Here is a 42,746-nt window from a genome sequence, read left to right as displayed (position 1 = left end):
GGCTGCAATTCAGTAAGTCGCCTGATAATTGACCCATCTTATCTCTTCTCCTCTGTTCTTATTGTTACTCGTCGCTGTTTTCTGGTTCCACAAATAGCCTGATGTTCCGCTTGGTACTCTTTCTTCGCTGAACCGCTGTCGCTTTTTCCGGTGGCTCTGGCGTCGTCATATCCCGTGCATCCCATGATCGCCTATACGTCATGATCTCTTGCTTGGGATCTCTGCTTCCTGAGTTAGCCGCCCCTTCTGTTTAAGCCGCAACCCCATCGTCCCTGCTTTCTATGACTGTGTTAATCGGCCCTGACTTTATTCCGAAGAGGGGTTATTGGCGGTACCAACATGCAGGAGTTGTGGTCGCTGCGTGTTGTCGTTGTGGTTTGGGGAATAAGAAAGTGGGCTGGGATGTGCGCAGTAACTCAGATCTTCTGAGGTTGATTGGTGATTTTCTGGTGATTATTGAGCCCGCAGGCGGGAAGATTAGGAGGATGTTGAAGAAGACTAATGTGTTGAGAGCTATGAGGAATGACAAATCGCAGGCAAACAAAAAGCCCACGCAACATGATTGCATGGGCTCGGTATGAATGGCGGAGGAGGTGGGATTTGAACCCACGGATGGTCGCCCATCGCCGGTTTTCAAGACCGGTGCATTCAGCCGCTCTGCCACCCCTCCGCAGCAGTGCGGCGAATATTACCATGCTGATCCGGCTTGTAAATCCCTGCCCGGTTTGATTGCTGGTTAATTGTGCGAAATGACATGAAAAAGTGGCAATCAGGGCCCATCAAGCTCTTTTTTGGCCAGATAACTTGACTTGAAAACAGACTCAACCACTATAGTGGCCTCTATCATATCCTCTGCAAGATAACGTTATGACTATTAAAAATGCCCTGTTTTGCGCGCTGGCTGGTGTGACCCTGCTGGCGACGCCGGTACATGCAAGCGAGCTGACCAAAAGCGATGTCGAGCAAATCGTTCGCGACTATCTGGTCAAGAATCCCGAGATCCTGGTCGAGATGTCCAATGCCCTGCGTGCCAAGCAGGAGAGCCAGCAGGCCGAGAGTGACAAGGCGCTGATCAAGGCTCACTCCAAGCAGCTTTATGCCAATCAGGATCCCGAGATGGGGAATCCGAAGGCATCTCTGACCATTGTGGAGTTTTTCGATTACAACTGCGGTTACTGCAAGCGGGCCCATCCGCTGGTCAAGCAGCTGATGGCGGAAGATAAAGATATCCGTTACATCTACAAGCAGTTCCCCATTCTGAGCGAGTCCTCCTACTTCGCCGCCCGCGCTGCGCTGGCGGTGCAACTGGGTCAGCCTGACAAGTACCAGGCGTTCCACGAGAAGCTCTATAGCCATCAGGGCCCGCTCGCTGATGAAGCACAGGTCAAGCAGTTGGCTGTGGCGGCCGGTGTGGACTGGAGCAAGGTGGAAGCCAAGATCAAGGATGGCAGCATCGACCAGAACCTCGGTACCAACCGTGCGCTGGCTGAAGCGCTCGGTATCTCCGGTACACCGGCCTTCATCATCGGTGATCAGATCCTGCGCGGTGCTCCCCGTGATCTAGCCAGCCTGAAGGGGTTTATCAAGGACGTGCGTGCCGGCAAGAGCATTCAATAAGCGGTTGTCATGGTCGAGGGCCCAGCGCCCCGGCCAGATACAGAAAGAGGGTCGGTATCACTACCGGCCCTCTTTTTTATTATGTCCTTTGGCACAAGTGGTCGTCGCGAAAGGACCATAACAACGTGCTCAGGACCCGGCCTGTTGGCCTCAGTAACAAGTATTAGCAGAGCCGTTCGGAGTCTATTGATAAATATTTCGCCTCGCAGAGGCGTGTCGTGAGCATTGCTTAATTCCGGTCAAGATTTTTTCTGCTGCTTGCCTTAGAATCGCCGCCCGTTGCAGGAGAAACCTCTATGTTAGTTGATATTTTACGGCTGGTTTTTATAGCCGGAGGCCTCGTATTCATCTTTATGCTGGTGCAAGCCTGCTGGCGGAAGAAGCAGAGTGGATCCTTTGAGGCGACCCCCTTCTGGCCGGTGGCGTTGATCGGTGGGGTTGCCAACTTCCTCGATACCCTGGGGGTGGGCAGCTTTGCGGTAAAGACCGCCTGCTACAAGCAGTTCAAGCTGATCGATGATCGGGTGCTGCCGGGTACCCTCAATGGGCAGTGCGTGCTGCCGACCGTGACTCAGTCGCTGATCTTCGTCGGCGCAGTAGCGGTGGAGCCGCTGACGCTGATCAGCATGATGATGGCCGCCGCAGCGGGCGCAGCCTGGGGCGCTCGCCATGTGGCCTCGTTTGATCGGCAGACCATCCGGTTGGTGATGGCTATCTCCTTACTGGTCGTTGCAGGGCTTATCTTTGCCGGTCTGCTGGGGCTTTTCCCTGTAGGCGGCGATGCGATGGGGCTCAGCGGCTACAAGCTGGCGATCGCCCTGCTGGGCAACTTCATCTTTGGTGTGCTGATGAATGTCGGTATCGGCTTGTTTGCCCCCTGCATGACGCTGGTTTATCTGCTGGGGATGAATCCGCTGGCGGCGTTTCCCATCATGATGGGCTCCACCGCCGTGCTTAGCGTTTTCTCCGCAGGCACTTTTATCCGCAAAGGGGCGTTCGATGCCAAGGCAGTGCTGGCAGTGGCCATCTTCGGCCCCATCGGTGTGGTGCTGGCCGCCATGCTGGTCAAATCCATGGATATGGAGATGCTGAAGTGGCTGGTTGCCTTTATCGTCATCTATACCTCCTGGACCATGTACGCCTCCTGGCGGGCGGCGCGTCGCTCCCCTGTGCAACTGGCGGTGGAGAGCGCAGGCTAGCCTGTACCAGTGCCGCTTCGGCCTTGGCCCCCAGAAAAACATAGAGGCCAAGCGCCAGCAGCAAACCCACCGCACACCCCATCACTCCGACCGCTGGCCAGAGCAGCTCGCTCTGGCCGAGCGAGCCTTTGAACAGCAGCAACAGCCCCTCGATGGAGACCGCGATCAGAATGGCGGCGATAAAGCGGGTGATGGTGCGGCGAATGGCGCTGTGGCGGAAGATATCCTTATGCAGCAGTACCTCCTCTTCCAGAATGGTCTTGCCCAGATCGAACACCGCCAGTGCCAGCGTCAGGAAGATGATGGCGCTAAAGGCGCCGAGCTGGTTCTGCCGCTCGCCGCACAATAGCTGGTAGAGCTGCTCCAGCCCGTGCCAGATCAGGGTGGCGACGATCAGAAACAGCGCCATGCTGAGCACCACATAGACCGCCTTGAACCAGGGCATGGCGCGGCGGCGCTCCCTGTCTCCCATCAACCAGCCAATCAGCTGATTCAGACAGACGGTGATCTCCCGTCCTTGCCCCTGCACAATAAGGTGCAGCTGATTATGGGCGGCCGGTGCTGCAGGCTGGATGCACATCGGCCCCTGATAGTGGTCAATGCTGACCACAAAGGGATACCCCTTGAGCGAGGCAAGGGGAGCGCTGAGCAGCCCCTGCAGTAGCGGGGTCAGCTCCTCCTGATACTCCTGATAGCGCCGCAGCACATCGATGGGGCTCATCTCTGCCATATGGACCTCGGTGACGTGGGCTCTTGTGGTGAATGTGCAAATAGTGGGCCTGCTTTATGACAGGGATGGCGGGGCAAGTTGCACCAGAGAATGACAAATCGGTGGATGACGAGGGGGTAATGCACCAGAAATGGGCGTATTGCCGCCCTGTGTGGTGATGGAGTCTCTGTAATAGAAAAGGGCCCATGACGGGCCCTTTGCGACAACCAGCGGCGATTTAGCCAGCCAGCTTGGCGAAGCTGCGTTCGGCGGCGGCCAGAGTGTGTTCAATCTCCTTGTCGCCGTGAGCCAGCGACAGGAAGCCTGCCTCGTAGGCGCTCGGCGCCAGATAGACGCCCTCTTCGAGCATCAGGTGATAGAAGCGCTTGAAGCGTTCCATATCGCAGCGAGTGACCTGCTCGTAGCGGGTGATTTCGGGCTCGTCGGTGAAGAAGAAGCCGAACATGCCGCCCACATAGTTGATGGCGAGCGGGATACCGTGTTTGGTGGCGGCCGCTTTCAGTCCCTCGGCAACACGAGCTGTCTTGGCGCTCAGCTGCTCATAGAGACCCGGCTCCAGCAGCAGATCCAGCATGGTCAGACCGGCCGCCATGGCCACCGGGTTGCCGGAGAGAGTACCCGCCTGATAGACAGGGCCGGTCGGGGCAATGTGCTGCATCACCTTCTTCTTGCCGCCGAAGGCGCCCACAGGCATGCCGGCACCGATGATCTTGCCGAGGGTGGTGAGATCCGGGTCGATGTTGTAGTGACCCTGGGCACCGCGCAGGGAGACGCGGAAGCCGGTCATCACCTCGTCCAGGATCAGCAGGGCACCGAACTCGTCACAGATGGCGCGCAGCCCTTCCAGGAAGCCGGGGACCGGCGGGATGCAGTTCATGTTGCCTGCGACCGGCTCGACGATGATACAGGCGATTTCGCTGCCGTACTGGGTGAAGGCTTCACGCACCGAATCCAGATCGTTGAAGACGCAGGTCAGGGTGTGCTTGGCGAAATCGGCCGGAACGCCCGGGCTGTTCGGTTGACCCAGGGTCAGGGCGCCGGAACCGGCCTTGACCAGCAGGGAGTCGGCGTGGCCGTGGTAGCAGCCCTCGAATTTGACGATCTTGTCGCGGCCGGTGTAGCCACGGGCCAGACGAATGGCGCTCATGGTGGCTTCGGTGCCGGAGTTGACCATCCGAACCTGCTCCATGGAGGGGACGATCTGGCGGACTTTCTCGGCCATCAGCACTTCGATCTCGGTCGGCGCGCCGTAGCTCAACCCTTTCTCTACGGCCTTGATGACGGCGGCCTTGATGGCCGGGTGGTTGTGACCCAGCAGCATGGGGCCCCAGGAGCCGATGTAATCCACGTAGGCCTGACCATCCACATCATAGAGGTAGGCGCCATCGGCATGATCGATGAAGCGGGGCGTGCCGCCGACCCCATTGAAGGCGCGGACCGGTGAGTTGACGCCACCCGGAATGGTCTGGCGGGCCTGTTCAAACAGCTGATCTGATTTTGACATGGATCATCCTTAATGGGATTTTGGTCGTCACACAAGGGATTGCAGCCGATTGAGACTCGGCAGGCCGGAGCATCAGGAGTATGCTTTGCGCTCTCGCCACCCGGACTCTCGGTCTGCTCCCGTGACAAAAATTTAACGGGCCGACTATAGCAGAAAGCCCCAGCCCTGGGCAGCCGAGCAACGCGCCGGGTGATCCTGATCTCAGCTAGCTGACGATATGGTTTTTCCAAGTTGGTGTAACAAGATGGCGCAACAAGCTCTCTCCTCTGAAGCCGATACCTCTGCGCGGGGGCCGCTTTCCCGCATTATCCGGCAAGACAAGATGCCCTTGCTGGTGCTGCTGCTGGCGGCGCTGGTCGGCACCCTGGCCGGACTGGTGTGCGGTCTGTTCGAATCGGGTGTCCACTGGCTGGCAGAACAACGCATCGCCTTGCTGGCAGACCGTCCCTGGTGGCAGCTCGGTCTGCTTGGCTTTGGCTTCAGCGCCTTGCTGGGATTTGTCGGTTACTTCCTCACTCATACCTTTGCCCCGGAAGCGGGCGGCTCCGGCATTCCCGAGATCGAGGGGGCGATGGACGATCTGCGCCCGGTTCGGTGGTGGCGGGTGTTGCCGGTCAAGTTCTTCGGCGGCATCTGCACCCTGAGTTCCGGCATGGTGCTGGGGCGGGAGGGGCCTTCGGTACAGATCGGCGGCAACCTCGGCAAGATGGTGGCGGATATCTTCCGGTTGCCCAAGGAGCATGGCCATGCCCTGTTGGCCGCCGGTGCGGCGGGAGGTCTGGCTGCGGCCTTCAATGCGCCGTTGGCGGGCATCCTGTTCGTGATGGAGGAGATGCGACCGCAGTTTCGCTACTCCTTTCTGGCCATCAAGGCGGTGGGGATCTCCGCCATCATGGCGACCCTGATGCTGCAGAACATGAAAGGTCAGGGGGCGGTGATCACCTTGCCTCACTACGATGCGCCAGCCCTCAAGGCGCTCTGGCTGTTCCTCTTTATGGGGGCCACCTTCGGGGTGCTGGGTTTTGTCTTCAACAAGCTGGTGCTTGCCTGTCAGGATGGTTATCTGGCGCTGCATCAGAACAAGCGCCACCGTTTCGTGGCCATCGGCATGCTGGTCGCCGGAACGTTTGGTGTGCTGTCGCTGTTTGCCCCCTCGGTGACGGGCGGCGGCACCGAGCTTATTCCTCATCTGATGGGGGATGAGTATGCGATGGCGACCCTGTTCCTTATCTTCTCGGTGCGGCTGGTTGCGACCCTCATCTGCTTCTGCTCCGGTGCCCCAGGCGGGGTGTTTGCGCCGACCCTGGCGTTGGGCACCCTGTTTGGCGTGGTGTTCGGCCATCTGTTTCATGCGGCGTTTCCGGAGCTTGGCATCGAGCCCGGCGCCTTTGCCATCGCCGGAATGGGGGCGCTGTTTGCTGCCACCGTGCGTGCCCCCATCACCGGTATCGTGCTGGTCACCGAGATGACCGACAACTATCAGCTGATCCTGCCGATGATGATCACCACGGTCGGAGCGACTCTGGTTGCCCAGTGGCTGGGTGGCCGACCCATCTATTCCCAGATCCTTGAGCGAACTTTACGGCTCGCCGCGCGTCAAAAGCGGGGTGATGGCAGCGCCACGGCCAGTTAATTTTTCCCTTTATCGCCTTTGGCCCCGGTCAGGGCGGTATAGTGAAGGGATAGGCGCTGCCGTAAATGGCGTGATAACGGGATGAGGGGCTATGTCCAATCTATTGAAGTTATTGGTCGTGTTAGCCGTTGGCGGGCTCATTGGTTACTTTGTCGGTAACCGTCAGGAGCTGGCCCAGAGCAGTCTGTTGGTGGTACAGCAGGAGACGCTGGATCGTCAGGGCAAGGCTATCGGCCAGCTCAAGACCGAATTGGGGGTGAAAGATACCCAGCTGGCGACCCAGAAAGCGGCCTTCGAGCAGTTGCAGACCACCCTGAAGAGTCAGGAGGCGCAGGTGCAGGAGCTCAAGCGCCAGCTGGCCTTTTTCGAGCGGATCATGCGCCCCACCGGCGAACAGGTGGGTGTGGTGATCGACAACCTGACTCTGCAGGAGACCAGCATTCCCGGTCGCTACCACTATCGTCTCGCCCTGACCCAGCCCGCCAAGAAGCGGGAGCTGTTCCGTGGTCAGGTGCAGATCCGGGTCGAGGGGAGTCTGGCTGACAAGCCGAAGACGCTAACCGGCCGCGATCTCGGGATGAAGGTGAGCGAGTGGCGCTATGCCCTGCGTTATTTCCAGCTGCTGGAAGGGAATTGGCAGTTGCCGGAAGGCTTTGTGCCGGATCGAATCCGTGTCACCATCAACAAGGATGGCAGGCAGCCGGCGCAAGAGCTGCTGGTTGAGTGGGGCGAGGTGATCAAGCCGCTGGTCGCCGCGCCGCCAGCTCCGGTTCCCGCTGCCGGTTAAGCGTGGTGAATACTTGAACTGAATGGTCGGGTATTGGATAATTTCGCGGTTTCCATGTTTGTGGATCTAATGGTTGTGAGGTCAGTAATGAGTGCAGTAGCAGAAGCCCCGCTGCCCATCCAGATGACGGATGCGGCGGCCAACAAGGTGAAGAACCTGATCACCGAGGAAGAGAATCCCGAGCTGAAGCTGCGGGTATACATCACGGGTGGGGGCTGCTCCGGTTTCCAGTATGGCTTTACCTTTGATGAGAAGATCAACGACGGAGACACCGTAGTCGAGAAGAATGGCGTCACCATGGTGATCGATCCCATGAGCCTGCAATATCTGGTAGGCGGCAGTGTGGATTACACCGAGGGCCTGGAAGGTTCACGCTTCACCGTGACCAACCCCAATGCCACCACGACCTGTGGCTGTGGCTCCAGCTTCTCCATCTGATCGGCGTTATCGGTCTGATGAAACGGCTCTCGGTAACGAGGGCTGTTTTTGTTTGTGGTGATCAGTTAGCTCCATCAAACAGCATTTCTCTGAAACAACAAAGGCGCCTCGATGGCGCCTTTGTTGTTTGCAGAATGGCTTAGCGGGAGCTTGCCGCCGCGACCAGCGGGATCCGGTTCACCGCCTTGCCCATGTAGGCGAGGGTGATGGTCACAATGATGCAGGTGAAGCTCAGCCACATGTAAGGCAGGTAGTCGAGGGTTGCCACCCCCAGTACCCCGGCCATGAAGATGCCGTTGTCGCTCCAGGGCACCATGCCGCAGGTGAGGGTGCCGCCAAACTCGGCGTTGCGAGAGAGGTTCTTGCGCGCCAGTCCCAGTCGGTCGTAGTTCTTGGCCATGATCTTGGGGGTCAGGATCAGCGACACATACATGGCTGAGCCAAACACGTTGGCCAGAAACGCGGTGCCGATGGTGTGGCTGGTCAGGCTGCCGACGCTATTGATGCGCTTCTCGAAGGCGCTGGCGATCACTTCCAGAATGCCGACCTTCTCCAGCAGGCCGCCAAACCCGAGACCGAAGATGATGACCGCGACCGAGCCCAGCATGGACTCCATGCCGCCGCGACCGAGAATGTTGTCGATAAAATCGATGCCGGAGGTGATGGCAAACGGACTATAAGCCGAGTGCATCGCCTTGACCGGATCCATGCCCTGGAAGGCAATAGCCCAGATCAGGCCCAGCAGGGCTCCGAAGCTGATCACCGGGAAGGCGGGCTTGCGATTGGCCAACAGGCCCAGTACCAGCACCACCGGCACTATGGCCAGCGGGGTGATGTTGAACTGGTTGTCGAGGGCCTCCATCACCAGATTGACCTGCTCCAGGCTGACGTTGCCCGAATACTGCATGCCCACCACGGTGAACAGTACGGCGGTGATGACATAGGAGAGCAGGCTGATGGGCAGCATCCCCTTGATATGCTCCACCACGTCGACGTTGGACATGGTCGAAGCCAGCACTACTGAGTCGGAGAGCGGAGAGAGCTTGTCACCGAAGTAGACGCCGGAGAGCACGGCACCGGCTACCAGCGGCGCAGGCACGCCGAGGCTGTGGCCGATCCCCATCATGGCGATGCCAGCCGTGGCAGCAGAGCCCCAGGAGGTGCCGGTAGCCAGCGAGGTCAGGGAGCAGATGATCAGGGTTGCCAGCAGGAAGATGGACGGATGGATCACCTTGAGGCCGAAGTAGATGATGCTGGGGACAATGCCGCCAGCAATCCAGGTGCCGACCAGGGCACCGACGGAGACCAGGATCAGGATGGCCCCCATCCCCTTGGCGACGCCGTCAACGGCCGCCTGCTCCAGGGATTTGTAATCGTGGCCGAGCTTGATGCCGAGCCCCATGATGACGAACCAGGCGATGAACAGTGCCAGCTGGATTGGCAGATCGAGCACGCTGGTGAACGAGAATGCCAAGGCCAGGAAAATGGCCAGACAGGCAAATACCTGTGCCATGCCCGGTAGTCGGATGTGGTTTTGTTGGTTTTGCATAGATACTTCCTAAACTCTTGCTCGCCAAGGTCACTCCCTCTCGTCCTGTGGATACATCGATCCCGAGGAGGCAACCCAAAAAGAGGCCGCAATCTACCACAAACCTGACGGGTTAAAGCCCCATCAAATTGGCAAAAATGCACATTTGATTGAAAAAATCACAAATTAGTTGATCTCATAACCCGTTTTTGAGCTGCCTGTTGACACAAAGGGTCACATACGAAGCCTGCCCGTAACGCCACTTGCATCCCCATTAGATGAAGATGATAATTATTATCAATTATTGATGAGGGAGAAAACAATGCGCTGGATATTGCGGGGTATGATGTTGCTGGTGGCGGTGGCCGTACTCGCATGGGGTCAGGATAAAGAGTACGGCACCTGGAGTGCCGGTTTTCTGCTGGCTGCCTGGGTGATGCTGGAGCCCGGATTGCGGCCCGCCTTGATCTTGCTGCCAGTGGCCGGGCTGACCGGTATCGTCACCCTGCTCTGGCAGCAGCCATGGTTATGAGCTTTTGACGGGAGCCTGCTTGATCTTCTGCTGTGCTACCTTGAGCGATTCGACCACCAGTTTCTCCATTTCGGTACGCTTGGCGTCGGTCAGGAAGTAGATCATGTCGACATTGTGGCGAATATAGTGGGCCGGAAGCTGGTTGAGGGTAAGGCAGCAGAGGTCGGCCATCTGATCGCTGTTGAGCTTTTGCTGCAGCCCCTGTTTCTCAATCTCCTTGAGCACCAGATGTTCGTAAAAGTTGTGAATGTCGGTATCCAGTATCATATGCGTTCCTTGGCATGACGATGAGCGGGGAGTCGTCAAAAGCATAGCCATAACAAGGAGTAAAAACAAAAGGCCCATCACTTTCGTGATGGGCCTTTTGCGTAATGAATGGTGCGAAGAGAGGGACTCGAACCCTCACATCCGTGGGACACTAACACCTGAAGCTAGCGCGTCTACCAATTCCGCCACCTTCGCACACTGATTTTCTCCAGCTGGTTTTTAAATGCGGTTGGAGCGCATTGCTCTGTGTTTACATGTCAGAATCATGGTGCGAAGAGAGGGACTCGAACCCTCACACCCGGGGGGCACTAACACCTGAAGCTAGCGCGTCTACCAATTCCGCCACCTTCGCACATTCGGGTTTCCAGTCTGGATTTACATGCTGTCTGGATAAAGCATGGTGCGAAGAGAGGGACTCGAACCCTCACATCCGTGGGACACTAACACCTGAAGCTAGCGCGTCTACCAATTCCGCCACCTTCGCACATTCGGGTTTCCAGTCTGGATTTACATGCTGTCTGGAGAAGCATGGTGCGAAGAGAGGGACTCGAACCCTCACACCCGGGGGGCACTAACACCTGAAGCTAGCGCGTCTACCAATTCCGCCACCTTCGCACATTCGGGTTTTCTAGTTGGATTTACATGCTGCTGAATCAGCATGGCAGTATTGGTGCGAAGAGAGGGACTCGAACCCTCACATCCGTGGGACACTAACACCTGAAGCTAGCGCGTCTACCAATTCCGCCACCTTCGCATCACTGCGGAGGGGGATTCTATAGAGTTTTGGGGGAGCGTCAACAGCCAAAGGGGACTTTTTTCGCTGTTGACGCCCAAAGTGGCGCCAAGGGTACAAAACTTCAGCAATCAGCTGACGTTTGGCGTTTAGTAACGGCCTAATGCGCTCTGATACATCCGTTCATACTGGGTGACTGAGTCAGGCCAGTTGAAGCGGGTGCTCATGGCATTGCGCTGCACCTTGGCAAAACGCTCCTTGTCCTGCAGGAAATAGAGCAGGCTGCGGCGCATGGTATCGAGCAGGATGGCGGCAGTCGGATCGTTGAAGCAGAAGCCGGTGGCATGCTCGGGATCCGCATCCCAATCCACCACGGTATCTTTCAGACCCCCCACGGCGCGCACCAGTGGCAGGGTGCCATAGGCGAGACTGTACATCTGGTTGAGGCCGCAAGGCTCGAACAGCGAGGGCATCAGGAAGAAGTCGGCACCGGCTTCGACCAGATGAGCCAGCCGATCGTCATAGGTGTTGATGAAGGCGAGCTTGCCCGGATAATCCCGGGCCATGGTTTGCAGTTGCGTGGCGAGCGCAGGATCGCCAGAGCCGACGATCACCACTTGTACTTGATGGTGGAGGAATTTCTCCAGCGCAGGGAGCAGCAGGGGAACGCCCTTCTGCTCGGTCAGGCGGCAAACCATGCCGTAGATGGGCAAGTCCGCCACGGCCAGCCCCGCCTCCTGCTGCAGGCTCTCTTTGCAGATCTGTTTGCCAGCCATGTTGTCGATGCTGTAGGTCGCAGGCAGGAATTCGTCGAACTCCGGATCCCAGTCTTTGTAGTCGCAGCCGTTGAGGATGCCGCAGAGATCGGCCGCCCGTTGCTGGAAGATATGCGCCATGCCGTGGGCGCCGAGGTGAGTCAGCAGCTCCTGGGCATAGTTGGGGCTGACCGCATTGATCTTGTCGGCGTAGAGCACCCCGCATTTGAGCAGATTGACGTGGCCGTAGTCGTAGTTGATGCGGCGTTCGTAGTCGGCGATCTCGGGCATGGCCCAGAACTGCTCGCGGCCAAACACCCCCTGAAACGCCGCGTTGTGAATGCTGATCACGCTGCGGGTTTGCTGGAAGAAGGGGTTGTGGGCGTGACGGGTTTTCAGCAGCAGTGGCAGCAGGCCGGTGTGCCAGTCATTGCAGTGGGCGATATCCGGAGCAAAGCCGAGCTGCTCGCAGGCATGGAGGGCCGCGGCCGAGAAGAAGGCAAAGCGCTCGCCATTATCCGGATAGGCCTGATTGTTCTCGGCGTAGAGCTGGGGACGATCGAAATATTGTGGGCAGTCGAGCAGATAGACGCAGACGCCATCCAGCTCCATCTGGTAGATGCGATAACCGATATCCGGCAGCCCGGGGTGGGTTGGCAACCAGCGTGACGCCACCAGTCTGGCCTCATCCCGTCGCTTTATCGTCTTGTAGAAGGGCAACATGATCCTGACATCATGTCCCTTCTGGGCCAGGTACATCGGCAGGGCTCTGGCGACATCGGCCAGGCCACCTGTCTTGACCAGCCCCTCAACTTCCGAGGCAACAAACAGGATTTTCAGTGGGTTAATAGCCAACTCTTGCTCCCTTAGGTACCACCACGATACCGCCTTCGGATACGGTAAATCGCTCTCTATCGTGGTCCAGATTTTCACCGATAACGGTGCCGGGCGCAATTTCAACGTTTTTATCAATGATGGCGCGCCGGATGGAGCAGCCTTCACCAATCTTCACATCCCCCAGCAGAACGGATTCACTGATATGGCTGCACGCGCCGATATTGCAGCGGAAACCAAGGATGGATCGCTGGATCTGGCTGCCCTGAATGAAGCAACCGGCGGAGATCAGCGAGTTGGCGATCTTCACCTTGCACTCATCGCTGTCGATGAAGGTAGCAGGCGGCAGCGCCGGATAGTGGGTGTGCAGGGGCCACTTGCGGTTATAGAGGGAGAAGGGGGGATTGTCGGCCACCAAGTCCATGTGCGCTTGCCAATAAGAGTCGAGGGTGCCCACATCCCGCCAGTAGACGTGCGGTTTCTCGCCGGGGATGACGTTGGTGCTGTAGTCATAGACATAGACGGGGGCACGTGGGTAGAGGCTCGGGATCACATCCTTGCCAAAGTCGTGGCTGGAGTTCTCCTCGGCGGCATCCCGCTTCAACTCGCGGCAGAGGGCATCGGTCTCGAAGATGTAGTTGCCCATGGAGACCAGCGCCTGGGTCGGATCGCCGGGAATGTGCTTGGGCTGCTTCGGCTTTTCCTGAAAGCCGATCATCCTCCCTTCGGTATCCACCTCGATCACCCCGAAGGCGCTCGCCTCTTCGATGGGCATGCGCAGGGCTGCAACCGTCATGGCTGCGTTCTTCTGCTTATGGAAGGTGACCATCTGGCTCACATCCATCTTGTAGATGTGGTCGGAGCCGAAGATGCAGACGTGATCCGGTTCGGCCCGCTCGATAAAGCCGAGGTTCTGGTAGATGGCATCGGCGGTGCCGTCATACCAGCGTTTGCCCATCCGCATCTGGGCCGGGATGGGATCGATAAAACGGTCGGTGATGCCGACAATATTCCACCCCTTCTTCATGTGCAGGTAGAGGGACTGTGATTTGAATTGGGTCAGTACATAGATGCGCAGAAAGTCGGCGTTGACGAAGTTGTTGAGGACAAAGTCGATCAGCCGGTAGCTGCCACCAAAGGGGACGGAAGGCTTGCTGCGGGTAGTGGTCAGAGGCTGCAGGCGAGTACCTTCGCCACCAGCCAGGATCATGGTCAATATGCCTGCCATCGTATTTCTCTCCCTGAATTAACAACATGAAAAGGTTTTCAATGTTCGGTATAAAAACACCCCTAAAGGGGTGGTTTTTATCGTGTGCTTAATACCTTATCAGATGCCGGATGGCGCTCTCTAGCTGTTTTATTGTGCTGCTTACACTTATTTACATTTTGCTCAGATAGACCTTGAATTTGGCATCACTGCTGATCACTTCAGTCCGTTTGAAGTGTGTCTCCAGTATAGGCTGGTAGCGCAAGAAGGCGTTGGCAACAATGGTCAGCGAACCATTTGGCAGCAAAAATTCCGGCGCCTTGGCCAGGAACTGCTCGGTTGCCGCATAGAAGGTTTTGAGACCCGCATGGAATGGCGGGTTGGAGACGATGTGCTGGAAACGGGTGGAGACATCCGAGTAGACATCGGAAGCGGTGACCTTGCCCTGCAGACCGTTGATCGCCAGGGTGCGGCGGCTCGATTCGAGTGCCAGTGCGCTGATATCCACCATGTTGACCTGCAGATCCGGATTGCGCTTGGCAAGCACGGACCCAATCACCCCGGCGCCACAACCGAAATCGAGCAGCTCGCCCTTCATCGGTGGCACGGCGGCCAGCAGAATCTGGGTGCCGAGATCCAGCTCGGTGGCGCTGAAGACGCCGGGCAGCGCCAGCACGGTCAGCTCGGTATCACCGGCCTTGCACTGGTAGCGACCAAACCAGCTATCCAGATTGAAAGGTTCAACCGGCTTGCTCAGCTCACCATGATAGAGAGAGCAGCGGCGCGCCGAATCGCGCTTGATCGGCTTTTCGCCATAGGGGGCCAGCAGCTTGTCGGCGCCATTGATGCCGCCGCGGTTTTCACCGGCCAGGAACAGGTCGGCACCCGCTTCCAGCAAGGGGGTCATCATGGCCAGCAGATATTGTGCCTCGGCCTTGGCCTTGGGCATCAGCAGCAACAGGGCATCGAAGCGCGGGGCGCCACCGAGCTGGTGGTCGAACAGGATCGCCTCGTCGAGGGCGGCCTGCTGGCTGCGGTAGTAGCAGTAATCGGTGGTAAAGACGGTCAGTGTCCGGGCCAGGCTTGCCAGCTGGCGGGGGTAGTCATCCTCCAGCGCGCCACAGACAAGTAGCCGCTTGCCGACAAAGAGGGCTTGGTTTCGTTCCAGCATCTGGCTGACGGCACTGATTGGGCTGCTCATCGGGTCTCTCCACGCAATTTTGGGCGGCCATTATACATAGCCCCTTTCGCCTTGACATTTATGCCGTGTTCCCGAAATATGCCCAGACACCATTTTTTGACCAGAGATGACGAAATGCGGTTCAACGGGTTGAAACGAAAGCACAAAAAAAGCCTGAAATTCGGGCCTGCCGACGTTCGCGCGTAACCTCTCATCCCTGAGAAGCTTCAAACCCCGGTTGCGCACATCGTACCGGGGTTTTTTATTGCCATATGCGCGTCATTTAGGAGAAGGAGATCCCATGTTTCAAGGTTCAATCGTTGCGTTGATCACCCCGTTTCGACAGGGAAAGCTGGATGAAGAGGCGCTACTGCGTCTGGTTGAGTGGCATATTGAACAGGGTACTCACGGCATTGTGCCGGTAGGCACCACGGGTGAGAGCCCGACCCTGACCCACGATGAGCACTGCCGGGTGGTGGAGCTGGTGGTCAAACAGGTCGCTGGCCGTATTCCGGTTATTGCCGGAGCGGGCTCCAACAATCCGGTCGAAGCCATCGAGTACACCCTCCATGCCGAGCGGGTGGGCGCCGATGCCACCCTGCATGTGGCCGGTTACTACAACCGCCCCAATCAGGAGGGGCTCTACCACCACTTCAAGGCGGTACACGATGCGACCGCCAAGCCGATCATCGTCTACAACATCCCGCCGCGTGCAATCGTTGACGTGCAACCGGCGACCCTGGCCCGTCTGGCCGAGCTGCCGCGCATTGCCGGGGTGAAAGACGCGACTGGCGATCTGGCCCGCCCCTGGACCGAGCGCCAGCTGATCAAAAAGCCCTTCGCCTGGCTCTCCGGTGAGGATGCCACTGCGGTTGCTTACAACATCGGCGGCGGTCAGGGCTGTATCTCTGTGACCGCCAACGTGGCCCCCAAGCTGGTGGCCGAGGTTCAAAATTTGGCGCTGGCTGGCAAGTGGCAAGAAGCGCGTGAGCTGCAAGACAAGCTGATTCCGCTCCATCAGGCGATGTTTGCCGAGCCGAGCCCGGCTGGTGCCAAATTTGCCGCTTCCCTGCTCGGTTTCTGCAGCGAGGAGTGCCGTCTGCCGGTGATGCCACTGTCGGAGGCGACTCGCGAGCGCATTCGCAGCGCCATGCAGCAGCTCAACCTGCTGTAATGCAAAACGGGTGAGCCAAGGCTCACCCGTTTTGTTTTCAGCTTTTGTTTCTGGCCTTTATTTACGACATCGCACCACTCTGGCTGCGTGATGCAGCCAGGCGGCGATGGCCAGCTGCAACTCGACATATGCCGGATAGAGGAAGAGATCGGCCAGCTCGGCAGGCCACTCGTTTTGCTCGTCCGATTGGGCTTGCAGATGGGCGTGCAGGCTGGTCAGTGCTGGCAGCCAAGGTGCGGGTTGTGGCAGCGTGGCCGCAGTGCGGGCGAGCAGATCGATCCCTTGGCACAGGGCTGCGAGTGCCTGCTGTTGAACGCCTTTATCCTGAGGATGCTCCAGCCAGACCTGCTCGTGATGCTGCCAGTGGCGCAGCCCCTCGCTTACCCCCGTTGTGCCATCCATACCTTCATGTTCGACCAGCGCCTGCAGGGCCAGCGGTTTGCCAAGACCAGCCAGTCGATAGCCGCGCAGGGCCTTGGATTGGGCGCCAAGGCGCAGCCCGCCGCTCCCGGCGAGGCGTTGGGCCAGTGCAAACAGCGCCGCGGTAGCGCCTGATTTGAGCTCCAGTTCCAGCTCGTTGATGGTGGTGCTGCCTTGACTGCCGACTATCTCTCCCTGATCCCAGGCCAGCTCAATCTCGGCCCCCTCGAAGGCGATCAGCCAGTGGCGGCGCAGGAAGTCGGTGCGAAACTGGGCGACCAGCTGCTGCTGAATGTGGTCGCGCTCGCTCAGGGTTGGCCAAATCTCATCGGGAAAGGCCGAGAGGGTCGGCAGATCGCCGCTGACTGGGGCGTTGTACTCAGGTCTGGCATGCAGGCCGCCCACCACCTGGCCACGGCATTTGATGGTCTGCTCGGCGAAGGCATCGCAGCGGCGGATCCGCAGTCCCATCTCCAGCTGGCGCAGAGCCAGGGTCGGCGTATCGAAATAGACGTTGCCGAGCTGCTGTTGTGACGATTCTTTAATCTCAAGAGAATTCAGCAGGTTGGATAACTCGGGTTGAATGTCGCTGGCGACAAAAAACTTTATCTCGATCTCAGTTTGCATAGTCATTCCGGGCTGGCAGACAACTTTGGGGGGCAGGATTCGGGTCGCGGGGATATAATGCCCGCGAGACGACTAGATTAATTCGCGGTTTAATTGAGGGCGCAGTTCGGTTACCATGCGCGCCTCATAAAATCGTATCGAGTGTTTTTTCACCGACACAGGTTTGGCCATGCCAGTAAATACTATTTTGGGGCTTTTTGCCAAGTCCCCCATCAAGCCGCTGCAGAAGCATATCGTCAAGGTTCACCAGTGCTCACAGCAGTTGGTTCCCTTCTTTGACGCCGTTGCCGAAGACCGTTGGGAAGATGCCGAGAAGATCCGGCAGCAGATCGCCCAACTGGAAAAAGAGGCAGATACCCTCAAGCGTGAAATCCGTCTGAAACTGCCTCGCGGCCTGTTCCTGCCGGTTGCACGTACCGACCTGCTGGAGCTGTTGACCCAGCAAGACAAGATTGCCAACCGTGCCAAGGATATCTCCGGCCGCATGCTTGGTCGTCGCATGGAGTTCCCCGCCGAAATGCGGACGGATTTCATGGCTTACCTCAAACGTTGTATTGATGCGACCGCTCAGGCCGAGAAAGCGATCGGGGAGCTCGACGAGCTGCTTGAGACCGGCTTCAAAGGACGGGAAGTGGAAATGGTTGCCGAGATGATCCACCAGCTGGATCTGATCGAGGACGATACAGACACCATGCAGATCGGACTGCGCCAACAGCTGCAAGCTGTTGAGCACAATTACAATCCGATCGATGTGATGTTCCTTTACAAGATCCTCGAATGGGTAGGTGACCTGGCAGATCAGGCTGAGCGCGTAGGCGCCCGTCTGGAACTGATGCTGGCTCGTTCGTAATCGACTGACTGGGTAAACACTACTAATGGACATTATCGCGAATTACGGCACCACTCTGGTGCTCGTGGCGGCCTTGTTCGGCTTTTTGATGGCTTGGGGCATTGGCGCGAATGACGTGGCCAACGCCATGGGAACATCGGTCGGCACCAAATCACTGACCATCCGTCAGGCGATCATCATTGCCATGATCTTCGAATTTGCCGGTGCCTATCTGGCCGGTGGCGAAGTGACGGCCACCATCCGTAACGGCATCATCGACAGCAATGCGTTTGTCGATAGCCCGGATCTGTTGGTGCTCGGCATGATCGCCTCCCTGCTGGCGGCAGGCGCCTGGTTGATCCTCGCCTCCTACTTCGGCTGGCCTGTTTCCACCACTCACTCCATCATCGGCGCCATCGTCGGTTTCGCTGTGGTCAGCATTGGCCCGGAGGCGGTGCAGTGGAGCAAGTTTGGCGGCATCGTCGGCTCCTGGGTCATCACCCCGGCCATCTCCGGTGTCATCGCCTACTTCATGTTCATCAGCGTGCAGAAGCTTATCTTCAACACCGATGATCCCCTGAACAACGCCAAGCGCTATGTGCCGTTCTACATGTTCCTGACTGCGCTGGTGATCTGTCTGGTGACCATCAAGAAGGGGCTGACCCACGTCGGTCTGCACCTGAGCGATGGCGAGGGCATTCTGCTCTCCATCGCCATCTCCATCGCAGTGGCGTTTGCCGGCTGGATCTACATTCGCGGCCAGAAGTACAACCCGCAGGATGACAGCAAGATGCACTTCGCCAACGTGGAGAAGGTGTTCGGCATCCTGATGGTGATCACTGCCTGTGCCATGGCCTTTGCCCACGGTTCCAACGACGTTGCCAACGCCATTGGCCCGCTCTCTGCGGTGGCCTCTATCGTGGCTTCCGGTGGCGAGATTTCCGGTCAGGCTGCCATTGCTTGGTGGATCCTGCCGCTGGGCGGTATCGGTATTGTGATCGGTCTGGCGACCATGGGCGAGAAGGTGATGGCGACGGTCGGTACCGGCATCACTCACCTGACCCCGAGCCGTGGCTTCGCCGCCCAGCTGGCGACCGCCGCGACAGTGGTGATTGCCTCCGGTACCGGTCTGCCCATCTCCACCACCCAGACCCTAGTCGGTGCTGTGATGGGTGTCGGTCTGGCGCGCGGCATTGCGGCGCTGAACCTGGGGGTACTGCGCAACATCGTGGTCTCCTGGATCATCACTCTGCCTGCCGGTGCCATCCTGGCTATCGCGATCTTCTACGTGCTGCAGGCCTGCTTCTCCTAATCGAAGCTGCATTCAGCAAAAAGCCCGAGTCATCGACTCGGGCTTTTTATTGTCGCGGGAGCTGAGGTGCAGCTCCCTTTGCATATCAGCCTTAGAGGCTGGCGCAGATCTGCCACAGATCGTACTGGATAGCGGCGGCGGTCACTTCCCGACCCGCCCCCGGCCCCTGGATCACCAACGGGTTGGTGCGGTAGCTGTCGCTCTCGATGGCGAAGATGTTGTCGCACGGCAAGAGGTTGGCAAACGGGTGGTGGGGCTCCAGCGCCTCCAGTCCGACCCGCGCCTTGCCGTCATGCTCAAAGCGAGCCACGTAGCGCAGTACCTTGCCGAGGCGCTTGGCCCCTTCGAAGGCGGTCTGGATCGGGCCATCCAGCTCTTTCAGTCTGTCCATGAACTGATCGGCGGTCACCTTGCGCAGCGTGACGGGCACCAGATTCTCCAGCTCGATATCGGCGGAGTCGAGCTCGAAGCCCGCCTCCCGCGCCAGAATGAGCAGCTTGCGCCGCACATCCTGACCGGAGAGATCCTCGCGGGGATCCGGTTCGGTCAGGCCGTGCTGCCACGCCTCGTCCACCAGCTCGGAGAAGGGGCGAGTGCCGTCATACTGCTGGAACAGCCAGGAGAGGGTGCCGGAGAAGATGCCGGAGACCCCCTGAATGCGGTCGCCGCTCTGGCGCAGCATCTGGATGCTGGACTGGATTGGCAGCCCGGCGCCCACGGTGGCGTTGTAGCGCCACTGCACCTGATGGTCACGGCTGGTCTGCTTGATGCGCTGGTAGAACTCGCTGTCGGCGGCACCGGCAAACTTGTTGGCGGCGATGATGTGAATGCCGAGCTGGGCAAAATCCGGATAGTAGCGGCTCACCGTTTCGCTGGCGGTCATGTCCAGCGCAATCAGCGCGTCGAAGCCGTGCTGCTCAAGCTGGGAGAGCAACTCCGGCCAGATCAGCGGCTTGGGATTGAAGTTGTCCTGTACCTTGAGGGGGTTGAGTCCCTCTTCATCCAGCAGGCCCCCTTCCGAGCTGAACACCCCGTAGAGGGTGAGCGCCAGATTGAGTTCATGTTCGAGCCGTGCCTTTTCACGGGCGTAGAGGCTCAGCCAGTGGCCGCCGATATTGCCCTTGCCGAACACGACCAGTCCGACCCGGGTCGGGCGGCTGAAGAGGGCGCTGTGCAGGGCGATGAGCAGCGGCTCCAGCACTACCTGACGCAGCACGGCCACCAGACTCAGGCCATCTCGGGCCACTTGGACGAACTCCAGTGGTTGATCTGCCAGCAGCTGATAGAAGCGATGACACTGTTCTGCGTTGTCGGTGACACCGGCGCCGACCAGCGCCACCAGACTGTACCCCTCTTTCTGGATGAGGCCAGTGAAGCTCCCTTGCAGCTGGAAGTCGCGCAGCAGCTCGAAGGCGCCCTGTGCTACCTCAAGGGTGTAGGCGAGGCGCAGGATCCGGCGATCCGGCTGGCGCTGCAGGGTGAGCGGGTTGAGACGGTGACGGGCCAGATGGGCCTCGATGGTGGCCACCGTCTGCTCGTAGTTGGTTTGCGGCAGCACTTTCAGCTCAATGAGGGCGATCTGATCCACCGAGGAGACGATGCGGGCGCCACCGGAGCGGGGGGCGCGGCGCAGGATATGGGTGCAGCCCTCGTCCGGGTTGTAGCTGCAGCGTAAAGTGAGGCGCTGGCGGCTGTCGGCCACCGGTTGCAGGGTGCGCGAGTGCAGCACCGAGGAGCCAAGACGGGCCAGCTCGTTGGCTTCCGCGAGGCTCAGCCGCTCCAGCAGGCGCGCTTCTTTCACCCGACGCGGGTCGGCGCTGTAGACCCCGGCTACGTCGCTCCAGATGGTGGTGGATTCGCCGTCCGCCAGCAGGGCCAACAGGCTGGCGCTGTAGTCGGATCCATTGCGACCGAGCAGCAGGGAGCGCCCCTCCATGTCGGCGGCGATAAAGCCGGTTACCACGATGCGACCGGCATGCTCCGCCAGCCGCGCCTTGAGCAGTTCGCTGGAGAGGGCGGTATCCACCTTGACCAGAGCGCCATCCTCGGCGCGCAGGAAACTGCGGGCATCGAGCCAGATAGCCTTGTCGCCGCGGCTGGTGAGCAGGGCCGCCAGCAGGCGCGCCGACCACACTTCGCCAAAGGCGAGCAGTCCGTTGCGGGCGAAGCGGTCAAACTGTCCCTCCAGGGTTTTGGCGATCAGCTGCATGTCGTCGGCCAGCTGCTTGCTCAGATCAAGCTGTAGCTCGCCCTCCAGCAGGCCGTCGATCAGGCTCTGCTGATAGGCCTGCAGGGCCGAGATGGCTTCACCTGCGGCTTCGTCCCCCGCTTCGGCCAGCTCCACCAGCTGGATCAGCCGGTTGGTGGTCTTGCCGGCGGCGGAGACCACGATCAGTTCATCCCCGCCCACCTGTTGTTCAACGATACTGGCGACCCGGCGATAACAGACCGGATCCGCCAGACTGCTGCCACCAAATTTGTGGACGTGACGTCGCTTCAATCCTGCTTCTGTGGCCACCGCGATCTCTCCTTGTTGCTGCTGTTCCATTACTTCGCTACCTGTTCTGCCTGCTGCGCCTGTTCAAAAGCCTGAGCCAGATCGGCCACCAGGTCTTCACCGTGTTCAATACCGACCGACAACCGCAGCAGCTGGGCGCTGATGCCTGCTGCCTGCTGCGCCACCGGGGTCATGGCCCTGTGAGTCATGCTGGCCGGATGGGCCACCAGACTCTCCACCCCGCCGAGGGACTCGGCCACCGAGAAGAGGGTGAGGGCCGCGAGGAAGGCGCGAATGCCTGCCTCGCTGCAATCGAGTTCAAAACTTAGCATGGCGCCGAAGCCGGACTGTTGACGGCGCGCAATATCGTGGCCCGGATGGCTCGGCAGGCTGGGGTGATAGATGCGTTTCACCAGTGGCTGCTGTTGCAGGAAGGCGAGGATGCAATCGGTGTTCTCCTGATGGGTGCGCAATCTGGGGGCCAGAGTGCGCAGGCCGCGCAGGGTGAGGTAGGAGTCGAACGCCCCGGAGGTGAGCCCCAGACAGTTGGCCCACCACACCAGCGACTCGGCCAGTGTGGCCTCTTTGGCAATCGCCACTCCGCCCACCACGTCTGAGTGACCGTTGATGTACTTGGTGGTGGAGTGCACCACTACGTCGGCACCAAGTGCGAGCGGCTGTTGCAGCAGGGGGGAGAGGAAGGTGTTGTCCACCACCACCTGCGCACCCACCTCGTGGGCGGCGCTGGCAATGGCGCTGATATCCACCACCCGCAGCAGCGGGTTGGAGGGGGTCTCGACCCATACCAGCGCAGGCTTCAGGGCCAGCGCGGCGGCCAGTGCGGCCTCATCCCCCTGATCGACAAACTGCACCCGGTAGTGGCCCTTGGCCGCCAGATACTCAAACAGACGCCAGGTGCCGCCGTAGCAGTCGTGGGGGGCGAGCAGCAGATCCCCCGCCTTGAGCAGGGCTGTGGTGACCAGATGGACGGCGCCCATGCCGGTACCGGTAACCACGGCGCCTGCGCCCCCTTCCAGCGCCGCCAGCGCGTCCGCCAGATTGGTGCGGGTCGGATTGCCGGAGCGGGCATAATCGTATTGACGGGGCTCGCCAAAGTCGGCAAAGGTGTAGTTGCTGGAGAGGTAGATGGGGGGCACCACGGCACCGTGTTGCTGGTCTGTCTCAATCCCGGTGCGAACCGCCAGGGTAGCCTTGTGGGTCATATCACTCTCCTTGATGTCTCTTTACACGCCGGCATCTTGCTGCCACGCGCCATCCCGCCATTGCGGGCTCATGGACAACCACACTACGCCAGCTTAAAAAAGCCGTCAACACTTCTAGACGTCTAAATGGCTTTGCTGTTGGATTGCCATTAATTTCCTTAAGGGTTAAAATCCGCGCTCACGGCTAAATGAGAACAGGTGAGTCATGGGAACAGAGTGGAACGGCGACTACGTCAGCCCCTACGCGGAACACGGTAAGAAGAGCGAACAGGTCAAGAAGATTACCGTCTCGATCCCGCTCAAGGTGTTGAAAGTGTTGACCGATGAGCGCACCCGCCGTCAGGTGAACAACCTGCGTCATGCGACCAACAGCGAGCTGCTCTGTGAAGCCTTCCTGCACGCTTTCACCGGCCAGCCGCTCCCTTGCGACGAAGACTTGCGCAAGGATCAACCGGACAGTGTCCCGGCCGAAGCGCGCGCCATCATGGAAGCGCTGGGCAAAGAGATCGAAGATTTCGACAAGGAATAACCCCCAATGACGCGGCCCTGGCCGCGTCATTGCTATCTGCCATGTCCCGCTTCAGCCTGCGCCACTATCACCACCATGTCTGCAGTCATAGCCACGACTTTGCCCAGCTGGTGATCCCCCTCGACGGCCCCCTCGAGATCGAGGTGCAGGGCCGGGGGCGCAGGCTTGCCCCCGGTTCTGTCTGCGTCATCGCTCCCGGCGAGCGGCACGATTATGCCGCCGATCCGGCGCTTTCGTTTCTGGTGCAGGAGAGCGACTGGCTGCCCGGCGATCTGGCGGCCTGCCCCTTTATCGAGCTGGATGAGCCCCAGCGCCACTACCTCGCTTTTCTGCACCGCATGGTGGCCGAGGGGCGGCAGGTGGCGGGCATGGAGCAGGTGTGGCTCTCCCTGCTGGCTGAAGGGCAGGGGATGCAGAGCACTGCCACTCCGCGTCTTGCCGCCCGCATCCTCAAGGTGCAGCGCCATATCGAGGCCAACCTTGCCGCCCCGCTGACCAATCAGCAACTCGCCGCCATCGCCTGCCTTGGCCAGAGCCAGTTCAAGCTCGCTTTTCGCCAGCAGTTGGGCGTGAGCGTCTCCCACTACATTCGCAGTCGACGCATGGCGCTGGCGCGTACCCTGCTTGCCGGTACGCAACTGCCCGTCGGCGAGATTGCCAGCCTCTGTGGTTACCAGAATCAGGGGGCCTTCAGCGAGCGCTTCCTGGCCGAGACCGGGCTTACTCCGTCCCTCTGGCGCCAGCAAAACGGCCACCTGCCGTAACGAAACGGCTGATCGCCGAAGACGGGATGCTCTCTTTGGGCCATGCTGCGGGTCATGCAAGGTACACGATAAACAGGAGCCGAAATGGAGACGATTAGCTGGCAGGATTTCGAGATGGTGGAGCTCCGGGTGGGCACCCTGGTGCGGGTCGAGCCGTTCCCCGAGGCGCGCAAACCGGCCTACAAGGTGTGGGCGGATTTTGGTCCCGAACTGGGGATTCGCAAGAGCAGCGCCCAGATCACCGCTCTCTACCAGCCAGAGCAGCTGGTGGGCCGCCAGATCATCGCCGTAGTCAACTTCCCGACCAAACAGATAGGGCCGTTTCAGTCGGAGTTTCTACTGACCGGTTTCTATCGGCCGGATGGCGCAGTGGTGATGGCTATCCCCGAGCAGGCGGTGGAGAACGGCGCCAAGCTGGGCTGAATTCACACCCGAACAGAGAGAAGAGAGGCGACCCAAGGTCGCCTCTCTTTTTTGTTTTCTGCTGCGAGTCGTTACTTCAACAGGCTGAAGAGCAGCGCCGATACTGCCAGCGAACCGGTCAGCAGGATAAAACCGTTGGTCCAGCCGTGACGGAAGCGGGCCAGCGCCTCTACCTTGTAGATGGCAATCACCGGCATGATGAACAGGATCATGGCGATGACCGGGCCGGAGAGGGTCTCCATCAGCCCCAGAATGCCCGGGTTGATCACTGCGGCGCCCCAGATGGCGAAGAACATCAGGGCGATGCCGACCTTGTCCGCCTTGGCCAGCGGCAGGCCGGTGGGCTTGGCGATCAGGCTTTTCAGGCTCTCGCGGGCACCGAGGAAGTGGCCGAGGAAGGAGGAGCTGATGGCGATAAAGGCGATGAGCGGCCCCAGAGTCACGATCACCGGGTTGTCGGTGATGTTGGCGAGATAGGAGAGCACAGAGACGTTCTGGGCCTTGGCTTCGGCCAGCTGGGCTGGCGAGAGGCTCAGCACGCAGGAGAAGACGAAGAACAGCACGAAGCCCACCAGCATCACTGTGGTGTTGCGCAGGATCAGGCCGCTCTTGGCTTCTGCCTGTTCGCCATATTCACGACGCTGCACGTTGGCAAAACCGGAGATGGCGGCGGCGTGGCTGAAGGCGAACACGGTGACCGGCAGCGCCAGCCAGACAGTATTGAGGAAGCTGACCCCTTCAAACGCCGTCACTTCCGGCCACTGCCACTGAGGGATCAGGTAGCAGGAGAGGGCCGCCAGAATGGCCGCGAGCGGATAGACCATAAAGGCGAAGGCGCGCAGCATCGCCTTCTCACCCGCCAGCATCACGGCGATCATGGCAAACACCAGCACGCCGGAGAGCATCACCCGATCCGGGGTCGCCATGCCGAGCTGGTTGACCATAAAGCTCTCCACCGTGTTGGTCAGGCCGACCCCGTAAATGAGCAGGATCGGGAAGATGGAGAGGAAGTAGAGCGCCGAGATGAGGCGGCCGGCCATCTTGCCGAAATGCTCCTCCGCCACTTCGGTGAAGTCGGCGTGGGGGCGTGACGAGGAGAGCACGAAGCGCGCCAGCCCGCGGTGGGCGAGGAAGGTCATGGGGCCTGCCAGTACTGTGACGATAACGAGGGGCCAGATGCCGCCCAGACCCAGATTGATGGGCAGGAACAGGATACCGGCGCCAACGGCGGTGCCAAACAGGCTGATGACCCAGTGGGTGTCGTGACGGCGCCAGCGGGTGGTGCTGGCAGTGGTGGAGCAGGAACCGGATAGCTCCTTGGTAGCCTCTACAGATAAACTCATTACTAATTCACTTTTTGTTAGTGTTTTAATCTGAGTTAATTGTGGTTTATCGGGATTTAATTCTCAAAAGGCGAGACTGAAACATATCACTGCCATTGCGGGGTTTAGCCAGCGAGATTGGGAATGGAATCTGGATCACAGAATGCAACAAAACTGACAATGGTGATTTTTGTGAAATATCAAACCAAAATTTGATCTACTGCCATTTTTTTATTTTGGCTAATCAGGTGTTTTCAGAATTACGTGAAAAATCGCACCATTTCTCGCCGACCGATTGTGATGTTTCACTATCATTTTGCCGCTTTGCCAGCGTATCACGCTGTTCAAGAGCGCCTTGACCAGCGGATCACACCGGTCATCACCCGGGGCAACTTCCCTGAAAAAGCAGGCGGCCATCGGGCCGCCTGCTTGTCTGGTGTGATGCTAGCTCTATCCGCCTAGTGGGCCAGAATGTTGCCCCAGGCGAGATCCGGATCCCCCATCACGATAAAGTCCGGGTTCTCCAGCGACTCGGTTTCGTTGTAACTGAGCGGCTGCAACGCCAGGCTGAGGATACGGCCACCGGCTGCCTCGACGATGCACTGGGCGGCGGCGGTGTCCCACTCGCCGGTGGGGCCGAGCCGCACGTAGCAATCGGCCGCCCCTTCCGCTACCAGACAGGATTTGAGGGAGCTGGAGCCGAGCGGGATCAGCTCGTAGTTGATGGCCGGGTTGAGGCGGCGGGTGAGGTTCTCCAGCTTCTGGCGGCGGCTGATAGCCACCACCAGCGAGTCGGGCTGGTCATGCTCGTGATGCATGGCGCTGATGGGCAGTACCTCGCCATTCACCTCCTTGAAGGCGCCGTAGCCGCGCACCGCCCAGTAGAGCACGTTGGACTCGGGCGCGTAGATGACCCCGAGCACCGGCACATTGTCCCGCACCAGGGCGATCAGGGTGGCGAAGTCGCCGCTGCCCGCGATAAATTCGCCGGTGCCGTCGAGGGGATCTACCAGCCAGTACTGCCGCCAGTTGGATCGCTGGCTGAAGGGGATGTCGGCTGCCTCTTCGGTCAGCACCGGCACATGGGGGGTGAGCGCCGAGAGCGCCTGTTTGAGGTAGGCATCGGCAGCAAGATCGGCACTGGTGACCGGGGTCGCATCCTCCTTCAGCTGACGCTCGAACTGACCGCCGTGATAGATGTCGTGAAGGATCCTTCCGGCTTCGCGGGCAATCTCCTTGACCCCCGGCACCCAGGCCAACAACTCCTGCATCTCGTTATCCTCTGTCTGTTAACTGCCCGTCTGCGGGCTACTCTGCCTGCTCCGCCAGCCACTTTTGGGCCAAGAGCAGGGCACTGATGCTGCGCGACTCGGTGAAGTCGGGTCGCGCCAGCAATTCGTCGATCCGGTTCAGCGGCCAGGGGATCACTTCCAGCGGTTCGGGCTCGTCGCCGATCCGCTGCTCGGGGAAGAGATCCCGCGCCAGTAAAATGTCCATCCGGCTGGAGAAGTAACCGGGCGCCAGCGACACCTCCTTGAGCAGGGTGAGGCTGTTGGCGCCAAAGCCTGCCTCCTCCATCAGCTCCCGGTTGCCCGCCTCGAAGGCATCTTCACCGGGGTCGATCAGCCCCTTGGGAAAGCCCAGCTCGTAGGAGTGGGTGCCCGCGGCATATTCGCGCACCAGCAGCAGGGTGTGGGCATCGAACAGTGGCACCACCATGACGGCGCCACGATTGCCGCCGCGCATCCGCTCGTAGACCCGCTCTTCGCCGTTGGAGAATTTGAGGTGGAGGGACTCCACTCTGAACAGCCGACTCTCGGCCACGATCTCGGCCTTGAGGATCTCCGGTTTGCTCTTGGGGTTATCCAGTTGGTCGGCTGAGATGTGCTCGGGTTTGCTCTTGTGGGGGTCGCTCATCGGACGCTGGCTGCTCGTTAAAAAATCGTGCTTCAAGAGTAAACGACTCTCACACCGAACACCACGGGCCAGGGATGGCAAAGGGGGAGGAAAAATCCGTTATACTGCCGCCCCGTTTTCCGAGATCCGCGATCAAGAGACCCGATGCCACACTCCCGCGCTACCACCTTGCCCTGGCACCAGATAGACACCGTCTTGCTCGATATGGATGGCACCCTGATCGATCTGCATTTTGACAACCACCTCTGGCAGCAGCTGGTGCCGGAGCGTTACGCCGAGCGGCTCGGTCTGCCGCTGGATGAAGCCAAAGCGCAGATCGATGTCCACTATCACGCCGTCAACGGCACCCTCAACTGGTACTGCGTGGATTACTGGAGCGAGACCCTGGGGCTCGACATTCGCGCCCTCAAGCAGGAGCTGCTGGCAAAGATCCAGTGGCGCCCCCATGCCATCCCCTTTCTGGCCGCGCTACGCGCCGCGGGCAAGCAGCTGGTGCTTTTCACCAACGCCCACCCCGCCAGTCTGTCGGTGAAGGATGCGCAGCTGGGGCTGAGCGACCATCTGGATCTGATGGTGAGTACCCACGAGCTGGGCTGGTCGAAGGAGAGCCAGCTCTGCTGGCAGGCGCTGGCACAGCGGCTGGCGTTCGAGCCGGCCCGCACCCTGTTTGTGGATGATAGCGAGCGGATCCTGCGGGCTGCCGCCGACTATGGTATCGGCTATCAGCTGGCGATCCAGAATCCGGATAGCTGCAAGCCGGAGCAGAGCATTACCGCTTTTCCGGCGATCCGCGACTATGCCGAGTTGCTGCCGTTGGCAATCTGAATCAGTTCAAACAAGAGAGGGCTGCATCATGCAGCCCTCTCTGTATCTGAAACCTGGCGGTGAAACATCACAGCTCCCGGAACGGTCGCCGTTTCTCTTCCTCGATGACAATCGCCTCCAGATTGGCGATCCGCTCCTGCAACTCTCTGATGATCATATCCTGCCTGCCGAGGCGGTCGGTGATGCGGGCATCCCCCATCTGATAGCGGGCCCGTTTGCCGAGATATCCGAACAATACGCTGATAAATACGATCAGGACTATGCCTGTCCACATGGTCATGTCACGACTCCTTGTCGTCTATAGACGGCGAAAACGCTGATGAGATCTGCTCTGTTTTCTCACAGCCGCCGGGCGGCCGCAATGGGGCCCATTGTCCCTTTGTGACGCAGACAGCTATTGCTGCCAGAGTGGCCGCCCGACCCAGAGTGCCCACAGGGTGAGGTGCAGCAGCACGATAAACCAGAAGACCAGCCGGTAGCTGCGCTTCTGGGTCTTGTGACGCAGCCACTGGCGGGCCACCAGTGCCCCCGGCCAGCCGCCGCACAGCTCCAGCAGATGGAGCCTCGATTCGGGAATGCGCCACTCGCCCCGCACCGCCTGCCGCTTGTCCCAGGCGTAGGCGGCCACCGTGAGCAGGCTCATGGTCAGCAGTGCGGCCAGCGGCCACCACTGCTGCTCGCCGAGGCCGAGCCAGAGGGCGGCGCCCAGTGGCAGCAGCGCCAGTACCATCACTGGGCCAACTCCCAGCAGCGCTCCTCATCCTGCTTGAGGGTGCGGATCACCTTGGCCGGATTGCCCACCGCCACCGAGTCGGCCGGGATGTCGCGGGTCACCACGGCGCCTGCGCCAATAATGGATCGTGGCCCTATGGTGACGCCGGGGCAGATGATGGCGCCGCCGCCAATCCAGCAGTCGTCACCGATCCGCACCGGTTTGTTGTAAGCGGTCCAGTTGCGTCGCTCCAGATAGTTCATTGTGTGGGTGGCGGTATAGATCTGCACGTTGGGGGCCAGCAGCACATGGCTGCCGATGTGCACTTCGCCCACGTCGAGAATGGTGACGTTGAAGTTGAAGAAGGTCTTCTCGCCGATATGGATGTTGCGGCCAAATTCGCAGGTAAACGGCGTGCTGATCCAGCAGGAGTCGGGGCAGTGGCCAAACAGTTCGCGGCAGATCTGCTGGCGCAGAGGGGCATCGCCCGCCGATGAACCATTGAGCCGGGCCAGCAGCGCCTGACCGCGGATCCGGTCGTTGGCTATCTCCTCGCTCTGGCTATCCAGTGCCCCGCCAGCCAGTACCTTGTCCCAGTCGCTCGCCATTGCTACCTCCTCATGCTGCAAGAGGGAGCAGTATACGTGACAAGCGGGAGGGGCGTCAGTCTGTCACTTCTGGCAGGTGATCCCCGTCATCCTGCCGGCCAGATGAGGGGCAGGATCAGCAGGGCCGAGACGAAGTAGGGGAGCAGCACCCGCAGCCCCAGGCTGCGACCGCCGATACCGAGGGCCAGCAGCCCCTTCACCAGCGAGTTGACCAGCCCGGCTAGCAGGATGCCGCGGGCCGCCACCTCCAGCGCCAGCTCCTTGTGGGAGAGCTGGGAGAGCGACAAGGTGATGGCGTCCACGTCGGTGATGCCTGACACCAACGCCAGCAGATAGACCCCGGAGTTGCCTACCTTGTCTTGCAGCAGAGTTGCCATAAAGCCGATCAGCGCCAGCAGCAGGCCGAACTTGATGGCGGTGGCCAGATCGAGCGGGTTGCTGGTTTCCGGCTGTACCGGGCCGTCAGTCAGCTCCTCGCGCTGGCGCCAGAACCAGAAGGCAAAACCGTAGACCGTGGTCGCCAGCAACACGAGCGGGGCGGCGAGGCGCATCGCCAGTTCGCTGTGAATCAGCAGCACCAGTACCAGCAGCCGCAGCCACATGGTGGCCCCCGCCAGCAGGATGCCGGTGGCCAGCAGTCGCTCCAGCCCCCCCTGCTCCTTGTTGAGGCGGGCAAACTGCAGGGTGAGGGCGGTGGAGGAGGCCAATCCCGCCAGTATGCTGGTGAGCACCAGCCCAGCGCGGGTGCCGAGCAGACGCACCGCGAAGTGGCCACAAAACGAGATGCCGGCGATCACCACCACCATCAGCCAGATCTTGAAGGGGTTGAAGGCATCGAGGGGCCCCATCTCCTCGTTGGGCAGCACCGGCAGCAGCACCAGCGAGATAAGCAGAAAGCGCAGGGTGGCGTGAAACTCGGTCTCGCTGAGAAACAGCATCCCCTGCTGGATCTTGCCCTTTAGCCCCATCAACAGGGCGGCCAGCACGGCGCAGGCCACCGCCTCGCTCGGGCTCAGCAGCACCGACATCAGCCCCAGCAAATAGGTGAGCAGCATGGCCACCGAGCTGGTGAGGCCGAACTCCCCTTGCCAGCGCTGGGCCAGCCAGACCGAGAGGCCGCAGCCGATCACCACCGCCAGCAGGCCGAGCAGCGGCAGCCAGGGGCCCAGAGTCGGCAGCAGCAAACCGCAGACCCCGCCGAGCAGGCCGATGAGGCCGTAGGTGCGCATCCCGGCGATGCGCTGGTTGTCCCCCAGCTGGCGCACCTGCCAGCCGCGTTCCAGCCCGATGATCAGGCCGATGACCAGCGACACCAGGGCGCCATTGACGGGTTCTGCATTGATCCACATAACGACTTCCTTTTCGTCATCTGTCTGCCTTGTTCCCATGATGGCACAGCGAGCAATGGGCCAGAGGGGCATAGCTCACAGAGTCTGCGTCCGGCTCCTGGTGCGAGTGGCCGATATGAGCAATAGAGATGGATCGCGAGCACTGCGCAAGAGTCGTGCAGGCTATCGGGGAGGAGTTATGGGCTGCGAGCCCGCCATCGACGTCCAGATTTGAACGGGGATAGAAGACAAGAAGGGGAGCCAATGGCTCCCCGTTTTATTGGTGGCGTCATGACCCGCTGCGGATCACTTCAGCTCAATCCAGGCTTCTTGCCAGTGGGAGCCGATGCCCGGCTCGTACTGGGTGGCGGTGGTGGTCCACTGCTGGCAGTAGCCGCTGTAGGGGAAGGGCTTGCACTGATAGACCTTGCCATTTTTCGGTTGCTGCACCTTGGTGCCGGCGGCATAGGATTTGAGCGAGTTCGGGAAGACGAAGTCGTATTCGCCGCTGCTCTGCTCCTTGAACATCAGATCCATGGTCTGCTGGATGGTCTCGCCGCCCGCTTTCGGAGTGGCCTTGATCACCAGCTGGTGGTGACCAGCCTTGAGACCTTCCAGCGCCATGGTGAAGGTGTGGCTGCTGTCCCTGATGTCGGCACTGCTTTCACCCTTGGCGACGCCGCCGTGGTCATAGAGGGTGTTGGTGACGGCCAGATCGCCCTGTGCGGTGACGGTGAAATCGAGGGTTGCCTTGCCGTTGTCCAGCACATAGTCGCTGGCCAGACCGCTGACGCTGATGCTGTCCACTACCGGCGGCTGCAGCTGTTGCAGATCAATCTCGACTCGATCCAGTTTGCTGTCTCGATGCAGATAGACGGAGTTCATACCGTAGACCGGATTGAACTGGCCATCGGTCCCTTGCTGACCGGCGCGGATCAGGTTCTGCTCGGCGTTGATCTTGCTGGCGAGGGCGTGGGCCCAGCTGTTCTTCTGGCCCTGCTCGGCGGTGGTGATGGTCAGTACGGTCTGCAGATCGGGGCGCTCGCCGTTGGCATCGAATACCCGGGTCATCGCCTTGTCACCCACTGCGAGGTCGATGGAGGGGTAGATGGTGCCTGCCTGGCTCCACTCCAGCGGCGGCTGGCTGCCATCTTTGAACTTGGCATCGATGATGTTGTAGAAGCTGTTGCTGGTGTCGCCCACTTCCCACACGCCGAGGATCACCTGATAACCGGTGCGATCCGGCAGGACACAGTTGTGGGTCACCTGCTTGGGCGGCTGCACCATGTTGCCGTCGATGACGCAGAAGGGGGTCAGGTCGAACGAGGCGCGGGTGAGCGGCTGGTTGGGGTTCCACTCCTGCTTGGTGAGGTAGTAGCGCCAGTTGCGGGTGACGTGGTTGGCAGTGAAGGTCCAGCTGATGGCGAAGGGACCGGGCTGTACTTCACGCTTGGTCCAGCGGTCGCTGGTCTGGATGTTCAGCTCGCTCCAGCGCGGGCTGCCCGCCGAGGCGATTTGTCCATCTTGCGGGCCGGTTTGCGGGAAGCCGGAAGGGCCCTCCACGCTCTGGGGCTCCCACTGCACGCCGCCACACTGGCTGTTGCCACCGGTTTTGCACAGGTAGTTGCGGCTCTCGGGCTGGCTGATGTAGCCATGCGCCAGGGCGCTGCCGCTGGCAAGCAGGGCCAGCACCGCTGCGATGTGATTGAGTTGGATTTTTGCTGCCATACATTCCTCTGTTCGATAGATGTGGGCAGTCAGTTGGCCGGGGAGGTCCCCGATGCACACTTGCGTGTGGCAACCCCGCTATCCTGGACAAAACGTCTGTAGACCGGAGGCTTTGCGTCCCGACCTTTCGGTCAGTTTGCCAAATGACTAGATAGTTACTGATGGGCCAAATGTTCGGCCATCGGCATTGTGCACTGCATTGATTAATTATTTGAAGTTAAATGTTTAAATTCGCCATTCAATGGCGCAAAAATCAATCTAACTAACTGTTTTCAAATCACTCTCTTAATCCTGAATTGTGCTGAATGTCGTTGAATATGCCGATAAGGTGCATGCTGATTGCGTGTTGTTGGCGTAAAAAAACCTGCCAGCAGAGCTGGCAGGTCGAGTGACAAGGCGACACGGATTGACGCCATCAATGGCGGGCGCGCTGCTCTCCGGAGGGGGGAGATACGGGAGCCATCATCGGTGCAGTGGAGGACTCCTTGCCCAGTTTGAACACTGCAAGCCGCTCATCCAGACTGCGGGAAAGACCAGCCAGCAGCTCGCTCTCCTGCGCCAGTTGCGAGGCGGACTGGGACATCTCCAGCGCCGAGTCGTTGATGCCGCTGACGTTGCGGTTCATATCCTCGGCCACCATGCTCTGCTGCTCGGCGGCGGTAGCGATCTGGGTCGCCATGTCGCTTACATGCTGGATGTGGTTGACGATCAGGGTGAGATCCTGCCCCGCCTGCTGGGACTGGTTGACGCTGCTCTCTGCCAGTTTGCGGCTGGTATCCATGGCGTTGGCGGCGGTGACGGCCCGTTGCTGCAGCTGGGCAATGGTACTCTGGATCTCTTCGGTGGATTGGCGAGTGCGGCTGGCCAGCTGGCGCACCTCGTCGGCCACCACGGCAAAGCCGCGGCCCTGCTCACCGGCACGGGCTGCCTCGATGGCGGCGTTGAGGGCCAGCAGGTTGGTCTGCTCCGAAATGGCGCTGATGACAGCAGTCACTTCGCTGATCTGCATCACCCCCTCCTTGAGCTGGTTGACCTGCTGGGTGGCCTGCTCCACCTCGGTGGCCAGCGCCTTGATGCCGTGCACGCTGGCGTGAACGTCGCGGTTGCCGAGCCCGGCTTCACCGGTCGCTTCCTGGGTATCCCGCGCGGTATTTTCGGCGTGTCCGGCCACATCGGAGATGGTGGCGCTCATCTCGTTCATGGCGGTAGCGAGTTGGGCCAGCTGATCCCGCTGGCTGGTCACCGCCTGATTGGTCTGCTCGGCAGAGGCGGCTATGCGCAGGGCGGCATCTGCCACGTTGCGAGCCCCCTGGCTGGCTTCCAGCAGGGCGTGACGGATGGCATCGAGACTCTGGTTGGTGCAGCGGGCGACCACTCCCAACTCATCCTTGCCCTGTACCGGGATGCTTACCACCAGATCCCCCTTGGCGACTCGTTGCATAGCGTGGTTGATCTGGCTGAGGGGGGAGACGATGGAGTGGGTGATGCGCCAGCCCAGCAGCCCCATCAGCAGGATCACGATGGCGGTGGCGGTCCCCATCTTCATGTACTGGGCCCAGATGGTCTGCTGAATATCTTGCAGCAGCATGCCGGAACCGAGGATCCAGCCCCAGGGCTGATAGCCGGAGACCATGGAGAGCTTGTCGGCGGTTTCGCCCGATGGGCCTGTCCAGACATATTGCAGGGTGCCCTGTTTGCCCCCTTTGGCGATATCCACCATCTGATACCAGAACTGCCCGGTGGTGGCGGCACCCCCTTCACCCATCTTCTGGCCGACCAGTTCGGGGCGGATGGGGTGAACCACCATGGTGCGGTTCTCGTCGATGACGAACAAATAGTTGTTGCCATCAAAGCGGGTGTTGGTCAGCAGCTTGCGCGCCTCCTGCTGGGCCTGCTCTGCTGGCAGGGTGCTGGCCAGAAACTGGATCTGGCTCATGGCCTGCCCCAGTACCGCATTGAGCCGCGCCTCTCGCTCGCTCATCAGATTGCGCTGGAGCGCGTTGGCCGAGATAAGCAGCAGCGAGACAAAACCGACAAACGCCAGTGCGAGCAGCAAAATCAATTTGCGGCTCACGGTAATATCACCGAGCTTGAACATGACTAAACCCTCATTTCCCTGTTGATTTTATGTGGCTCTGTACTGCGGCAGCCAGTTCGTAAGAGTTAACAACTCATTTACTTTCAGTCTCTTGCCGAGCTTTCTCAAATGAGCGTTTTAACATCAGTATAGTCAGCAGACAGCAACCCCCACTTTTTGGTAGCGTGTTCAGGCGCATCCCTGCGCAATTTTTGCCAAAGAGTGTGAATCATTTGGCATTTCACTAAAAAAAGGAGTGGGCCCCGCTGCGGGTGACCCCATAAAAAGAGGGAATTTATGAGTTCCATTGCCAGGAATTACTTCAACCAGCTCAACGCCGACTACCTGCAGGTGCACAGGCGCAAGGAGGATCTCTTCTGGTCCACCTATATGGGCACCAGCGATGATCAGGCCGGTTTCACCGCGGCCGAGCAGGCCTACAAGGCCTTTTGTGCCAATCCGGCCCGTCTGCCCGAATTGCGGGAGATGCTGGTGCAGGCCGACGAGGATGATCTCAAGCGCGGTCTGCAAGGCTGGAGCGCCTTCTTCGATTGCAATGTGATTGAAGATCCCGCTGCGGCCGCCCTGATGGATGAGCTGGTGGCTGCCGAGGCTGAGCTGTTCGCCCGCCGCAAGGGGCTGAAACTGACCCTGCTGGATGAGCAGGGTCAGCAGGTCGCAGGCAGCCTGCCCGCCGCCAGCACCTCCCTTGCCGCCAGCCCTAACGAGGCGGTGCGCCAGAGCGCGCTCGCCATGTTCCACACCCTGGAGCAGTGGGTGGTCGGCAACGGTTTTCTCGAGGTGGTGGCGATCCGCAACCGCTTTGCCCGCGCCATGGGTTATCGCGACTACTTCGACTACAAGGTGCGCAAGAACGAGCAGATGAGCCCGGAGCAGCTGTTCGCCATCCTTGATGACTTTATTGCCCGCACCGATGCCCGCTTGCACCAGAGTCTGGTCGAGCTGAAGGCCGCCAAGGGCGAGGCGGCCCTGCTGCCTCACAACCTGCGTTACAGCGTGAGCGGCGACGTCACCCGCCAGCTCGACCCCTATGTGCCCTTCTCGCGGGCGCTGCGGGACTGGGTCGAGAGCTTCCGCCGGCTCGGCATCCAGTATCGCGGTGCGACCCTTACCCTGGACTTGCTGACTAGGGAGGGGAAATACGAGAACGGCTTCTGCCACGGCCCGGTACCGAGCTTCTTCCAGCAGGGTGAGTGGATACCTGCGGTGGTCAACTTCACCAGCCTGGCCGATCCGGCGCAGGTGGGCAGCGGCTGGAGTGGCCTCAACACACTGTTCCACGAGGGGGGCCACGCCGCGCACTTTGCCAATGTCACCGGCAACGCGCCCTGCTTCTCACAGGAGTTTCCGCCTACCTCCATGGCTTATGCCGAGACCCAGTCAATGTTCTGCGACAGCCTGCTGGACGATGCCGACTGGCTCAAACGCTACGCCAGAAATGCGGCGGGAGAGGCTGTTCCCGACGCCCTCATCAAGGAGATGATTGAAGCGCGTCAGCCGTTTCGCGCTTTTAACGAGCGCCAGATCGCGTTGGTGGCCTACTTCGAGCGGGATCTCTATGCCATGGATGAGAGCGAGCGCACTCCCGAGGCTGTGCTGGCACTGGCCCGCAAGTGGGAGCGCAAGATCCTCGGGGTCGAGAGCCCGCGCCCGCTGCTGGCCATTCCGCACCTCCTTAATCAGGAGTCGGCCTGCGCCTATCACGGCTACCTGCTGGCGCTGATGGCGGTGGAGCAGACCCGCGCCTTTTTCCTCAAGCGTGATGGCTACCTCACCGACAACCCGCGCATCGGGCCGGATCTGGCTGCCCACTACTGGGGGCCGGGTAACGGCATGACTCACGATGAGACCCTGCGCAGCCTGACCGGCGAGGGGTTTAGCGCAGTGCCGCTGGCCGAGGCATGCAACCTGAGCGCCGCCGAGGCGTGGCAACAGGCTCAGGCCTGCATGGCTGCCGCGCAGCAGCGCCCCGCAGCGGGTGAGGGAGGCCCGCTCGATGCCCATATCCGGGTGGTCCACGGCGCCGAGCTTATCGCCGACAACAGCGAGTCTGAGGCGCGCATGCTGGCCGATTTCGAGGCGTGGATTACCCGGTGCTACTTTGCTGGAGATGTCAGAGAGGAGCTGAGCTGCGTGCAGTAAGTGACGTGATGAAGGCAGGCTTGATATGAATAGGCTATTGGCAGGAGGGGCGACCTTCCTGCCATTCTTTTTTTTCATTATTCACGATTCATCAATAACTTTATTTCCGCAATTTTCACAGATGGCGTGGCGTTCAAAGCGATCCATGTTGGCCAGAAAGGGGCCGGCGGCCCAGCCGGTAATGAAGTCTTTGATAAATGCTGTGCGCTTTTGTTCCGGTGTCGGCTGTTTGCCAAAGGATTTGTCGACCAGCACTACGACATGGTTGGTCTCGCGCTGACAACTGGGGCAGACGCGTTGTTCGGTGGATGAAAGCAAGGGGGATCTCCTTGTCCGGAAGAGTGGGCAGCAGGTTTTCCGCCGCAGATATATAACGTCCTCATTTGATTCCTTTTTCTGGCAGGTCGTCAATCACAGCGGAGGCGAATTGTGCGCCATCTCCTGTGAAAAGGGGCGAGCCAACAAGGGTGATCATGAGGGGCCAGTCGGCCCCTCTTTTGTTTCCGTTTGTCACACATTGCCACACAAGCTTCCCCCTCTGGCAAAGTCTTGTGACCAGACAGGTGTGCAATGGTGCCATCAGCAGGGAGATGAGGCCCTGCCGCGATGGAACCAGGGAGCATGTTATGACGAACAAATGGATGTGGTGGCTGTTGCCACTGTTGGCGGTCGGAGTCTGGTGGCTGGGTTATGCGGGGGACGCCAACGGGGTGTGGACCTGGCGCCATGAGATGTTGTTACTGACCGGCCTGCTGGGGATGACCTATATGGCTATTTCGTTGTTGCTGGCATTGCGCCTGCCGCAGTTGGAGGTGTGGTGTGGCGGTCTGGACCGGATGTTGCGATTGCACCGCCAGACGGCCGTTGGCGGCGCATTGGTGCTGACTGCCCACTGGCTGCTGGTGGAGGCGCCCAAGTGGGCGGTCTCTGCAGGCAGGCTGAGTCGTCCCGCCCGGCGTGGGGCCAGCGCTGCCGAAGTGGGTGCTGGTGCAGGCAATGGCATCTCGCTCCATGCCCTTGGCAATACCCTGGGTGAGTGGAGTTTCTATCTGCTGATCGCGCTGGTGGTGCTGAGTTTGCTGGCACTGGTGAGTTATGGCCGTTTTCGACTGATCCACCGGCTGGCCCCGCTCATCTATCTGGCGGGCTGGTGTCACGGGCTCTGCCTGCTGCCTCAGATTGGGACCATGACCCCGGTGGGGGTATCGATCTGGTTTGTCGGTGGGCTGGGAGCTATCGGGGCCCTCTACTCCCTGCTGGGACAAGTGGGAGCGCGGGAGCGCCATCCCGGCTGGGTCGTTGCGGTGCGGGCGCTGGCGGATCACACCTGCGAGCTGACCATGCAGCTGGAGCGGCCGCTCGCCCATTACCGCCCGGGTCAGTTTGCCTTCTTCGAATTTGATGCCAAGGAGGGGTCACACCCCTTTACCCTGGTGCGGGTGTCGGCGGATCGGCGCCAGCTGGTGATCGCGGTGCGGGCGCTCGGGGATCATACCCGTCAGCTGGTGGCAGAGGCGCGCGTCGGGGATGGGGTGGTGGTGACCGGGCCCTATGGCGCCTTTGTCGCCCCGCAGGGAGGAGGGCGAGCCCTCTGGCTGGGTGCCGGGATCGGCATCACCCCGTTTGTCGCCTGGCTGGAGGGGCTGGCTGCCCGTGGGGAGCACGGCGAGGGGATCACCCTGATCCAGTGCGCGCCGGATCTGGCGGGGGCTGTCTACCACCAGCGGTTGGCCGAGCTCTGTCATCGCACCGGTGTGCGCTATCAGCTGCATCTGGACAAGGCGGCCGGGCGACTGGATATGGCCCGCATCGCGCAAGATGCGCCCGAGCAGGTGTGGTTTTGCGGGCCGGAGGGGATGGCAGATGCCCTGGCCCGGCTGTTGCCGGACGGGCATCTGCATCGCGAGCTGTTTCGCTTTCGCTGAGCTCGATGGGTGCTGTTACTTGGCGCTCGCAGGCAGTTGCTTGAGGGCGGCTTGTACCGCCGCCTCCAGCTGCGGGTCGCGTCCGGCCACCATATCGGCGGGGGTTAGCGGCACCTGCAGGTCCGGGATCAGCTCCTGATTTTCGTAGAAGGTGCCGTCCGGCTTGCGCAGCCCCAGTGTCGGAATGCCGTAGGCGAGCCCCGGAAATAGTCTGGAGTCGTGGGCGTAGACCATGGTGCCGGTGCCGGGTACAGGGTCGCCGACGATGGGGCCGACCTTGAGGGTGCGGTAGTACTCGGGGAAGGCGGAGCCTTCCGAGTAGCTGGCGGCGTTCACCAGCACAACCGAAGGCTTGGTCCACTGGCGAGTGGCTGCGTCGGTTTCACCCTTGCCCTGACGGGGCCAACTGCTGGCCATCCCCTTGGTGCTGCCGCTGCCGGTCAGAAACTCCACCAGGGTATTGGCGAGATAGCCGCCGCTGTTGAAGCGGACATCGACGATCAGCGCCTCGCGATTGCGCTGCCTGCCGAGGGCATCCGCCACCACCGCATCGTAGACCTCGCTGTTCATTGCCGGCAGATAGACGTAGCCGACCCGTCCTCCGCTCAGGCTGGCCACCAGCTCCCGCCGTTTCTCAATCCAGCGATCCTGTTGCAGCTGGTACTCCTGCTGCTTGTCGATGGCGGTGAGCACCACCTCGTCAGTTTGCTTGTTGCCCTCTTGCTGGAAGGTGAGGGCGAGCCGGGCACCGGCCTGATGGTTAAGGGCCTGATCCAGCTCGGCCAGATTGGCAATCGGGAGGCCGTTGATGGCGAGCAGACGGGAGCCCGGAACAATGTCGCTCTCCTGGTCCAGCGGGCCGCCAGAGAGCATGGCGGTGAGCATCACCCCCTGCTCGCCATCCTGCCAGTAGCCGCCCAGGCTGGCGGTCTCGTCCGCCATGCGCGGGAAGGGGGCGGGGCCGCTGCCCCAGGTGTGGGAGACATTGAGCTCGCCAGCCAGCTCCGCCAGCAGGTTGCCAAAGTCCCGCGGGTTGCCGATGCCTGGCAGCAGGCGGCGGTAAGCGGCGACATAGCTATCCCAGTTCACCCCGTTCATATCGTCCAGATAGAACTCGTCCCGGGTGAGCCGGGCGATCTGATCGAAGGCGGCGGTCATGCGTTCCTGCCAGCGGCTGGTGGGTTGCAAGGCGAAGGGGGCGCTGGTGGCCTCGCCGGAGTCGAGGTGGATCCGGGTGATCTCCCCATCCCGCACCAGGGTAGCCAGGGTGCCCTGCTGGTTGAGGCTTGCCAGCGCTGGGCCGGGCTGCTCGCCAAACAGTTCGCTGGTTTTGCCTTTGCGCAGATCCTGGCTGTAGCCCTTGATCTCGCTCTCGCTCTCGCTGTTGACCCCCATCTCCTCCACCAGATAGATCAGCTGGTCGCCGATGATGCGGCTGGCGAGCAGGGTGCCGGTGGGTTGCAACAGCAGCGCTTCCCGATGGTTGAGGCGATCGCTTTCAAAGCCGTATCCCCCTTTCGGCGGCTCCAGTTCGGCCATCGCATCGGCTCTGGCGGCGCGGCTGCTGTAAATGCCGAGCAGGTTGGTGACGAGGGGCTCGCCATCGGGCCCCAGTGCGCCAAACCGGGTCGATTGCCAGTAGAGGATGGCGCCATCCTGACTCCAGCCCGGTTGCCCATCCTGATAGCCGTTGAGGCTGACATTGACCGGTTTGGCCTTGGGATTGGCCGTATCGATCACCGCGATCTCCTGCTCTGCCGCATCGGGGCGGAAAGTGAGCGCCAGATGGCGGGAGTCGGGGGCAAAGGCGAGATGCACCTCGTGGCGCGACGGGTTGAAGCTGGCAGGCACCAGCTCCCGCTGCTTGTTGCTCGCCAGATCCAGCAGGTGGATGGCCTGGCCATCCACCACGAAGGCGAGTTGCTTGCCGTCGGGGGATAGCACCGGACGGCTGATCCCCTTGTCGGGAATGGTCAGCAGCAGACTCTCGGTCAGAGTGCCGGGATCGCTGAACAGCAGATCCGGATCTCCCTTGCGCAGGCGATAGAGGGCGGCGTGCCCCTGCTGCTCCGACAGATAGATGAGGGCGCGTCCCTGCTCGGCAAAGAGGGGGCTGGATTGCTCGCTCGGATCTCGGGTCAGCTGGCGCACCCGATCCCGCTCGGGGTCAACGGCAAACAGGTTGCCCTCGCTCACCAGGATCAGCTCGTCCGCTTCTTCGCTGATCAGCGCCTCGTCTGCCAGGGTCAGGGCCTCGCTCGCCTCATCCGGCTCGCTAGCCACTTGCGGGCTGAGGGTCAGCTTGCGTGGCTTGCTGCTACCGGCATCGAGGCGATAGAGTTCACCCAGCCATGACCAGACCAGATCGCCATTGCGAGAGGCGCTGAGCCCCCGCACCGGATGGCCCTGATAGTGGGTCAGCTGTTGCTCCTTGCCGCTGGCGAGATCCCGGCGCCAGACGTTGAAATCGCCGCTGCGCTCGCTCAGGTAAAAGAGGGTATCCCCCTTGTCACTCCAGACCGGATCGGTGGCCGCCACCCGATCTTCGGTCAGCTGCTTGTGCTGCTTGCCATCAAACAGCCAGAGACGGGGCACCGCGAACGAGTGCTGATGCTTGCGAAAGGGTTGATCCGCCGCGGGCATCTGGTAGACGAGCCGCTCTCCGTGGGGACGGGCCAGGGTCGCAGGCAGCGGCAGAGCGGCCTGCAAGGTGCCGCCGCTGATCGGGGTCCAGTAGAGCTCGCCCCATTGGTAGCCTTCTGCGACAAAATGGTCGGCAGCGGGCGCCCCCAGGCGCTGGCTGCTCAGCAGCAGTCGTTTGCCATCGGTGCTGAAGGCTTGCGGCAGATCGGTGCGTGAATCGCGGGTGAGGCGCACCATCTCGCCGCCGCTGGCGGGTACCACGAACACATCCTCGTTGCCGTAGAGATTGGCGGCAAAGGCGAGCTGTTTGCCATCCGGCGACCAGATTGGCCGCTGGCTCAGGTAGTCGCTGCCGGTGAGCGCCGTGGCTGGGCCACCCTCGGCACTGGCGACAAAAATGCGCCCCTGCCAGGTGAAGGCAAGCTGCTTGCCATCGGGGGAGAGGGCTGGCTCGCGCAGCCAGAGTGCATCGGCGGCGACACTGGCGGGCAGCCAGAGCAGAAGTGGCGAGAACAGCAGGGTGGCGAGGCGGCACGAAGAGCGCATGGCATGATCCTGTCGGGGAATGGAGTGTTATCTTCGCCGATCATTGCCCCGGGTGCCAGCGCGATAATTTTTTGTATCTTGTTGTTTTAACTGTTAATTGCCAATGCAAAATGACAGCGTTCAAGGAAGATGGCCTTGCTGCGGCAAGATATGTTTTGCCGGGCATATTGAGTATTGATGGCGATCCAATATCATGGCGCTCGCTCGCCG

Annotated in this window: 36 protein-coding genes, 6 tRNA genes and 1 riboswitch; of the genes, 15 read left to right on the top strand and 27 right to left on the bottom strand. The window is 60.5% G+C overall.

All coding sequences use genetic code 11. The features are described 5' to 3' along the window. Positions 1 to 582: 582 nt before the first annotated feature. Positions 583 to 670 (bottom strand) — tRNA-Ser (locus tag A9G06_RS05365). 197 nt (positions 671 to 867) lie between these two features. Between A9G06_RS05365 and A9G06_RS05360 the strand changes: the two genes are divergently transcribed. Together A9G06_RS05360 and A9G06_RS05355 are read left to right on the top strand one after the other, a co-directional pair. Then, complete coding sequence (locus tag A9G06_RS05360; protein WP_005340211.1) at positions 868 to 1,617, top strand: DsbA family protein; 750 nt, start codon at positions 868 to 870, stop codon at positions 1,615 to 1,617. 296 nt (positions 1,618 to 1,913) lie between these two features. Then, positions 1,914 to 2,816, top strand: coding sequence for a sulfite exporter TauE/SafE family protein (locus A9G06_RS05355; RefSeq protein WP_069554500.1), 903 nt, complete (start codon positions 1,914 to 1,916; stop codon positions 2,814 to 2,816). On the opposite strand, the gene A9G06_RS05350 is transcribed toward A9G06_RS05355, so the two are convergent. Further along, entirely contained in the window at positions 2,731 to 3,546 is an 816-nt protein-coding gene (locus tag A9G06_RS05350) for a hypothetical protein (RefSeq protein WP_069554499.1), read from the bottom strand. The genes A9G06_RS05355 and A9G06_RS05350 overlap by 86 nt on opposite strands. A 217-nt stretch (positions 3,547 to 3,763) precedes the next feature. Further along, a complete protein-coding gene (gene hemL / locus A9G06_RS05345) occupies positions 3,764 to 5,050 on the bottom strand; it encodes a glutamate-1-semialdehyde 2,1-aminomutase (RefSeq protein WP_069554498.1) in 1,287 nt (428 codons plus the stop codon). A gap of 244 nt (positions 5,051 to 5,294) precedes the next feature. On the opposite strand from hemL, the gene clcA reads away from it, so the two are divergent. From clcA to erpA, 3 genes are all read left to right on the top strand, one after another. Beyond that, complete coding sequence (gene clcA, locus A9G06_RS05340; protein ID WP_019446454.1) at positions 5,295 to 6,683, top strand: H(+)/Cl(-) exchange transporter ClcA; 1,389 nt, start codon at positions 5,295 to 5,297, stop codon at positions 6,681 to 6,683. A 91-nt stretch (positions 6,684 to 6,774) separates the two neighbouring features. Continuing rightward, positions 6,775 to 7,470: a DUF6776 family protein gene (locus A9G06_RS05335; RefSeq protein ID WP_005343032.1), complete on the top strand. Its 696-nt coding sequence runs from the start codon at positions 6,775 to 6,777 to the stop codon at positions 7,468 to 7,470. A gap of 87 nt (positions 7,471 to 7,557) precedes the next feature. Further along, a complete protein-coding gene (erpA, locus tag A9G06_RS05330) occupies positions 7,558 to 7,908 on the top strand; it encodes an iron-sulfur cluster insertion protein ErpA (protein WP_005340225.1) in 351 nt (116 codons plus the stop codon). Between the two features lie 139 nt (positions 7,909 to 8,047). Here erpA and nhaC read toward each other — a convergent pair whose 3' ends face one another. Then, the gene (nhaC, locus tag A9G06_RS05325; RefSeq protein WP_005357819.1) at positions 8,048 to 9,457 is read right to left on the bottom strand and encodes a Na+/H+ antiporter NhaC; all 1,410 of its coding nucleotides are present in this window, start codon (positions 9,455 to 9,457) and stop codon (positions 8,048 to 8,050) included. Positions 9,458 to 9,758: 301 nt separating this feature from the next. Between nhaC and A9G06_RS05320 the strand changes: the two genes are divergently transcribed. Next, entirely contained in the window at positions 9,759 to 9,968 is a 210-nt protein-coding gene (locus A9G06_RS05320) for a hypothetical protein (protein WP_005357820.1), read from the top strand. Here the strand turns inward: A9G06_RS05320 and A9G06_RS05315 are convergent. The 9 genes from A9G06_RS05315 to rsmC all read right to left on the bottom strand — a co-directional run bounded on the left by A9G06_RS05315 (position 9,963) and on the right by rsmC (position 14,965). Continuing rightward, positions 9,963 to 10,235 (bottom strand): late competence development ComFB family protein, encoded by a 273-nt coding sequence (locus A9G06_RS05315; protein ID WP_005343036.1) that lies wholly within the window; start codon positions 10,233 to 10,235, stop codon positions 9,963 to 9,965. The genes A9G06_RS05320 and A9G06_RS05315 overlap by 6 nt on opposite strands. Before the next feature lie 109 nt (positions 10,236 to 10,344). Next, a tRNA-Leu gene (locus tag A9G06_RS05310) sits at positions 10,345 to 10,430 on the bottom strand. A 71-nt stretch (positions 10,431 to 10,501) separates the two neighbouring features. Next, positions 10,502 to 10,587: transfer RNA gene (locus tag A9G06_RS05305), tRNA-Leu, on the bottom strand. Positions 10,588 to 10,633: 46 nt separating this feature from the next. Then, positions 10,634 to 10,719 (bottom strand) — tRNA-Leu (locus tag A9G06_RS05300). Positions 10,720 to 10,764: 45 nt separating this feature from the next. Then, positions 10,765 to 10,850, bottom strand: a tRNA-Leu gene (locus A9G06_RS05295). 53 nt (positions 10,851 to 10,903) lie between these two features. Then, positions 10,904 to 10,989 (bottom strand) — tRNA-Leu (locus A9G06_RS05290). 128 nt (positions 10,990 to 11,117) lie between these two features. Further along, positions 11,118 to 12,578: a glycogen synthase GlgA gene (gene glgA / locus A9G06_RS05285; RefSeq protein ID WP_005343039.1), complete on the bottom strand. Its 1,461-nt coding sequence runs from the start codon at positions 12,576 to 12,578 to the stop codon at positions 11,118 to 11,120. After that, the gene (gene glgC, locus A9G06_RS05280; RefSeq protein WP_005340236.1) at positions 12,568 to 13,785 is read right to left on the bottom strand and encodes a glucose-1-phosphate adenylyltransferase; all 1,218 of its coding nucleotides are present in this window, start codon (positions 13,783 to 13,785) and stop codon (positions 12,568 to 12,570) included. The genes glgA and glgC overlap by 11 nt, the downstream gene beginning before the upstream one ends. A 151-nt stretch (positions 13,786 to 13,936) precedes the next feature. Beyond that, positions 13,937 to 14,965 (bottom strand): 16S rRNA (guanine(1207)-N(2))-methyltransferase RsmC, encoded by a 1,029-nt coding sequence (rsmC, locus tag A9G06_RS05275; protein ID WP_069554497.1) that lies wholly within the window; start codon positions 14,963 to 14,965, stop codon positions 13,937 to 13,939. A 280-nt stretch (positions 14,966 to 15,245) separates the two neighbouring features. Here rsmC and dapA point away from each other — a divergent pair, with 280 nt between their 5' ends. Beyond that, positions 15,246 to 16,118, top strand: coding sequence for a 4-hydroxy-tetrahydrodipicolinate synthase (gene dapA, locus A9G06_RS05270; protein WP_069554496.1), 873 nt, complete (start codon positions 15,246 to 15,248; stop codon positions 16,116 to 16,118). 57 nt (positions 16,119 to 16,175) lie between these two features. Here dapA and A9G06_RS05265 read toward each other — a convergent pair whose 3' ends face one another. Continuing rightward, positions 16,176 to 17,165, bottom strand: coding sequence for an inorganic triphosphatase (locus A9G06_RS05265; protein WP_069554495.1), 990 nt, complete (start codon positions 17,163 to 17,165; stop codon positions 16,176 to 16,178). 169 nt (positions 17,166 to 17,334) lie between these two features. Between A9G06_RS05265 and A9G06_RS05260 the strand changes: the two genes are divergently transcribed. Beyond that, positions 17,335 to 18,015 (top strand): TIGR00153 family protein, encoded by a 681-nt coding sequence (locus tag A9G06_RS05260; RefSeq protein ID WP_005340244.1) that lies wholly within the window; start codon positions 17,335 to 17,337, stop codon positions 18,013 to 18,015. Positions 18,016 to 18,040: 25 nt separating this feature from the next. Then, positions 18,041 to 19,306: an inorganic phosphate transporter gene (locus tag A9G06_RS05255; RefSeq protein ID WP_069554494.1), complete on the top strand. Its 1,266-nt coding sequence runs from the start codon at positions 18,041 to 18,043 to the stop codon at positions 19,304 to 19,306. Positions 19,307 to 19,397: 91 nt separating this feature from the next. On the opposite strand, the gene A9G06_RS05250 is transcribed toward A9G06_RS05255, so the two are convergent. Then, the gene (locus A9G06_RS05250; protein WP_069554493.1) at positions 19,398 to 21,854 is read right to left on the bottom strand and encodes a bifunctional aspartate kinase/homoserine dehydrogenase II; all 2,457 of its coding nucleotides are present in this window, start codon (positions 21,852 to 21,854) and stop codon (positions 19,398 to 19,400) included. Then, positions 21,854 to 23,026 carry a cystathionine gamma-synthase gene (metB, locus tag A9G06_RS05245; protein WP_069554492.1) on the bottom strand — a complete coding sequence of 391 codons (1,173 nt, stop codon included), beginning with the start codon at positions 23,024 to 23,026 and terminating at the stop codon, positions 21,854 to 21,856. Before metB ends, A9G06_RS05250 begins: the two co-directional genes overlap by 1 nt. 205 nt (positions 23,027 to 23,231) lie before the next feature. Between metB and metJ the strand changes: the two genes are divergently transcribed. The 3 genes from metJ (at position 23,232) to A9G06_RS05230 (ending at position 24,742) form a co-directional block, all read left to right on the top strand. Beyond that, entirely contained in the window at positions 23,232 to 23,555 is a 324-nt protein-coding gene (gene metJ / locus A9G06_RS05240; RefSeq protein WP_005340251.1) for a met regulon transcriptional regulator MetJ, read from the top strand. Positions 23,556 to 23,596: 41 nt separating this feature from the next. Further along, on the top strand, positions 23,597 to 24,319 hold the full coding sequence (locus A9G06_RS05235) for an AraC family transcriptional regulator (protein ID WP_069554491.1): 723 nt from the start codon (positions 23,597 to 23,599) through the stop codon (positions 24,317 to 24,319). An 84-nt stretch (positions 24,320 to 24,403) separates the two neighbouring features. Beyond that, positions 24,404 to 24,742 carry a tRNA-binding protein gene (locus A9G06_RS05230; protein ID WP_033113988.1) on the top strand — a complete coding sequence of 113 codons (339 nt, stop codon included), beginning with the start codon at positions 24,404 to 24,406 and terminating at the stop codon, positions 24,740 to 24,742. A gap of 71 nt (positions 24,743 to 24,813) precedes the next feature. Here A9G06_RS05230 and A9G06_RS05225 read toward each other — a convergent pair whose 3' ends face one another. From A9G06_RS05225 to nudE, 3 genes are all read right to left on the bottom strand, one after another. Next, the gene (locus A9G06_RS05225; protein ID WP_069554490.1) at positions 24,814 to 26,085 is read right to left on the bottom strand and encodes an aromatic amino acid transport family protein; all 1,272 of its coding nucleotides are present in this window, start codon (positions 26,083 to 26,085) and stop codon (positions 24,814 to 24,816) included. Positions 26,086 to 26,522: 437 nt separating this feature from the next. Then, positions 26,523 to 27,335, bottom strand: a complete 813-nt coding sequence (cysQ, locus tag A9G06_RS05220) for a 3'(2'),5'-bisphosphate nucleotidase CysQ (RefSeq protein WP_005357849.1) — start codon at positions 27,333 to 27,335, stop codon at positions 26,523 to 26,525. A 37-nt stretch (positions 27,336 to 27,372) separates the two neighbouring features. Further along, positions 27,373 to 27,981: an ADP compounds hydrolase NudE gene (gene nudE, locus A9G06_RS05215; RefSeq protein WP_069554489.1), complete on the bottom strand. Its 609-nt coding sequence runs from the start codon at positions 27,979 to 27,981 to the stop codon at positions 27,373 to 27,375. A gap of 144 nt (positions 27,982 to 28,125) precedes the next feature. Here nudE and yrfG point away from each other — a divergent pair, with 144 nt between their 5' ends. Next, positions 28,126 to 28,806, top strand: coding sequence for a GMP/IMP nucleotidase (yrfG, locus tag A9G06_RS05210; protein WP_069554488.1), 681 nt, complete (start codon positions 28,126 to 28,128; stop codon positions 28,804 to 28,806). Positions 28,807 to 28,873: 67 nt separating this feature from the next. On the opposite strand, the gene A9G06_RS05205 is transcribed toward yrfG, so the two are convergent. The 6 genes from A9G06_RS05205 to A9G06_RS05180 all read right to left on the bottom strand — a co-directional run bounded on the left by A9G06_RS05205 (position 28,874) and on the right by A9G06_RS05180 (position 35,280). Continuing rightward, positions 28,874 to 29,086, bottom strand: coding sequence for a hypothetical protein (locus tag A9G06_RS05205; RefSeq protein WP_041209029.1), 213 nt, complete (start codon positions 29,084 to 29,086; stop codon positions 28,874 to 28,876). 114 nt (positions 29,087 to 29,200) lie between these two features. After that, positions 29,201 to 29,539, bottom strand: a complete 339-nt coding sequence (locus A9G06_RS05200) for a DUF1294 domain-containing protein (RefSeq protein ID WP_069554487.1) — start codon at positions 29,537 to 29,539, stop codon at positions 29,201 to 29,203. Next, positions 29,536 to 30,126, bottom strand: coding sequence for a sugar O-acetyltransferase (locus A9G06_RS05195; protein ID WP_069554486.1), 591 nt, complete (start codon positions 30,124 to 30,126; stop codon positions 29,536 to 29,538). The genes A9G06_RS05200 and A9G06_RS05195 overlap by 4 nt, the downstream gene beginning before the upstream one ends. Positions 30,127 to 30,212: 86 nt before the next feature. Next, complete coding sequence (locus tag A9G06_RS05190) at positions 30,213 to 31,475, bottom strand: DUF4010 domain-containing protein (protein WP_069554485.1); 1,263 nt, start codon at positions 31,473 to 31,475, stop codon at positions 30,213 to 30,215. 285 nt (positions 31,476 to 31,760) lie between these two features. Beyond that, positions 31,761 to 33,182 (bottom strand): N-acetylglucosamine-binding protein GbpA, encoded by a 1,422-nt coding sequence (gene gbpA / locus A9G06_RS05185; protein WP_069554484.1) that lies wholly within the window; start codon positions 33,180 to 33,182, stop codon positions 31,761 to 31,763. A 65-nt stretch (positions 33,183 to 33,247) separates the two neighbouring features. Next, a riboswitch (cyclic di-GMP riboswitch) is annotated at positions 33,248 to 33,333 on the bottom strand. A gap of 264 nt (positions 33,334 to 33,597) precedes the next feature. Beyond that, entirely contained in the window at positions 33,598 to 35,280 is a 1,683-nt protein-coding gene (locus A9G06_RS05180) for a methyl-accepting chemotaxis protein (RefSeq protein WP_069554483.1), read from the bottom strand. A gap of 276 nt (positions 35,281 to 35,556) precedes the next feature. Between A9G06_RS05180 and A9G06_RS05175 the strand changes: the two genes are divergently transcribed. Beyond that, entirely contained in the window at positions 35,557 to 37,422 is a 1,866-nt protein-coding gene (locus A9G06_RS05175; RefSeq protein ID WP_069554482.1) for a M3 family metallopeptidase, read from the top strand. Between the two features lie 81 nt (positions 37,423 to 37,503). Here A9G06_RS05175 and A9G06_RS05170 read toward each other — a convergent pair whose 3' ends face one another. Beyond that, positions 37,504 to 37,740, bottom strand: a complete 237-nt coding sequence (locus A9G06_RS05170; RefSeq protein ID WP_043820568.1) for a hypothetical protein — start codon at positions 37,738 to 37,740, stop codon at positions 37,504 to 37,506. Positions 37,741 to 38,048: 308 nt separating this feature from the next. On the opposite strand from A9G06_RS05170, the gene A9G06_RS05165 reads away from it, so the two are divergent. After that, a complete protein-coding gene (locus A9G06_RS05165) occupies positions 38,049 to 39,347 on the top strand; it encodes a ferric reductase-like transmembrane domain-containing protein (RefSeq protein WP_069554481.1) in 1,299 nt (432 codons plus the stop codon). 15 nt (positions 39,348 to 39,362) lie between these two features. On the opposite strand, the gene A9G06_RS05160 is transcribed toward A9G06_RS05165, so the two are convergent. Then, positions 39,363 to 42,536 (bottom strand): S41 family peptidase, encoded by a 3,174-nt coding sequence (locus tag A9G06_RS05160; protein ID WP_069554480.1) that lies wholly within the window; start codon positions 42,534 to 42,536, stop codon positions 39,363 to 39,365. Positions 42,537 to 42,746: the final 210 nt, after the last annotated feature.

This window comes from Aeromonas sp. DNP9 (genome assembly GCF_001728955.1).
Taxonomy (GTDB): domain Bacteria; phylum Pseudomonadota; class Gammaproteobacteria; order Enterobacterales; family Aeromonadaceae; genus Aeromonas; species Aeromonas veronii.
The sequence above is the reverse complement of the archived record's forward strand: the minus strand, read 5'-3'. Positions and strand labels throughout refer to the sequence as shown.

Coding starts and splice junctions, on each gene's coding strand:
- A9G06_RS05360 (WP_005340211.1), top strand. CDS start 868: ATGACTATTAAAAATGCCCTGTTTTGCGCGCTGGCTGGTGTGACCCTG.
- A9G06_RS05355 (WP_069554500.1), top strand. CDS start 1,914: ATGTTAGTTGATATTTTACGGCTGGTTTTTATAGCCGGAGGCCTCGTA.
- A9G06_RS05350 (WP_069554499.1), bottom strand. CDS start 3,546: ATGGCAGAGATGAGCCCCATCGATGTGCTGCGGCGCTATCAGGAGTAT.
- hemL (WP_069554498.1), bottom strand. CDS start 5,050: ATGTCAAAATCAGATCAGCTGTTTGAACAGGCCCGCCAGACCATTCCG.
- clcA (WP_019446454.1), top strand. CDS start 5,295: ATGGCGCAACAAGCTCTCTCCTCTGAAGCCGATACCTCTGCGCGGGGG.
- A9G06_RS05335 (WP_005343032.1), top strand. CDS start 6,775: ATGTCCAATCTATTGAAGTTATTGGTCGTGTTAGCCGTTGGCGGGCTC.
- erpA (WP_005340225.1), top strand. CDS start 7,558: ATGAGTGCAGTAGCAGAAGCCCCGCTGCCCATCCAGATGACGGATGCG.
- nhaC (WP_005357819.1), bottom strand. CDS start 9,457: ATGCAAAACCAACAAAACCACATCCGACTACCGGGCATGGCACAGGTA.
- A9G06_RS05320 (WP_005357820.1), top strand. CDS start 9,759: ATGCGCTGGATATTGCGGGGTATGATGTTGCTGGTGGCGGTGGCCGTA.
- A9G06_RS05315 (WP_005343036.1), bottom strand. CDS start 10,235: ATGATACTGGATACCGACATTCACAACTTTTACGAACATCTGGTGCTC.
- glgC (WP_005340236.1), bottom strand. CDS start 13,785: ATGGCAGGCATATTGACCATGATCCTGGCTGGTGGCGAAGGTACTCGC.
- rsmC (WP_069554497.1), bottom strand. CDS start 14,965: ATGAGCAGCCCAATCAGTGCCGTCAGCCAGATGCTGGAACGAAACCAA.
- dapA (WP_069554496.1), top strand. CDS start 15,246: ATGTTTCAAGGTTCAATCGTTGCGTTGATCACCCCGTTTCGACAGGGA.
- A9G06_RS05265 (WP_069554495.1), bottom strand. CDS start 17,165: ATGCAAACTGAGATCGAGATAAAGTTTTTTGTCGCCAGCGACATTCAA.
- A9G06_RS05260 (WP_005340244.1), top strand. CDS start 17,335: ATGCCAGTAAATACTATTTTGGGGCTTTTTGCCAAGTCCCCCATCAAG.
- A9G06_RS05255 (WP_069554494.1), top strand. CDS start 18,041: ATGGACATTATCGCGAATTACGGCACCACTCTGGTGCTCGTGGCGGCC.
- A9G06_RS05250 (WP_069554493.1), bottom strand. CDS start 21,854: ATGGAACAGCAGCAACAAGGAGAGATCGCGGTGGCCACAGAAGCAGGA.
- metB (WP_069554492.1), bottom strand. CDS start 23,026: ATGACCCACAAGGCTACCCTGGCGGTTCGCACCGGGATTGAGACAGAC.
- metJ (WP_005340251.1), top strand. CDS start 23,232: ATGGGAACAGAGTGGAACGGCGACTACGTCAGCCCCTACGCGGAACAC.
- A9G06_RS05235 (WP_069554491.1), top strand. CDS start 23,597: ATGTCCCGCTTCAGCCTGCGCCACTATCACCACCATGTCTGCAGTCAT.
- A9G06_RS05230 (WP_033113988.1), top strand. CDS start 24,404: ATGGAGACGATTAGCTGGCAGGATTTCGAGATGGTGGAGCTCCGGGTG.
- A9G06_RS05225 (WP_069554490.1), bottom strand. CDS start 26,085: ATGAGTTTATCTGTAGAGGCTACCAAGGAGCTATCCGGTTCCTGCTCC.
- cysQ (WP_005357849.1), bottom strand. CDS start 27,335: ATGCAGGAGTTGTTGGCCTGGGTGCCGGGGGTCAAGGAGATTGCCCGC.
- nudE (WP_069554489.1), bottom strand. CDS start 27,981: ATGAGCGACCCCCACAAGAGCAAACCCGAGCACATCTCAGCCGACCAA.
- yrfG (WP_069554488.1), top strand. CDS start 28,126: ATGCCACACTCCCGCGCTACCACCTTGCCCTGGCACCAGATAGACACC.
- A9G06_RS05205 (WP_041209029.1), bottom strand. CDS start 29,086: ATGACCATGTGGACAGGCATAGTCCTGATCGTATTTATCAGCGTATTG.
- A9G06_RS05195 (WP_069554486.1), bottom strand. CDS start 30,126: ATGGCGAGCGACTGGGACAAGGTACTGGCTGGCGGGGCACTGGATAGC.
- A9G06_RS05190 (WP_069554485.1), bottom strand. CDS start 31,475: ATGTGGATCAATGCAGAACCCGTCAATGGCGCCCTGGTGTCGCTGGTC.
- gbpA (WP_069554484.1), bottom strand. CDS start 33,182: ATGGCAGCAAAAATCCAACTCAATCACATCGCAGCGGTGCTGGCCCTG.
- A9G06_RS05180 (WP_069554483.1), bottom strand. CDS start 35,280: ATGTTCAAGCTCGGTGATATTACCGTGAGCCGCAAATTGATTTTGCTG.
- A9G06_RS05175 (WP_069554482.1), top strand. CDS start 35,557: ATGAGTTCCATTGCCAGGAATTACTTCAACCAGCTCAACGCCGACTAC.
- A9G06_RS05165 (WP_069554481.1), top strand. CDS start 38,049: ATGACGAACAAATGGATGTGGTGGCTGTTGCCACTGTTGGCGGTCGGA.
- A9G06_RS05160 (WP_069554480.1), bottom strand. CDS start 42,536: ATGCGCTCTTCGTGCCGCCTCGCCACCCTGCTGTTCTCGCCACTTCTG.